Origin of the sequence: Arcticibacter eurypsychrophilus, assembly GCF_001730525.1 — a bacterium.
Taxonomy (GTDB): domain Bacteria; phylum Bacteroidota; class Bacteroidia; order Sphingobacteriales; family Sphingobacteriaceae; genus Arcticibacter; species Arcticibacter eurypsychrophilus.
This window is the reverse complement of sequence record NZ_MDFN01000032.1, coordinates 1-57,671: the sequence shown is the minus strand read 5'-3', so window position 1 is coordinate 57,671 and position 57,671 is coordinate 1. Positions and strand designations below refer to the sequence as shown.

General features: G+C 39.3%; 27 protein-coding genes and 1 tRNA gene (1 of these 28 running past the window's edge). 7 read left to right on the top strand and 21 right to left on the bottom strand.

Features of this window, described 5'->3' with window-relative positions; all coding sequences use genetic code 11:
* The 10 genes from BFL47_RS16035 to BFL47_RS15990 form a co-directional block, all read right to left on the bottom strand.
* Positions 1 to 9,641: part of a fibrobacter succinogenes major paralogous domain-containing protein coding region (locus tag BFL47_RS16035; protein WP_139125846.1), annotated on the bottom strand (this coding region is incomplete at its 3' end). 3,015 nt of the annotated region lie to the left of the window's left edge; the window shows 9,641 of its 12,656 annotated nt.
* 54 nt (positions 9,642 to 9,695) lie between these two features.
* Positions 9,696 to 12,761 carry a tail fiber domain-containing protein gene (locus BFL47_RS16030; RefSeq protein WP_170827338.1) on the bottom strand — a complete coding sequence of 1,022 codons (3,066 nt, stop codon included), beginning with the start codon at positions 12,759 to 12,761 and terminating at the stop codon, positions 9,696 to 9,698.
* A gap of 57 nt (positions 12,762 to 12,818) precedes the next feature.
* Positions 12,819 to 18,377 carry a beta strand repeat-containing protein gene (locus tag BFL47_RS16025; protein ID WP_069660810.1) on the bottom strand — a complete coding sequence of 1,853 codons (5,559 nt, stop codon included), beginning with the start codon at positions 18,375 to 18,377 and terminating at the stop codon, positions 12,819 to 12,821.
* 41 nt (positions 18,378 to 18,418) lie between these two features.
* Complete coding sequence (locus BFL47_RS16020; RefSeq protein ID WP_083257230.1) at positions 18,419 to 19,441, bottom strand: PorP/SprF family type IX secretion system membrane protein; 1,023 nt, start codon at positions 19,439 to 19,441, stop codon at positions 18,419 to 18,421.
* Positions 19,442 to 19,444: 3 nt separating this feature from the next.
* On the bottom strand, positions 19,445 to 27,754 hold the full coding sequence (locus BFL47_RS16015; RefSeq protein ID WP_069660808.1) for a PKD domain-containing protein: 8,310 nt from the start codon (positions 27,752 to 27,754) through the stop codon (positions 19,445 to 19,447).
* Positions 27,755 to 28,294: 540 nt separating this feature from the next.
* A complete protein-coding gene (locus BFL47_RS16010; RefSeq protein WP_069660807.1) occupies positions 28,295 to 31,117 on the bottom strand; it encodes a carboxypeptidase-like regulatory domain-containing protein in 2,823 nt (940 codons plus the stop codon).
* 14 nt (positions 31,118 to 31,131) lie between these two features.
* Positions 31,132 to 32,610 carry a hypothetical protein gene (locus BFL47_RS16005; protein ID WP_069660806.1) on the bottom strand — a complete coding sequence of 493 codons (1,479 nt, stop codon included), beginning with the start codon at positions 32,608 to 32,610 and terminating at the stop codon, positions 31,132 to 31,134.
* Between the two features lies 1 nt (position 32,611).
* Entirely contained in the window at positions 32,612 to 33,424 is an 813-nt protein-coding gene (locus BFL47_RS16000) for a fimbrial biogenesis chaperone (protein ID WP_069660805.1), read from the bottom strand.
* A 124-nt stretch (positions 33,425 to 33,548) separates the two neighbouring features.
* Complete coding sequence (locus BFL47_RS15995; protein WP_069660804.1) at positions 33,549 to 34,079, bottom strand: hypothetical protein; 531 nt, start codon at positions 34,077 to 34,079, stop codon at positions 33,549 to 33,551.
* 222 nt (positions 34,080 to 34,301) lie between these two features.
* Positions 34,302 to 34,838 (bottom strand): hypothetical protein, encoded by a 537-nt coding sequence (locus BFL47_RS15990; protein ID WP_069660803.1) that lies wholly within the window; start codon positions 34,836 to 34,838, stop codon positions 34,302 to 34,304.
* Between the two features lie 201 nt (positions 34,839 to 35,039).
* On the opposite strand from BFL47_RS15990, the gene BFL47_RS15985 reads away from it, so the two are divergent.
* Positions 35,040 to 36,896: a sensor histidine kinase gene (locus BFL47_RS15985; protein WP_069660802.1), complete on the top strand. Its 1,857-nt coding sequence runs from the start codon at positions 35,040 to 35,042 to the stop codon at positions 36,894 to 36,896.
* A gap of 78 nt (positions 36,897 to 36,974) precedes the next feature.
* On the opposite strand, the gene BFL47_RS15980 is transcribed toward BFL47_RS15985, so the two are convergent.
* The 3 genes from BFL47_RS15980 to BFL47_RS15970 form a co-directional block, all read right to left on the bottom strand.
* Positions 36,975 to 37,048 (bottom strand) — tRNA-Asp (locus BFL47_RS15980).
* A 116-nt stretch (positions 37,049 to 37,164) separates the two neighbouring features.
* Positions 37,165 to 38,241 carry a peptide chain release factor 1 gene (gene prfA, locus BFL47_RS15975; protein ID WP_069660801.1) on the bottom strand — a complete coding sequence of 359 codons (1,077 nt, stop codon included), beginning with the start codon at positions 38,239 to 38,241 and terminating at the stop codon, positions 37,165 to 37,167.
* Positions 38,242 to 38,390: 149 nt separating this feature from the next.
* The gene (locus BFL47_RS15970) at positions 38,391 to 39,140 is read right to left on the bottom strand and encodes a UDP-2,3-diacylglucosamine diphosphatase (protein WP_069660800.1); all 750 of its coding nucleotides are present in this window, start codon (positions 39,138 to 39,140) and stop codon (positions 38,391 to 38,393) included.
* Positions 39,141 to 39,266: 126 nt separating this feature from the next.
* On the opposite strand from BFL47_RS15970, the gene BFL47_RS15965 reads away from it, so the two are divergent.
* From BFL47_RS15965 to BFL47_RS15950, 4 genes are all read left to right on the top strand, one after another.
* Positions 39,267 to 41,387: a prolyl oligopeptidase family serine peptidase gene (locus BFL47_RS15965; RefSeq protein ID WP_069660799.1), complete on the top strand. Its 2,121-nt coding sequence runs from the start codon at positions 39,267 to 39,269 to the stop codon at positions 41,385 to 41,387.
* Positions 41,388 to 41,392: 5 nt separating this feature from the next.
* Complete coding sequence (locus BFL47_RS15960; protein WP_069660798.1) at positions 41,393 to 42,631, top strand: sensor histidine kinase; 1,239 nt, start codon at positions 41,393 to 41,395, stop codon at positions 42,629 to 42,631.
* 154 nt (positions 42,632 to 42,785) lie between these two features.
* Positions 42,786 to 43,781: a pyruvate dehydrogenase (acetyl-transferring) E1 component subunit alpha gene (gene pdhA / locus BFL47_RS15955; RefSeq protein ID WP_069660797.1), complete on the top strand. Its 996-nt coding sequence runs from the start codon at positions 42,786 to 42,788 to the stop codon at positions 43,779 to 43,781.
* 33 nt (positions 43,782 to 43,814) lie between these two features.
* Positions 43,815 to 45,500: a pyruvate dehydrogenase complex dihydrolipoamide acetyltransferase gene (locus BFL47_RS15950; RefSeq protein WP_069660796.1), complete on the top strand. Its 1,686-nt coding sequence runs from the start codon at positions 43,815 to 43,817 to the stop codon at positions 45,498 to 45,500.
* 99 nt (positions 45,501 to 45,599) lie between these two features.
* Here BFL47_RS15950 and BFL47_RS15945 read toward each other — a convergent pair whose 3' ends face one another.
* Genes BFL47_RS15945 through BFL47_RS15935 form a run of 3 tightly spaced genes read right to left on the bottom strand, consistent with a single transcriptional unit; the run spans position 45,600 to position 47,511 of the window.
* Entirely contained in the window at positions 45,600 to 46,049 is a 450-nt protein-coding gene (locus BFL47_RS15945; RefSeq protein WP_069660795.1) for a pyridoxamine 5'-phosphate oxidase family protein, read from the bottom strand.
* Positions 46,046 to 46,273 (bottom strand): ferredoxin, encoded by a 228-nt coding sequence (locus BFL47_RS15940; protein WP_069660794.1) that lies wholly within the window; start codon positions 46,271 to 46,273, stop codon positions 46,046 to 46,048. The genes BFL47_RS15945 and BFL47_RS15940 overlap by 4 nt, the downstream gene beginning before the upstream one ends.
* Positions 46,273 to 47,511, bottom strand: a complete 1,239-nt coding sequence (locus BFL47_RS15935) for a peptidase U32 family protein (protein WP_069660813.1) — start codon at positions 47,509 to 47,511, stop codon at positions 46,273 to 46,275. The genes BFL47_RS15940 and BFL47_RS15935 overlap by 1 nt, the downstream gene beginning before the upstream one ends.
* Positions 47,512 to 47,620: 109 nt before the next feature.
* Here BFL47_RS15935 and BFL47_RS15930 point away from each other — a divergent pair, with 109 nt between their 5' ends.
* The gene (locus BFL47_RS15930; protein ID WP_069660793.1) at positions 47,621 to 48,397 is read left to right on the top strand and encodes a threonine/serine exporter family protein; all 777 of its coding nucleotides are present in this window, start codon (positions 47,621 to 47,623) and stop codon (positions 48,395 to 48,397) included.
* A 4-nt stretch (positions 48,398 to 48,401) separates the two neighbouring features.
* Positions 48,402 to 48,896 carry a threonine/serine exporter family protein gene (locus tag BFL47_RS15925; protein ID WP_069660792.1) on the top strand — a complete coding sequence of 165 codons (495 nt, stop codon included), beginning with the start codon at positions 48,402 to 48,404 and terminating at the stop codon, positions 48,894 to 48,896.
* A gap of 2 nt (positions 48,897 to 48,898) precedes the next feature.
* Here BFL47_RS15925 and glgP read toward each other — a convergent pair whose 3' ends face one another.
* The 5 genes from glgP to BFL47_RS15900 form a co-directional block, all read right to left on the bottom strand.
* A complete protein-coding gene (gene glgP / locus BFL47_RS15920) occupies positions 48,899 to 50,554 on the bottom strand; it encodes an alpha-glucan family phosphorylase (RefSeq protein WP_069660791.1) in 1,656 nt (551 codons plus the stop codon).
* 89 nt (positions 50,555 to 50,643) lie between these two features.
* Positions 50,644 to 51,942 (bottom strand): class II aldolase/adducin family protein, encoded by a 1,299-nt coding sequence (locus BFL47_RS15915; RefSeq protein WP_069660790.1) that lies wholly within the window; start codon positions 51,940 to 51,942, stop codon positions 50,644 to 50,646.
* Positions 51,943 to 52,286: 344 nt separating this feature from the next.
* On the bottom strand, positions 52,287 to 55,349 hold the full coding sequence (locus BFL47_RS15910; protein WP_069660789.1) for an efflux RND transporter permease subunit: 3,063 nt from the start codon (positions 55,347 to 55,349) through the stop codon (positions 52,287 to 52,289).
* The gene (locus tag BFL47_RS15905; protein WP_069660788.1) at positions 55,346 to 56,296 is read right to left on the bottom strand and encodes an efflux RND transporter periplasmic adaptor subunit; all 951 of its coding nucleotides are present in this window, start codon (positions 56,294 to 56,296) and stop codon (positions 55,346 to 55,348) included. Before BFL47_RS15905 ends, BFL47_RS15910 begins: the two co-directional genes overlap by 4 nt.
* Positions 56,297 to 56,299: 3 nt before the next feature.
* On the bottom strand, positions 56,300 to 57,535 hold the full coding sequence (locus BFL47_RS15900; protein WP_069660787.1) for a TolC family protein: 1,236 nt from the start codon (positions 57,533 to 57,535) through the stop codon (positions 56,300 to 56,302).
* Between the last annotated feature and the right edge of the window lie 136 nt (positions 57,536 to 57,671).

Sequence of the window (57,671 nt, the reverse complement as noted above, 5' to 3'; positions counted from 1 at the left end):
ATACAGCGCAACGAGAAGGCATTTGCCTTATCCGGAACGGCCGTATTACTACTGCTTATGCCCGCGGAAAAGGAATAGGCTAATCCTGCATTATAGTAATTATTAGTCCAGTAGTTGGCTATTGTACCACGAGTAGTTAACACTCCAGTTGCGGCTGCAAGATAGCCTGCCATGTGAACTTTGAGCACTGAGGCGTACGCATCACTGGCTGTAGTCCAGTTTTGTGGTGGAATATCTGCATTATTCCATTCTGTATAAGTTGGGATACGCCAGCCACCTGAAAGGAGTAAGTTACATGGATCACTCGCTACTGCCCAACCTGTGTTTTCACTGATACTGGTGATCCAAGCTGTCCAAACATTTGATGGGGTACGCGTGGTACCATCATGTTTATAACCCTGAGCCTTATTGAATTGCCAATACCAACCCATAGCTGCATCATTTGCATCATCCACTGCTATTGCTTCTTGATCGGCCCCTAAATTTTGGGTAAGCCAGCAGGCAGCAGATCCTGAAATATTAGTGCTCACTGAATGGTAGGTCACTGTTTTGGTCTCTGGTGCACCGTTCAGACCAGCTGTATGAATAATAGTAAATTCGGGAGGGCAGATCTTAAAGCTAGTGACAAGCGGACTGTATACCGTGCCCACACTATTTGTAGCATAAGCCCTTACATAATAAGTAACTCCTTCTTTTAATCCAGTAAGGGGAGATGTAAACACTCCTATTCCTGACCCTCCTGATATTGGATTATCTTCAATTGTTGGAGTACCAGTAGTATTCCAGCATAATCCTTTAGCCGTTACCATAGATCCACCATCTGGAGTTACTGTTGCGGTGCCTTCAGCTGTACTAGCGGTCATAGTTGAAGTTGGGACTGTTACATTACTTACAGCGGGTTTTGTTGCGACAACAACATCTCTGATACAGCGAAGTGACATTGCTGCTGCCTTATTAGGATAATTCACACTGCTAGCAGTTCCCAAGTTCAATGCATAACCATTTCCTGCATTATACTGAATACTACTCCAATAATAACCACTAGTACCCCGGTTAGTCAACAGACCAGCATCGTAAGTCATATAGCCTGCAGGGTGCAATTTCAGGACAGAAGCATAAGTATCTACTGCTGTTGCCCAATTTTGAGGTGCGCCATCAGCGTTACTCCATTCTGTAGATGTTGGTATGCGCCAGCCTGCTGAAAGTAATAAAGCACATGGGTCACCAGCAGTCCAGTTAATATTTTCACTGATACCGGTTATCCAGGCGGTCCAGGCATTTGAAGGAGTATAGGTTGAACCTTCATAGCTGTAACCTTGAGATCTATTGAACTGCCAATACCAACCAGCTGAGGCTTCAGACGGATCATCAGCTGATACAGCTTCATGATCAGCACCTAGATTTTGGGTAATCCAGCAAGCTATTGTACCAGAAATATTTGTTCCAACTGATCCATAAGTAACCGTTTTTGTAACTGGAGCACCATTCAGACCTGCTATATGCGTTACCGTAAACGATGGACATATTTTAAAAGTTGTTACCAATGGGCTGTAGCCTGTCCCTCCGCTATTTGTAGCGTAAGCCCTTGCATAATAAGTATAACCTTCGAGTAAATCAGTAAGTTCGCCTACAAAATCTCCTATTCCAGCCCCTCCTTCGAAGAGATGATCGGTGGTAACAGGATTACCAGTTGTATTCCAGCAAATTCCTCTTGAAGTTACTTCAGCTCCACCATCACTGGTTACGGTAGCTGATCCGGATGCAGTTGTATTTGTCAGTGTGGCTACCATAAGGTTGGTCACGATAGGAGGTACTGGTAACGTAGTGAATACTTCAAGATTACCATAAGATGTTCCTTGAGCGCTGGTGGCATAAGCGCGGACATAATAAGTAGTAACCGGAGATAAGCCTGTAAGCGCACTAGTAAAACTGCCGATGCCTGTACCATTAGTCGTTTTTGAGGTACCTGGCTGATCAACAATTGGTGGTATTGTAATGCTCCAACATACTCCACGAGCCGTTACCGACACGCCACCATCATTAGTAATATTACCGCCACTTGTGGCTGTAGCACTTGCAACTAATGTAGCAGGAGTTGTGGTAACGGTTGCTGTAGTAAGTGTAGAAATACTGTCCAGATTTCCGTAATCGACACCCATATTACTAACCGCATAAGCCCGTATGTAATATTTTGTACCCTCCATTAGACTGGAAAGATCAGTAGTAAAACTGCCAACTATACCTGGGCCACTTGACACACGAATATGAGATATAGTAGGAGGAGCTGAAGTACTCCAGCAAACTCCCCTATCAGTTATGGTAGCACCACCTGTACTAATGATATTACCACCTGTCCTTGCTGTAGTGCGCGTAATCAATGTAGGTTTGGTTGTTGTAAGGGAGGCTAAAGAAAGTGAGCTAAACACTGTTGGCTTAATACTATACCCTGTACCTGCACTACTGGCAGCATATGCCCATACATAATATTTTGTACTTTGAGTTAGAGCTGCAAGTATTCCACTTACAGTTGTGCCTGTATATCCGTTAGAAATGGACTTGTCTACAGAAGTTAAAAGAATTCCAGTCGTATTCCAATACAAACCACGATCAGTTAAGGCAGCACCACCATTATCAGTTACGGTAGCAGAAGCTTCAGCACTAGACATCGTAACATTTGTTACCGCAACCATGCTAACTGAAGGCACAGCTGGCATGGTTGTAAAAGTTTGTAAATTACCATAAGCAGTACCAAGGCTATTGATTGCAAAGGCACGTACATAATATGTAGTAGCAGGAGTTAAACCAGTAATTGCATTGGTGAAATTCCCGATGCCCCCAACACTATTATAAGTAGTGGTAGATAAGGCAGTGGTCGGAAGGACGCTACTATTAGTAATCCAGCAGATCCCTCTTCCAGTTACTGGCATACCACCGTCATCCGTAATCAAGCCACCGCAATTCACAGCACTACTAGTTATGGAAGTAACTGTATTGGTAGTAAGAGCTGGAAATAAAACAGCTACCGTAGTAAACGAGACTTCACTACCATAAGCAGTTCCTACAGCGTTGGTAGCGTATGCCCTTATATAGTAAAGTGTATTTGGTTTTAACCCGGTAATGCTCCCGTTTATAATACCAATACCGCTACTTGTAACATCAACAGTTTTTAAATCTGAGATGGTAGGGTTACTAGTCATGCTCCAGCAAAGACCGCGAGTAGTTATAACAGACCTGCCATCATCAGTAATTATACCTCCGCTTAATGCATGAGTAGCCGCAATTTCGGTAGCCGCAGTTGTTGCGGTAAGCGTTGGAAGCGTTGCTGTTAAAAATGATATCTCCAAACCATAGGCTGTTCCAATTTTATTTGTAGCATAGGCTCGTACGTAATACTGAGTATTTTTGAGTAAACTCATCATATTACCTGTAAAGCTTCCAATACTTGCACTCGTGTTATCAACAGTTTTGGTATCAAGCGAAATAGTTGGATTGTGATTAATATCCCAAACTATTCCTCGGCTTATTATAGGAGCTCCTCCATCTCTGCTGATATCACCTCCACTTTTAGCTGTGGTACCTAAAATAGCGGTTATATCTTTAGTAGTTAAAATAGGAGAAGTTGGAAATATAACCAAATCTACCTGATTACCGTAAGCTGTACCAACGCTGGTAGTTGCATAGGCTCTGACATAATACCTCACACTATTCGTTAGCCCTGTAATCGAACTGGTAAAACTACCTATATCAGTCCCATCAATGGTTTTAGATGTAGTTTCTGTGTCCGGATTAAAATTCGGATCTATATTCCATTTGACTCCTCTTGCTGTTACCGGAGATCCGCCGTCATTAGTTATTTCACCACCACTTTCAGCGGTACTTTCTGAGGTAATAGAAACAATACTGGTAGTAAGCGTGGCTAAAGCTGCAGGTGTGGTAAAAGTCAATTCATTACCATAGGCTGTTCCTAATCCATTTACTGCATAGGCCCGAATGTAATAAAGGGTGCTTGGTGTTAAACCAACAAGCTTACTGGTAAATCCTGTACCAGTGCTGGCATCAGAACTAGTATGGGTATAAAGTCCGCTGGTCGGATTCGTACTAGTACTCCAACATACTCCCTGATTGGTGATCCAGGCACCACCGTCGCTAATAATAATTCCGCCACTGCTTGCTGTAGTACCTGATGAAGAAGTAATAGGTAAAATTGTAGTAAGTGACGGAATAGCCAATGAGGTAAAACTTAATTCATTTCCATATGATGTACCTGTACTATTGATCGCATAAGCCCGGATATAATAGGTAACACCTTCAGATAGTCCAGTCAAAGTGGAAGTAAAGCTTCCGTTACCTGTACCCGTTTGAGCAGTCTTGTTAACAGCTGTTTCAGGATCGAAATTCTTCATTGTACCCCAAACTACCCCTCTTGTACCTACTGGAGCTCCACCACTAGCCGAAATATATCCTCCGCTCACAGCCGTAGTACCTGTTATACTACTTGCTGCTGAAGTAACCAAAGTTGCTAAACCGGAAGGATCTGTAATAAAACTCAGCTGGTTACCAAACTGAGTTCCAACCACATTGGTTGCATATGCTCTTACATAGTAATTGGTATTCCCCTGTAAACCTGAAATACTGCTATTAAAAGTACCATTGCCGTAACCGTTAGAAATGACATGACCCGAAATCATATCAGGAACGAAATTTGCAAAAGTACTCCATACAATTCCTCTTACCGTAACAACAGATCCACCATTGCTAGTTATATTACCTCCAGTTATTGCAGTATTACTGCTAATAGAGGAAACAATCGTGGTAGAAATAACCGGTAGGGACGGCATAACAAAGCTTACTTCATTTCCATATGAAATTCCAGCATTATTTATAACATAAGCACGTACATAATAAATAGTTCCTGGGGTTAAACCAGTCATTGTCGCTTCAAAATTCCCCTTATAATAACCAGTTTGTGCGGTTTTACTTGTTGTAGCATCTTCCGTATTAAAATTTGCAGTGCTACTCCAATAAACTCCTCTGGTACTCACCATACCACCGCCATCATCTGTTATATTGCCACCGCTCACAGCTGTAGATGATGACATGCTTACAGGCGCCTTGGTTGTTAAAGTAGCAGGAGCAGGAGGAAGTGTAGTGATTATTACTACATCTCCGTATGCTGTACCCGCACTATTAGTAGCATAGGCCCTGACATTGTAAGTGGTACTTCCCAGTAATCCGGTGATTGTTTGAAGGAAACTACCTATGCCTTTAGTTCCTGTAGACGTGTATTCATCATTCAGTGTAGGGTTAGTAGTTGTACTACTCCAGCATATTCCACTACTTGTTATCTGTGTACCTCCATTATTTAGTATTGATCCGCCACAAATAGCTGAGTTCCTGGTTATGGAGGAAACCTCTGGAACAGAGGTAGTAATTGAAGGAGTAGTAAATGTGGTAAAATTCACCTCATTAGCACCATACCCGGTACCTGCACTATTAGTTGCATAAGCACGTACGTAATAGGTAGTTCCAGGAATTAAGCCGGTAAGGGTACTGCTAAAACTAACCGCTGCGCTTTGGATAGTTTTGCCTACGGACTCTGTGCTGGGATTAAATCCGGCATTAATACCCCAACAAACGCCTGTTACGTTTATAACTGCTCCTCCATTACTAGAAACAGTACCTCCACTTAAACCTGTGGTTCCATTTATTCCACTTCGTACTGAAGCAGTAGTCAATACCGGAATTTCCGCTGCCAGAGTAGTGAAAGACAATTCATTTCCATATGCTGTTCCTGCATTATTAGTTGCATAGGCCCGGACATAATATTTGGTATTCCCAAGTAATCCGCTCAGAAAGTGAATAAAACTTCCTGTACCTGTACCGCTAGTCGTCTTACTGCTGGTTATTACGGGCGAACCAGTAGTATTCCAGCAAATTCCACTGCTAGTTACTTTTGTTCCTCCATCACTGGTAATTGAACCACCACTAGTAGCTGAAATATTTTTAATAGCCGAAATAGCAGCTGTGGTGATTGTAGGAGTCGTAAATGTGCTGAATGTTATTTCATTTCCATAAACGATCCCAACGCTGTTAATGGCATAGGCTCTTATAAAATATTTGGTACCAGGTATTAATCCAGTTAGATTGACTGAGAATTCCCCTTTTCCATCACCGCTATCAATATGGGTTCCCGTATTTATCGGTCCAGTACTGGTACTCCAGCAAATACCCCTTTTAGTTACAAGAGCACCACCATCAGATGGTATTGTACCCCCGCTTATAGCTGTAGTTCCACCGATGTCGCTTGCGGGACTAGTTATAAGTACTGGAAGACCTGCAGGAGCAGTATTAAAACTTATTTCATTGCCATATACCGTGCCTGCGCTATTAATGGCAAAGGCCCTAATATAATATTTAGTACTTCCGGTAAGCCCTGATATGTCACTGATAAAATTGCCAGATCCTGTTCCATCTGAAGTATGCGAATCTGTAATTAATGGAACAGGCGTGGTACTCCAGCATATCCCGCGATTTGTTATAAAGGCCCCTCCATCAAAAGTAATATTTCCGCCACTAGTTACTGATCCACCAGTTAAAGAGGAGATTGTTGTAGTAGTCAGGGTTGGATATCCAGGAGTGACCAGGCTGATTACATTACCATAAGCCGTACCATGTGCGTTAATTGCATAAGCAACTACATAATATAAGGTAGCGGGTGATAAATTGATGATAGTACTTACATACGTCCCAACACCATCACCATCAACAAGCTCTATGGTTTTAGACGTTAATAAAGTTGTCAGATTTTCTTGAGTAGTGCTCCAAATTACACCTCTAGAAGAGATCAGGGCATCACCGTTATCACTGATATGGCCTCCAGATATTGCGGCTATTCCAGTGATATTTGTTGCAGAACTGGTTATAAGTGTTGCAAGCGAAGTATATGATGTTGTGGCAAAAATCACTTGCTCACTATAAGTAGTCCCAACGCTGTTTACTGCGTAAGTCTGGGCATAATATGTTGTTCCAGGAGTTAAGCTTTTAATGTTACATATAAAGGTACCAATATCTATACCCGTTGTATTTGGAGACACAGCATGCTCAAACGTTAATCCATCCACACTCCACCTGATGCCACATTCTGTCACCAAAGCACCTCCATTATTGAGTATGGAGACGGTGCTCAAAGCAGTATTATTATTAATACCATAAATAACTGGTAGAGTTGAACTCAGAACAGGCGCTGTAGCCTGAAGTGTTGTAAATTGTTTTACACTTCCATATCCTGTACCATATGAATTTACGGCAAATGCTTGAATATAATAAACGGTATTTCCCAGCAAGCCCGTTAAATTAGAGGTAAACGAACCATCTCCTGAACCTTTATTGACAATTCGCGCATTTAAATCTGCAGCAGGATCTGGGAGGGTACTTAAACGAATTCCACGACTGGTAATTGATGCTCCACCATTGCCAGTTATATTTCCACCTGCGATTGCAGATATATTTGTAATTGCAGTTATATCAGATGTAATAACTGTAGGGAGTTCTGTCGCTATGCTAAATGTCAGATCAGCACCATAAGCTGTTCCTGTACTATTTGTGGCATAAGCTCTGATGTGATAAACCGTATTTGACTCTAGCCCCGTTATATTACTCGTAAAAGGTCCGCTTCCTGTTCCGTTATTGGTGTGACTATCCCCAATAAGAGGATTTTCTTCCTTACTCCAGCAGACGCCACGATAGGTAATCGAAGAGCCTCCGTCGTTAAAGATATTTCCACCACCAATGGCTGTATTATCCATAAGGGAGGAAGGGACAGTGGTAGTCAGACCAGGGAGATCAAGTGTAGTAAAAACATATTCATCACCATAAGCCGTACCGTGCGAGTTGATGGCATAAGCCCTTACGTAATATTTTACTCCGGGTGTTAATCCGGTAATATTACTTGAAAAACTACCGGTGCCAGCACCTGTAACAGCCTGTGTTGTTTTGGTTGAGAGAGTAGTGGTTGGCTCCGTCTCAGTACTCCAGCATATACCCCTGGAAGTGATCTGTGCTTGGCCTGTATTGGAAATCATACCTCCACTAATGGCGCTGGTACCCGTAATACTGGAGGGATTAGTTGTAATAAGCGTTACATAGGAAGCGGTAATAAAACTTGTTTCCGTGCTATAAGCTGTGCCTGCCTTATTTGTTGCATAAGCACGTACAAAGTAGGTAGTGCCAGATGACAGTCCTGTGAGTTGTGCAGTAAATTTCCCAATATCTACCTGCGAAGCAGAGATGGCATATTGAATATTAATATGATCCGTACTCCAGCTAATACCTCTTTCAGTTATAACGGATCCACCATTATTCAGTATTAACCCTTCACCAAGTGCTGATATATCGGTGATATTACTTATATAAATATCAGAGGAGCTCAAAAGGGGTGCAACTGCGGGAGGAGAAGTAAACTGGACAATATTTCCATAGTAAGTACCGCGACTGTTTACTGCATAAGCTTGAATATAGTAAGTAGTGAGTTCCATTAATCCGGTCAGGGTACTTGTATAAGGACCAACTCCAGATCCGTCATGAGTTACAATAGCACTAGCATTATTTTTAGGGTCTGGGTCTGTTCCCCATCGAATTCCTCTAGCTGTGATATCTGCACCTCCACTGAAAGTAATACTACCTCCACTGATCGCAGTAGTACTTAAAATTTCTGTTGCTTCTGATGTAATAATTGTTGGAGGGTAGTAATCTGTTACAAATGATTTGTCCTCACCATAAGAAACACCCGCAGCTGTAATAGCATAAGCCCTAACATGATAAGTTGTATTCAGTGACAGTCCAGTCATTTCTGAACTAAAACTACCCAGACCATCTCCTGATGGAAGCTGTATTGTTTTAGTGCTTAAGGAAACAACCGGATTAGCCGAAAGGCTCCAGCATATTCCCAAAGCAGTAATCGTAGATCCACCAGTGCTGCTTACATTACCACCACTAGTGGCTGTAGTAATTTTTATGTCAGTAAGATTGAGTGTGGTCAGAGTGGCACCACAACTTATGTCCTGCCAGCTTGCACCATTATAAAAGCGAAGTGATTTTGTCAGCGTATTTATGAAAAAAGCCCCAGCAGTCAATCCATCAGTAGCAGGATCAGGATCAACACTTAACACAGGCAGCTTGCATGTTTTAAGTCCGAAACCTGTTGAAAAACCAGGACTTTCATTTAAACTTCCACTTCCAATTTCAGCTAATTTGGCCCAGATACTCCCGCTGTAAATCATCATCGAACTGTTGACTGTAGAGTAATAAATAGAACCTGCATCAGGTGTTCCCGCCGGATAATTATTATTAACAGGAATATAGGGGATACCCTCTTTAACGACAAAATAATCTTCAACAGTAGAACTACTGATGTTAGCTGTACAAAAACTTTCCCATGCTGTACCTGTATAAATTAAAGGTGTTTTAGCAACCGAACTAAAAACGATCATGCCGGTTTCAGGAGAAGTTACTGAAGCCGGATCTATAATTGGAAGATGTGGAATGCCGGATATTATTCTAAAGTATGCCTGTCCGGAAACATTTCCAGTTCCGGCAAGCAATAAAAGAAATACGATTTTTAATATATGTATTAGTCTTTTCAATATCTTACTTTGAATATTTCCAAATTCTTACCCTAGTCATTTAGTATAGGTTGACTATCGTAATTTTTTTAAAATAGTGTCTATTTGCAATTGCTGATTATTTATGCGTTCCCTCAGGACGTTTATCTCCTCTTGCTGTTGTTTAATCTGTTTTCTCTGTTCTTTAACAGCCTGAATAAGTACACCAGTCAGTTGTGTATAATCAACTTTCAGATAGCCATCACTTCCTTTCTTCACCATTTCAGGATAGACTCTTTGTAATTCCTGGGCGATAAGCCCGATCTTAGGACCGGCGGCATACTTCTTTTGATCCTTGTACTCAAACCGAACTCCTCGAATCAGGTCAATGTTCTGCAATACCCGACTTAGTGTTTCTACTTTAGTTTTTAAGCTTTGATCTGAAGGAGTATAAAAATTGCCGTTAATAGTTATATTTTGTTCAAACGTAGCATTTCCAGCAGCATCGAAACTTAAACCTTTTCCTACAGCACCATCATTACTTATATGATATGTGGCCATTTTTAAGTTTGCAGTGGCAGTATGATTTCCTAAATTATCTCCATGACCTGGCGCCGTAATTCGTGCATCAACATAAGCCTTTGTAGTGGCATCGGCATCAGACACCGGTGTTGCCAGATCCGTTAAATGTTTGCTACCCATCGATATATCCGCAGTAGCAGTTCCAAAACCACTGATTGGAATAGCATTTTTTAAGGTTGCTGTAGCCTTACCAGAAGCATCACCCACATAAAGCTGACCATAAGGAAGAGCGTTATCTACAGGAACCCATTGAGTGCCGTCATAGACATAATAAATCTTATCTGTTGTGTTATAAAAAGTATTTCCCGCTGACGGGCTAGATGGGGTTGTAGTACCGCTTGGAACTGATCCTGATTTGCTATCTACGTAGATCTTGGTTGCCGCGTCATTATCAGTAGTAGGAGTTGCAAGGTTGATTATTTTATAATTAGTAGTTCCATTGCCTAACGAAATTGATGCTGTAGCAACACCAAAATCACTAATTGGAATGTTAGTCTTCGCAACATCTTCTGCCAAATTAGAAGAGTTCCCTACAAAAATTGAACCTGCAGTTAGTGCGAGAGCTCCAGGAGATGCAATCTTAGAATCCACATAACTTTTTGTTGCAGCATCCTGTGGATACAAGGGCTCAGCAAGATAACTAATGTTGTACTGTGTTGCAGCATCACCCATATTAATAGTGGCTGTAGCTTTACCAAATGCGCTCACTGGAACAGCACTGGTTGTTGTAGCAACAGCTTTCCCAGAAGTGTTACCCATGAACAACTTTCCAGATGCAAGAGAAAGAGTACCTGCCGGAGTTAAAAACAAGTCATCGATATACTTTTTAGTAGCTGCGTCATTATCAGTAAGGGGAGTACCCAAATTGGTCAATTTGAAATTACCAAAGGAAATATCTGTTAAGGTTGTACCAAAGCCACTGAGAGCAATAGCACTTTTTAAAGTTGAAGTGGCTTTTGCTGAACTGTTACCAACAAAGAAATTGTCAGTTGCCAAAGGAATGTTGGAAGGGTCTAGCGTTTTGGTGTCCACATAACTTTTTGTAGCGGCATCTTGTGCAGCTGTAGGATTGGCAAGATTTACTATTTTAAAATTCGTTGTTCCGTCCCCTAATGAGATATCAGTCGATGGGGTTCCGAAACCACTCAAAGCAATACTACTTTTAGCAACAGCACCTGCTTTTCCTAAAGCAGTACCAACAAAGAGATTACCCGTTGCTAAAGTGATACTTGCAGGATCAATAATTCTTGTGTCAACATAGTATTTTGAAGCGGCATCTTGCGCAGCTGTAGGATTGGCAAGGTTTACAATTTTATAGTTCGTTGTTCCATCTCCTAATAGAATATTGGAAACAGCTGTCCCAAACCCACTAAGAGGAATACTACTCTTGGTACTGGCAATTGCTTTATTTGATATGTTTCCTAAAAAAAGATTACCATAAGGCAAGGTTAAAAGAGTTGTAGGATTAGCAAACAAAGCATCTACATAATTTTTAGTGGCAGCATCTTGTGCAGCTGTAGGATTGGCAACATTTACAACCCTGTTATTTGTTGTTCCATCTCCTAGAGAAACATTATCTGTTGGGTTTGCAAAACCATTTAAAGGAATATTTATCTTGTCTAATTTTTCATCAGTTACAGCTCCATTTTTGATTGTAAGTTTACCACTGTTGGCTATTGTTGCATCACCAGACATAGATACTGGAGTTGCGACATTAGTGGTATTACCTACATAAATTTGACCACTTGGCAAGATATTGTCTGCTGGCATCCATATAGTGCCATTGTATACATAAAGTTTATGATCAGAAGTATTGTAAAATAAACTTCCTTCATTGACAGTAACGGTTGCTGGATCAGGATTAAAAATACCGCTTGGAGTAGATCCATTGGTGGATATTTTTAGCCAAATGGTACCATTGTAGATGTAAGTATTATTGTCGTCCTTATTAAAAAACACTTCTCCCGTTTTCGCCGGATTTGGAAATTCAGAAGATAAACCACTTGGAATAACTCCACCACCCACCAGAATATATCCATTTTCTGTGTAGGCATATAACTTTTTCTCAGTTGTGTTGTAAAATAAATCACCCGCTTTAGGCGTAACTGGAAATTCTATACCCGATTGAAATCCCCTTACATCTTTATCAATATCGAGAATCGCTGAATTCAAGACAGCTATTTTTAGCGCATCATTAGTGTATTCAGGATCGTAAGTTGAAAGTGCATAACCATTAGAGGTTGGCCTAAACAAAGTACCCATTGCATAGGATGCAGGATAAGTAAAAAATCCATTTGCAGATCCGCGCAGATAAGTAACATCAACAGTTATTAAATCTCCATTTAAACTTACGATCTTGTCTATTCTAAAAGTTAATCCGACATTATCAGCAATTACATCTCCAATTAGAATATCGCTAGAACTAAAAACATAAGAAGGATCTGTAAACGTTCCTTCAATAGAATAATTTGAAGAAGGAGTAGAAGGCACTTCGGAAGCCCCCGAAATATAAAATCTTCCATTTATAGTTGATTGTGCACTACTAACAAGATCCAATAATAGCAGAGCAACTATCGGCATATAGTATTTATATAATTTAAATTTCATATCCCTGTTTTGAGTTAACTTTCACAACTATTAAAATGTAAGGATTACTGTAACTGTCTTATATGTAGCCGTTATAAATTTTAGACTTAAAATATTAGCCGATACAGACTCAACTGAAAACTGTGTTGGCGTACCTACAACGCTGGCGGTTCTATACGAGCTTGGAAAACTACCTGTACTTCTATCTATAATCATGATGGATGTAGGTGGCCAATAATCATCAAGGCTATTATTTATATCAGTATTACCATCTTTAATATCAAAATAAATACCTGGAGAAGCACTTGTTGCCGCAACACCCATTGAAGCGTTATCTGTATTTAATCTAATTGACATTAAACTTACCCCACTCGGAATAGTAACAGTGAATTTATTATTTACTCCTGCGGTAGGTCCTTGACTTTGTACGACTGTGACACCAAGCGATGTTGCTCGAACTAAAATATAAGATAACTCTGTGCCACTAGAATTTTTAGGATGGTAAATCATAAGCTCACTCCCTCCTCCACTACCCCCTGCCGCTGGCGTAACCCAAGTTGCCGTAGTCCCTGATCCTGTTACAGTTAAAACTTTATTCACATCAGCTGTTGTATAGGCTGTAATACTATTCAATTTAGCCTTATCAGCAGGTAGCAGCAACCCTGCAACAGAAGTAGTGCCTGCCGGAATAATTGCATCTGCTCCAGTATTAGAGTTTACAACCCCCTGTGTAGCTGAAGATGTATAAGTAAGGTCTGTAACTGAGCCTCCACCACTTGATCCATTTGCAGCTGCAGTAACTCTACCTTGTGCGTCAACAGTAATGTTTGCAGCTGTATAACTTCCCGATGTAACAGTTGTATTTGCTAAAGCAACGGTTGGATTTCCAGAAACCCCATCACCAAAAGTTACATTAATACCTGTCCCTGGCGTAATAGTACGTGTTGTAGCAGTCCCGTCAGCCGTTCTGGCAATCAACCCTGTTCCGGTAAGAGCAGCCACAGCAGTAAGATCATCATCTAAAGAAGAGGACGAACTTCCCCATGTAAATCCACCACTGCCATTTGAGGAAAGAACCTGTCCAGCGGTTCCATTAGTAGATATATTACTTAACTTTTGAGCGGTTATTGTCTGACTAGCAATATCAGCAGCTAATATTGTTGCATCAAGAATATGAGAAGTAGTCACTTTACCTGTTCCTATTGAAGCTGCAAAAGAACTTGTACCTGTACCTGTAACATCACCAGTTAAAGTTATCGTCTGATCACCTGTGTTCATTGATGTACCGGAAATATTAGAGCCTTTAATGGCCCCTGATGCTACTATTGTTGTAGGCGTGATAGCTCCTAATGCAAGAGAGATAACGGGAGTAGTGGTTGATGTTGCAACTGTACCTGTTATACCATTGACTGGAGCAACAGATACTGCAGTAACAGTTCCTGTACCTGTACCTGTTGCACTAAGGGTTGTTCCGGATAAGGCTAACCCTGTACCTAAGGTAATTTCACTTACAGATGTTCCTGAAGCTCCCGAACCTAACAATTTATTAGCACTCATGGCCTGCATCTTTGCATAGGTAACTGTATTATTTCCAATAGTAGCGGCGAAAGTCCCTGTACCCGTTCCTGTTACATCACCTGTTAGCTTTATCGTCTGATCACCTGTATTTGTATTGGAACTAGTTCCTCCAAAGTTAGACGCAGCTATAGTTCCAGCTGTCACTATGGAGCTTGGAGTAATTGCACCTAACGAAAGAGTTATAGCAGGGGTTACTGTGGATGTTGCGACTGAACCACTAATCCCGTTAGCAGTAACTACTGACACACTTGTCACAGATCCACTACCGCCGCCTGTTGCTGCTGTCCAACTTGCAGCCGTCCCTCCGCTATTTACTGTCAAAACGTTATTGGCGTTTGAAGTTGAAAACGCTGGAACCTTATTATCAACATACGTTTTTACGGCATTTTCTGAAGGGTACTTCGTACTTGAATTACTTGCTAATGTTCCATCAACGCTTTTATTACTTTTATCCTCCTTTAGAAGCAACGATGCTGCATGAGCGACGATAGTGGAATTTGCATTTACTCTGGCATCTGTGTAATATAAATTAGAGGATTCAGTAACCTGTGCAGTGCTGTAGTCATTGTTAGCCGCTACAACTGTACCTGTTCTTCCAAATACACTTGAGATAGTATTTGAACTTGCAACCCTATCCCAGATAGTACCATTTGAGATAATCCAATCTCCAACACCTAAAGTTAAACTTTGCTGAGTTCCAGCGGTAGTGACTACATAATAATACCCCTTACTTACAGTTGCAACTGGAATAGCCGGAGAATTTGAAGAAGCATTATAGGTACCCTGATAGTTAACTGCACCAACTAGTGAAGCGGGCAGATACGTTTCCGCTATTTTACTTGATGAGTTCAAAGGTGCAACCCCTAATGCTGCACCAATTGCTGTAATATTTACTTTTTTATCAAGCTCAGTTTGGGTTAAAGTACTTATTGGTTTTGCTGCATCACTTGTATTACTAACATTGTTTAGCACTAATTCCGTCTTTAAAGTTGTTAGGCTAACTTCTCCAAGAGAGGCTGCAGTAAGTGCTTTGATGTAGTTCCCTGGTGTATAAGAAGTAATTCCTGTTCCTCCTTTTGAAACAGGCAAATTCGTAATGAGATCTTCTTTCAATAAAAGCCCCGGTACTTTTGGATTTGTTCCAGATCCTGATAAGTCTCCTACCATCTGTATTTTCCCGAGTGTACTTACATCTGCAGTCGGTACTCCGCCTGCAGCAAGGACAGCATTATTTATACCAAGATCTACATAAGTTTTAATTGCAAGAACAGAGGGATACTTGGTATCAGAAGTGGCATCATTTACCACATTAATACTTTTGTTAATTACGTCTTCTTTCAAATTTAAAGCCGTCTGAGTTAATGTACTTACTGGTTTTTCACTATCGGTTGTATTATTAACTTTATCTAACCCTAAATCCACTTTAACTTCCGAAGGTGTTCTTTGTTGCAAAGTGGATGAGTTTCCTGCATTAATATAATTCCCTGCTGTATAAGACCCAATGCCTGTTCCTCCTTTTGATACTGGAAGAATTCCACTTAGAGAACTTGCTGCAAGTAATGCCCAGCTTCCATCACCACTTAAATAAGTAGTTCCGTTAGGGGTACCTGTAATACTAAGTGCTGTTAAAGGAATAGAAGCACTTCCAAATTGTGCAGCTGGGATAGTTCCTGAAGTTAAATTACTAGCATTGGTCTGATCGACATTCTTCACATTTTCCAATGAAAGCATTGTCTTTATCTGGGTGGCGTTTAATGCAGCTGGTACGGCCACTGTGCCACTATTATTCCCTAAGATGGTATTATTCGTAATGGTTGCGAATCCTAATGTTGCATCACCAGCCAAACTTCCTCCTGTTAAACCATTACCTGCAATAACTCCTGTAATATCTCCCACTGTTCCGGTAGCATTCAGTACTCCATTTCCATCGATAGTAAGACTTGATCCAACTTTAATACCACCAAGAACTGATGAGGAAGCTTGTGGCAATGTATAATTTGTTAAGCCATCCAGTTTACTTTTATCTGTAGCTGAAAAAAGTCCTGCTGTTGTTGTCGTTGCAGTTGGCAATGAACTTACAGCTGATTTATTTATCCATTTTAACAGAGAAGCATCCCAAACCAAGGCATCACCATCCAATTTTGATGTTATAAATGCATCTGACAAATTATCTACTTTGACATCTGTAATTCCGTATTCAGCAAGTGTGGTAGGGTTAGTACCGGAAACTACTCTTCCATACGCATCTGTTGTTAAAGATCGGTATGTCCCTGTCGTTCCAACATTCACTAAACCTAAAGGAGTTATGTTGCCATCTCCTGTCAATGTGCCATTATGAGAAACGGCTGTCATTCCTCCTGATGCTGATGTTGTAATTTCTCCTTGTAACTCTTCCAATGCTGCCTGTACATTCGTAGAAGTCAAAGTTGTAGTTGGGGTAACTAAAACTTCCGTAGCAGTTTGATCATCAGTTCCTCCTGTTATAGGTCCCCATGTTCCATCTCCTCTCAGATAATTATCAGATTTCCCATTTCCAATTACTGCACTTACTGGGATAGATGAGCTTCCATATCTTGCGGTTAAGATCGTGCCTGATGTTAAATTAGAGGCATTCGTTTGGTCAACGTTCTGAACATTGCCTAAACCAACATCCGCTTTACTCAAAGACAACATATTCTTTAAACTACTCATAGAAATGGCAGTTGGTGACGATGAACTCGATAATGAATTACCTAAGATGGTTTCTGAAGGAATAAACGCCAATTTTTGTACAGCAAGAGCTGCATCGTTTATTCCGATATTTGTGGTATTATTATTTGTAGTTGAAGACAATCCGCCAAATGTGGTGACACCAGTTATTCCGGAACCACTTCCACCTCCTGATCCTGCATCTGTCCATAAAAACCCTCCGCCTCCATTAGAAGATAACACCTGTCCGCTTGTACCATTCGAAGTAATTCCATTCATTTTAAATGGGTTGATCCCCTGACTTGCTACACCTAAAACGCTAGTAGCTAAACCGTTTCCCGTTAAAGTTGCATCATGAACTACTAATCCCCCACTACCAGTTCCTCCGCCTGCAAGTCCAAGTATTCCTGATAGATCTACATGACTGTCTCTTGGTCCTGAGATAGAAAGCACAGTTCCTGCAAGACTCAGTGACTGATACAAATCAGCAAGGCTTACTGCATTTCCACCCTTAATTGATAAATTCTGAGCAGCATCCAGGCTCAATATAGGTATTGAAACACCGCTTTCTGAGGCAAATTTATCATCGACATATTTTTTATTAGCAGCATCTTTATTGTTGTTAGGAAGTGCTAGATTAGTCAGCTTATATCCTCCCATAGATATATCTGAACCAGGTATTTCAAAACCACTCAACGGTATATTAGCCTTATCAAGCGCATTATTTGTAATTGCTTTATTAGCCACTTTGATAGCAGTTACTGATTTATCGGCTAGATCCAATACCATAGGTGCTAAGGCCGCTTTTTCACCATTAGAAATTAATATTGTTCCTGTTGAAGTTACTGGTTGAGGTATAGTACCAGTCCCTACTATAGAAATGCCATTGGTTGACCACACACCGTTTGTTTTAGGGCCAAATAAAGTATAAGCTGAGGTATTAATATAAAAATCTCCATTACTTCCGATATTTGAAGCTGGATTAGATGTTCCATTTAATAAGCTATTGCCATTCGTACCATTCCCACCTCCTGTTGCTATCTCAGTACTATTTGCCAATCTTTGCCATTGTCCATTGTTGTAAAAATAGAAACCAGGCGTATTATCAGTCTGATACACTAATAAACCTATAGCAGGACTTGCAATACTAGTACGCTGCAATACCGTCATCCGAGATATTAGCACCCCTTTTGAGTTTGAAAAAACTTCTAGTTGTGCACTTGGATCAGGAGATGTAGTCCCTATTCCAACCTGAGCTTTTGCACTAAATGTGTATAACAAGCCCACAATTAGGGCAAGATGCCTAACTGCTTTATTAATATGGCAATTTCTAATTTTTGTCATAATTGTATTTATATATCTTAAGCATTGCTTTCTTTCTCTATCTAATAAAAATCATAACACCTGTTCCCACTACTCCTGTGCCCCCTATCTGCCTGCTCTCTTGAAGGAAAAGTGGTTTCATAACTCAATGCACCCTCTGTAGTACCTGACGTATTTCCATACTTCAGCTTGGATAATGTGCCATCATGACTTACCCCTAACCGTACTTTATCATACATATCTTTCCGTAGAAACACGTCGAAGATCAGCGATACCACTACTGCATCACTTTGACCACCCGAATCACTCCTGTACCATAAACCCACATTAGCAGACTTGTATTTGTACTGGAAACCAGCACTGAACGAGCTTACTTTTGCCTGATTATAGTACAGCACAGATGGTATCAATACCGGTCCATTTTCTTCATCATAAGGATCTAAAGGAAGTCTATAACTGACATGTCCGTTAACCCGCAAAGGCAAAGTGGATTTTGATCCTGTAAATGATTCATTTGGCCTATTGATATGTTGCGCTGAAGCACCTGTCATCAACTTTCCAACTACCAGATTGATACCTGTACCGGCATCAAAAAAGTATTTATTGTTTAATTCAGGATAAGTTGCACCTGATACTGCACCTGGAATAATACCAGTAATTGGATCAATCTGATCACCAAACACAATCTTACCGAAGTCTATTTTACGTTGCGTTAATCCACCCTGAAGACCAAAGGACAATACCGCATTATCAAAGTCAACACTATATGAATAGATCCCCGAAACATTCAGTTTTCTTAAATAGGCTGACCCTTCATTTGAACTGGTAATCATGAGCCCTATTCCACCATTTAATAGTGGCACATTGTAATCTGCCGAAAGAGTAAAATAAGTTAAAGCTCCAGGTAACGAAGTCCATTGACTTCGATAGATCATATTTATTCGGAGATCACCCTCAAACTGTCCGTTTAATGCCGGATTAAGGTAATTAGGCGAATTATAAAACTGAGAATATATATGATCCTGTCCGCTTACCTGTAATATAGACAGCAACATGAAAACTACATATGTAAATATTTTCTTCATCTTCTATCGTATTAAGTTTACAGAGCCTACAGTTCGTGAAGTGCCGGTATCATATTTCATTCCTGTCCATTTATTCCCATTAATAAATGTGGCTGAAATCTCCCAGACATATACCCCTTGTGGAGCTATTTGCCCTGCCATGTGGCCATCCCATCCTTCTGCTGGTGTACCATTTTCATCCAGCTTGTCACTTTGCCAAATCATTTCACCCCATTTGTTGTAGATCTTTATACTATATTTTGCAATACCCGAACCTTTAGGAATAAAGGTCTTCAACTCATTTTTAAAACTTTCAGGTTCAAATCCACTCGGTACATACAGATATCCTGGTACACCATCGATCCGCACTGTTCTAGTCAGCGTGTCCATACAGCCTTCGACGTTAGTAACCATAAGCTCAACAACATGAGCACCGGTATCGATGTAAGTATGGGATGGGCTTTCTTCTATTGAAAACTTACCATCACCAAATGACCAGTGTTGCTTGACAGGATTACCTATACTCATATTATGAAATGTAAAGGTGTAGTCCGGAATCTTAATAACAGAATCAGGTAATGCATCGAAATCAGCAATGGGAGGTGCAGTGATCTGAATATACTTCGCTAATACAGTGGTATCTGCACAGCCAAATTCACCGAAAGCGATCAACTTTACTGAAAAAGGAGACTTTATATAGGTGAATATATGATTAGGATTTTTACTTGTTGAAAATGTACCGTCGCCGAAATCCCATAAATAGGAACTGGCATTAACCGAGATATTTTGGAATATAATGTTCATTTGCGTACATCCCTTTGTTATATCTGAAGTAAAGGCGGCTTCTGGTGCTGCAGCTATACGAATTGTACGGATTAGTGTATCAGTACAAAAATCACTCATAGCAACTAACCGCAGATAATAAACACCTGGCTGTCCATAAATATGAGATGGCTCTGATTCTGTTGAAACTGCAGTATTATCACCAAAATCCCATTTGTATTTGGTAGCACGGATACTTGTATTACTGATTTTTAAATCCAGCTTTCCATTGCAACTTACGCTATCAACTAAGGTAAATAATGCTTCAGGCCTTGGGTAAGTATGAATAGTCTTTTCTATACTATCTGGTTCGCAAGCGTATACATTAGTTGTTACCAGTTTTAAGGTATAGGTTTGATCAGGTTCAGTTAAGAGGATAGTTGAAGGAGCGGCATCATTGGATACTAATACCCCATTGAGATACCAGGAATAATGATCTGCGTATTGTGATTTATTTGTTATTTCTAACTTAAAAGGTGCACAGGCAATACTTTCTATTGACTCAAAATCAGCCCTAGGTAAAGGATTGAATTGAACAGTATGTATTGCGGTATCAGGACAACCTTGAGCACTCAGGGCAATCATCTTTATTTCGTATTTAAAAGGCATTACCGCACCTGAAGGGATATTAAAGGTATAGGCAAAGTCTTTTAATAAGGAAACCTGAATATTGTTGATAAACCACTTATAAACCACAGCATCTGTACCACTATAAGTGGACTGATTTACAAAACTTATTGTTGCATCTTTTCCGCATATCAATGTGCTTGAAGCTGTAAATTCTGCTTGAGGTCTTTCAGTAATTTTTATTGTCTTTAAAAGTGTGTCTATACATCCAGCAGCATTATAAGCTATCTCCTTTACTTTGTACAACCCAGGTTTAGTAAAGACATGTTCCGCAGTATAACCAATAGCAATATTGTCCCCGCTACCAAGATCCCCAAAGTTCCATTCCACATTAGCAGCATCTGCAGGGGTACTACTAACGATCATTTTGAATGGTGCACAATTCAATGAAAACGAATTGCTTATAAATTGAGCAACAGGTAAGGGTAAAATTTCTATCTGCTTTAAAGTAGTGCTTGGACAGGCAATACCATCAGGATGAGATTGCAACACGGTTAAAAGGATATTGTATTTACCAGCATGAGTAAAAACATGCTTAGGGTTTGCTTCATTACTGAATGTTCCGTCACTAAAATCCCAATTATACACAGCTGATGGACTATTCTTACTAAAAAATTCCACTGGATCTTTAATGCAATACTGACCTCTTGTCAAGGTGAAGCTTGCATCGGGTAATGCATATACCGTTACAATTTCTGTTGTCGTGCCTGAAGAACATCCATTGGATGCCAGCAAACTCACTTCATAAACTCCAGGAGTTGTAAAAGTATGACTTACTGATTCTGGAGCTGTATAGGTTGTTTGCGTTGCTCCATCTTTAAAATTCCAATAAAAATTATTTGCTCCTACCGAATTGTTATCAAACTTTACAGTAAAGGGTGCACATCCAAATTTTCTGTCCCCATTAACCACAAGTTCAGGTGTCACGGTATTAGGGTAGATAACAATATTATACTTGGATATATCCGTACCACATTCATTTACAGCGGTTAGAGTTACAGTGACTGTATCCGTTTTATCGGTGTAGTAAATATGATTAACATCTAAGTTGTTATTTGTAACAAGAAGAGGTTTCCCATCGCCGAAATCATAAGTATAGGTGTTTGGTATTCCAGTTGATTGGTTACTAAAATTGACTGTCAAAGGAGAACATCCTGTAGTTTTATCAGGAGAAAAAGTAGCTTTTGGTGTAGATCTTACTAGGACAGAGTCAATGAAGATCGTACTTTGACAGTTGGTTGATGCCTTTAATGTGATGATGTAGGTCGTATCGCTGTGCAATGGATGAGGTTGAAAAACTATTACACCTGGTTTTTCTAAATTCGATGTCTGGCCATTTCCAAAATCCCATAAATAATCTGCATCCGCTAATGGACTTGATGTATTAGTGAAATTAACAGGAAGTGGTCCGCATCCTTTGATTTGATCTTTTGTGAAAGCGGCTGTAACATTCTTTACTGTTTGGAATTCTAGTTCCATGCTATGATCATTACATCCAAATTTACTTTTGGTAAGTAATTTGATGATAACATGTTCTCCGTCACTAAGGAGTGTATACCCTGGAAAATCCTTACCCACACCAATACTTGTTCCGTTTGCAAACCATTCGTATGAGGCATTTCGATCATCATAAGGAACTAGTGCAATCACCTGTTTCAGATCAAAAGGTGTACAAGATTTTTGAGTGCTTGCTTTAAACTCTGCTAAAGCAAGTGGATTTATTGTTTTTTCAATTATATTACTAACGCTTTGTTGATTCCCGTTACAAAGTGCGGTACTAACTATCCTGCGATACCAGGTAGTTTCAGATAAAACGGGTGGTTGATAATTAAGGCTGGTACCTTCATTATTCCAATTTATTTGGTCAACACTATTCTGCCACTGATAGCTAAATTTACCATCGCCACCTATTGGTTCTCTTCCTGTTATTTCTGTAGTTGGATCCCCTAAACATATCTGTTGGTTGGCTGAAATTATATTGTTGTCTAAAGAAGGTTGAACAGTAATCAAAATTGCATTACTGGTAACAGAACAAGGTCCGGAAAAAACAGTCCTTCTAATATAGGTTGATGCTATAAATATGGCTGTGTAATCTTTTAGTTCTTGTCCGGGTGCAATAGTCCATACAGCATTGTCCGGACTAGTAGTCCACTGATAAGTATAGGAGCCGTTGCCTCCGGTTGGTATCAAGCCATTATCTAATACGGTCTGACCTGAACAAATTATAGCATCTCCTCCAAGTTGATTCACAAGGGCAGGGTAATTATAGATAGCTATGATATCAGCACTTGGATCACATATACCATTATTGATTGTCCATGCAAATTCATAAGTACCCGTTTGGTGAAGCGTAACTTCAGTTAAAGGATCTGCAGGATCTTTAATATCTGCAAGGAATCCGCTCGTTTGAGTCCAGACGCCTATTCCATTTACAGCAAGATTTCCAACTAGTTTAATTGTACTTTCATTACAGATGTAACGATCTGCACCAGCATCTGCAGCAGTTACATTGGGCAATACTTCGATAAATACAGAAGATGAATTAACTTCTTGACAAGAACCGTTTTTAACAACCGCCCTGAACCAGGTATCCTTACTTAAATTAGCAAATGTATAGGATGGGGTTAATTTTGAAGGGGTTATGCTCCAATTGTTATTATCTGTTGAGCTCTCCCATTTTAATATCGATCCATAATATCCACTCAATAAAATTTCGCCTGAGTTAGTACCAACACAAACCCTTTTGATAATACTAGTAGTTGTGCCTCCTTTTGTTGGTTCATCCACTGTTATTTTTACAGGGATCGTATATATTAAAACGCCACAACCATTAGCTTGAGTTACCCTGACTCTATAAATAGTTGTTATATCTATGATACCCGGAGCATAAACAGGAGTATTAGCATTCGGGATATCAATAAAATCATTATTATCAACTAAAGATTGCCATTGAACCACATCTCCAGTAGGAGAATAAGAAGAGCCATCTAATTTAAGTTCTCCTATGAGACTACTCTTGCATATAGAAATATCCCCGCCTGTAATAGTACCAGCTACAGGATAAGAGGTTACTTGAATCTCTAATTGTGCTGTCTTTTCACTACAGGCAGCATCAAAAATGAAAGCATCATTGGTTATTTTCCATTCCAGGATATAGGTTCCAGCAATTAATCCTCTGATCTCCGTATTGTATTTTGTTGCATCAATTATAGTTAAACCTAAAGGACCACTAATCTTTGTCCATACTCCTTTTTCACCATTTGTCAAATCAGGAAGATTTCCTGTTAAAGCGATATGGTTATTAGTATTACTCGAATTAATACATATTTGTTGATTTGCCCCAACAGTCGCCACTACTGGCTTTCTTATTTTAATGTTTACAACATCTGGTTGATCTGCACAAGGAAAAATCCCTCCTATAGTCCATACCAGGCTATAACTACCTACAGGCTCTAACCCATTTACTATTGCTTTATATGAATGAATATCATCAAAGGTTAGCTTGCTCCCTGGTGCTTCATCTTTCCATGTACCTGTAAAACCAGTTCCGGGATCATTACTATGCAACTGAAAGCTAGTTGTATTACATAATATTTGATCAAGTCCAGCAAGAGCTGTAGGCGTACTTGCGTTTATAGTAACCGTAATAACATTACTAATCACCTCACAAATCCCCCAGCTTTTGACGCTTCTTCTATAATATGTAGTTGTTGCAGGATAACTTGATAAAGTACTGTTATTTTCACTAGGTACAATCGACCAAGGCCCAGTCTCGTTAACTGAAGATTCCCATACATATGTATATTCAAAATTCCGTATCGTAGGAACATCTCCACCGCTAAGGATTTCAGTAGATAAAATAACAAGATCGTTTTTACAAGAAATTGGCTTATCTACTTTAATCGTATTGGTGATATCTGTTAATATATCAATTGTTGCGGTTGATCCATTTGGATTGCACATACCATTAGAGATCGTCCACGTGAATTCATATTGCTGGCCTTTTTGTAAGCCAGTTAATATTGCATTAGGTTTTGCAGGGTCGTCAAAAGAAATTCCAGAATTTGATGTGGTCCACATCCCGGTACCTACGCTAGGAATATTACCTTTTAATTGGTAAGGGTCGGAAAGGCAACTGATATCATTCTTTGCATTAGATATTGTTGGAGCCTCCAAAATTTCGATCTCAGTTATTGAGGAAAAGTCCTGTGAACATTCCCCGCTTTTAACTATTGCTCTAAACTTTGTAGTTTCAGTAAGATTAGTGTAGGTATAGACATCACTAGTTGAAATAATTGATAGCCAGGGACCATTATCAACTGATTTTTGCCATTCAATAACCTGACCTGTTTGCCCTGCAAGCTTTATTTCTCCAGTTGGTGCATTAACACAAAATATTGTTGCTCCTGAAGTTGTTCCACCGACAGATAAAGGGTCAGGTTCTACTGTAAACACGGTCGAATATACATATGATTCACATCCATGATCTAATCCAACACTAGCAATCTTTATCCTAAAATATGTTTTCTTATCCAGGTTAGTAAACTCATAATATGGATTTGTACTATTAGCTAAATGAGACCAATCATTCGTATTTGTAAGAGATGATTCCCATTGAATAATTTGTCCGGACACCCCGTTAGAAACTAGTGTTCCACCTTGGCCAATACATACACTTGATGGGCCTGAGATTATTCCCCCTTCTGGTTTAGCATAAACCGTTAGGATCATATCATCAGACTCAGTACAGGTGAGGTTATTAATTGACCATCGTAAAGTATATCTACCAGGTACAAGATTAGATATTTTGGTCTTTGGATCCTTTCTATCAGTAAAGGATAAACCTAAGGAATCACCTATAAACTTCCACTCCCCCTTTTGATAAGGCTCCGGAATATTAGCGTTAAGTATATAAGTTGTGTTAATATTATCTGATACTGAATTATCGCAGACATAAGCATCATCTCCAGCTTTAACAATGATAGGGCCATAAAAAGTAACATTCTGATTATCAGCTACAGGAATATCACACTCATTCCTATAAGTAACATTTACATTGTACTCTCCCGGTTCTTCAAAAATTATTGTAGGATACTTGCTGTTAGCATCAGATCCCTCTTTAAAAGAATACAATCCTCCTGTTACTTCCCATTTGTACTTTTTAATGGTACCAAATCCCGTGTAAGTGGGGATATGTGCAGTTTCAGTTGAAAAATCAATAGGAATTGGAAGCCCCCTGCAATATTTTACATTGGTATGCTCAAATCTTACCGCTAGAGGTCCGGCTACCATAAAAGGTTCATCTGAGATAAGCGTATCACAGGAACTCAAAACCGTTAACCTGAGCACATACGATCCAGGTTCGCTAATATCAATTTTGGGTGTTGCTACAGTATCACTAGTCAAGAATTGAATACCATTTATTGCTTTGACGCTGGTTAAAGAGTCAAGCACCTCCCATAAATAGGCAATTTTACACATTCCAACTTCTGAGGTTAGATTGGAAACCTCTATATGAGTTGGAGCACATACCGGGGATTGTATTATTTTAAATTTAGGAAGAAGATTATTTTCAATGCAGATATCCAGGATTTTTTTCGAAGATGGACAGCTTTTATTGCTAGCCACTAGTTTAATGTTATAAGTTCCTGTAATTGTAAACAGATGAATAAAGTGCTGATCTATGGATATTGGTTCGCCCCACTCACTATCTGTACTTTTTTTAGCAAACCATAAATAAGCTGTTTTATCAGTACATGCTGTTCCTGGTTCATCTTCAGATAACCCAAGCGTAGTAGTATTTCTAAATCTAATTGGTTTGTTAATACAGCCTCTTGCTCCTGGAATCTCAAAATCAGCAACTGGTGCTTTAAACACCTTTGGATAAGTAGTAATAGGTACACTTGCACTAGTACAAAAAGGTGCTTTAATGAAAATATTAGCCTGGTAAGATATATAAACAGGATTAGTTAACTGAATTGGTGGTTGACTGCAAGAAGGTAAGCTATATCGGTGTTCGACTATACCGTTGACAATTTTCAACTCACTTGGAGTCATAATATCAATTTGTTGGTCTCCCCAATCAAAATTATAAGTCAATCCAGGATAATTAGTTATAATACTCCCGCTATTACCAGAAGATGCCGCGCCTCTATTGACAGAGTAGTGAATTTTCTCATTCTCTCCTACAGTATTATCTGGATTTTCTACCGCCGGTATGCAAGCTGTTTGTGAACCGTTAGATTGCAAACTTAAATTATATGTGGAGTTTAAGACAACATAACTCTTTGTTGAAATGATCCCATCTAATACAGCATTGAATCTTACCGTGTAATAGGCAACGTTTAAATGAATGGTATATATAGAATTTAATGTAAATGGTGTATTGGGGGCACCTGAATCATAATCATTAATTAAAGTTCCAGTAACAGCTGATCCTAAGGTTGAATTATTTTTAATGAATAAGGTATTACCATCTTTTATTTGAGAGCAGAAACCCCAGATTTGGTCCTCCATTAAGGAATATGAATGATCCACGGGATCAACTTTAATTGTCGGACCTGTTTTACTGTCGATAGTAATTGTTGATAGATATGGTACCGTAAATTCTTCCATTGCTGAATTCACAACCCTAATTTTTAATTTATATCCTGCACCTGCTGGAGTGCCTGCAGGAATAATTCCATTCACAAAAGTTGTAAAATGACTATTAAAAACACCGATAGGATTTGGGCTAACAAAGATGCCAACATCATTTGAAAGATACAATTCAAACCTACAGCCTGTTTTAAAGTCGCCATCACCTAAAGTAACCGGTACTGTAATATCACTTCCTCCCCCGTATGGTCCTGTTGGAACCACTCCTATTGTAATCGTTTGAGCCAAGCTTAAACTGAGATTACAAAGAAAAACTAGGTAAAGTGATATTATAAATAATTTTTTATGCATGATAACTAAGCAACCAGATCCGGTACTATTCCTTAATGAATAAGATTTAGGAACAAGCCTATAATTGAATCTTTTACTATATTATCCAGCTAGAAAAACGAAATATATTATCAAACCCAAGGCTACCTGTGCACATAAAATACATGTCCAGATTAAAACTTTCTCCTTCTTTGTTAATGGGACACAATCCTCTTCTTCTAAAACATAGGAGGGCTTTTTACTTTTAAGTTTAGGGTAATCGTCGATAAGATCCATAATGTAACAATTTTAATAATTTACCTAATTATAAAATGTGACACAGATCACTTTGGGAAAAATATTTTCACAAATAAGTAAAATAATTCACATAAAGAGAACAAAATTCCCCAATTAGTGATACAACTATCGTTGCGCAACATCTAATGTTACCACATATAATATACAATCATTGCCTATTAACTAATAGTAAAGGCGATTAACTAAATTAAATGATAGGTTTTAATCTTTAATATTAGATTTTAAAAGTGACGGAGAAACAAACTTTTTTGTTTCTACCTTTCTACCTTTTACATTTAATTCAAAATTGACATTTCCAATAATTTCCTGAACTACCAAAACATCTTGATTATTATTGCTGCATGTAACCTCTTCTGGTAAATCATTAGATGCAATTGATATAGTGTAATTCCCCACTGGTAAGTAAAAAACAAATTGCCCAGTATCGTCTGTTTTAGTTTTGGTAACTCTACCCCTTTCATCGCTGGCTTGTATGGTTACTCCTAACTGCGCCTTTTTTATCTCATAGCTAAAATCATTGAAAAGATAAGTTATTTTACCTTTTAGAGTTGCCGTTTTACTTAAAGGAATCTCTAGCCTAATATGCTTTTGATTTAATAGGATCTGTTGGTCGGGAGAATACCATTGCCCCGATGTGGGTATAGCTATTGAATAATTACTTTCTTTCAAATTCTTATACGTGATCACACCTTCCCTATTCGTAATAAACGCAGTTCCACTTATGTAAATCAATTGCCACATAGCATTTGAATCTCCCCCATCATATTGACCATTTTGATTTTCATCCTTATATACAAAAACTTCCAACGTGTTAAGATTTTTACCCAATCTTGCGTTAGCTATCTTTTGCGTAATTCCAAGCTGTAAATTATTACTTGTATATTTATTTTGGTCATAAGTATATTGACTTCCTGCTAATGAAGCAAAACATTGTGTCCCTGATGACAATTGATATTCCGTTCGGCCAGTAAGCAACCAGCTCTTTCCAATAGTACTACTCTTATTATATGATATCCCGGCATCTACTATCATTTTATTCTTGAATAGTTTTTTTTGTATTCCCGGGACAATACTAAAACTACTGAAATTACCTATTTGCCGTGTGTAACTGTTAAATGCTTCCCCAAGATAGAAATTTCCATATTGCAGGTTGGTATTTATATTAAATGGCCCATGTCTATAGTTCCCACTAACTTTTAATTGAAACTGATCTTTATCGTTGAAGGAATTGTGTGCCACTCCGCTTTCTAAATTAATGAAAAGCGATTGCTTAGTAACTCGATTTGAATAGTTCATTTGAGTTACTAAACGTAACGCTTCTATTTTTTCCTGGCTGTAACTATTTAGAACAAGAGAATACTGTCCCATTTCTGTTTGATATACCGGCGATAATAAAAAAGAAAGATTACCAAATATTTTCGAAATACCTATTTCAGATTTTGAAGAGCCATATTTATTTGAATATATACTGCTTGCTAACGCACTTGGATGATAATTGAAGTAGTTGAAACCAGCCCACAGATTGATACTCTTTGAATAATAGGACAGTCGCTCTGTAAATATAGAAGACCCTTTTCTATTGCCAGGATAATAGCCAGTACTCACTAAATTTGAGCTGTTCAAAAGCAGGCCCCTTATTTTCCAATCTGCATTAAGTCCTGCAAGAAAGCCCAATTTTTCCTTAGTAGAATCATTAAATTCATCTGTACTTCCAGCATTGAATGTGGCAGAAAAACGATTCTTCTTACTTGTTATCCAGGAAAAATCATTTCCAATTAAAACATTGTCAACCAACATATAGGGATCTTTATTATATATGGCTGTAGTTTGGAAAACTAAAGACTTCCCTGTGTGTTCAAATTTTCCCCATGCGGAACGACCGGAATCATAAACGAGATTACCTGAATTTGTAATCAAATTCGATGAATTATCTATATATCCAACCTCATAATTATTCTTCCTTGCTGTGTCTGCTAAAAAGGCTGTTGCCCCTCGACCATTTAAGTTAAGATCAAAATTACGGGCAATGTTTCCAACAGTTAGACCGGTATTGTGACTTTCAAGACTAATGAAGGTGTTTCTGAGATTAGGATTATTAGGATTATTTTGAAACACAGTTGCATCTATATTATACCCTAGTCTTGTCCCTGGAAAATCAAGCACTCCTCCACCTGCAAGTTCATAAGCAGCATATTCATTCAAAAAATTTTGCGCTGTTAAGGAAATATTATTATTGTAATTCCCTCTGTATTGAGTGGTTTCCGGATCGAAATTTCGCTTACGGATACTTTTTAAAACCTGTACATCAACATTACTTTGTCCGAAAAGATCCCCATTAAAGTAAATTCCTAAAATATTAATTAAATAGGATTCAGACTGTAGTATCTCTCTGGTTATGGGTTTATGGATATAAATTAGGGTATCCTTAAATGCGGGTATTGTTAGTTGTATAGTACTATGGAAGCCGCTACCTTGTGAGGTTGAAGGAAAAGTTGGAACAATTGATATTTTTTGTACCGTATTGCCTTCATTTGCTATTCGAACAGGAATATTAATTGAATCATTTTGACCGCTTAAAACAATGTTAGATATCAGGGCGGTCATCGTCACATTCTTTTTTATCCCTATCCGTATTATACATGTTTCCTGCTTTAAGAGCCCTTTTTCATCTTCTAAATAACAATTGACTCTGTAATCCAACCCAGCAGTAAGTTTATCCGGCATTAAAAATTTAACTGGAATAAAGAGACTATCTCCTGGCTGCAAAGTAACTGATCGGTTCTCTTTTGAAAGCAATTGCATAGATTTATCCCCAACAATCCTTACTCGAGCATTTAAAGAAAGGTTTCCCCTGTTTATTACTTTTAAAATAATATTTGTTAAATCATTGCCTGTAACTTCAATTTCCTTCTGTGAGAGAATGAAATCTATCTTTTTATCTGATTGCTGTGCCTCAACACGAAAGGATATAAACACAACAAAAACGACAATACAAGCCTTATATACTTGATAAAAAGAAATCATGTAGCCAGAAAATATCACCTAGGAAGGACTACATATATAACTTGCGTGGTGTAAGTGCCACTTGGCGCTGTAGTTATGGCGTTGTTCGCCTCCATTATATATTTTAAATTATACTCAACAGTTTGATACGTGTAATCATTATAATTATTGACAATGATAACCTGATCATTCGCCGATAGACTTATGTTTGTAGAAGTAATTCCAGATTTACTGGTAGAAGATGAATTCTGAAGTTTAATCATTGAAACTGGGAGCGTATTTGACCCGTTTATAAGGTTGGGCCCCACTGTTTTAACAATTACCTGATAAGCAGAATAGGCTACTATTTTTAGCCCATTTGTTTTAGTTACCAATATTCCATTCAGATAATTAGCAATGCTGCTATATCCAAATGACACATTTGGATATAGCAATGTAACCGTATAATCGTTAGTATTTCCATAAGTAATCTGAAAGCTAACTGACACGTTTTTGGTTGATATTAACTGTCCATTCTGGTTATTAAGAGTAAATATAAGAGGGCAAGTATACGTACCTTGAGTTGTCGCCGATGATAAAGCACTACCGCCCGCTATAATTATGTCGAAGGTATGGGCCGCACTAAAATCAAATGGTGCATTGGACTGATTGATAAGAGTAACATCCGACATACTTAAAGGTATAGGATTGCCTGAGGCACCTATTTGAGCATTAGTTGCCGAACCAGCAGAAACCCGATTAAATTTCAATGATACGTTTTGCGCAGGTACTGAACTACTTCCATTTACAAAATTCCCATTTGCTCTTACCTTTAAACTCCAACCCCGGCAATTTGCTCCATTGGATGCATAAGGAATAGTAATACCTTCAGTTACCGTTGCTCCTAACTGAAGCTTACTGTAAGTGTCAAAATTATAGGATGTCGAATTAATGTTTTCAATTGTTGTACCCGAGCAGGTATTACTATAATTGATAGTAAAGGAAATGGGCACTGAATTTAATGAGGTAACCACAGTACCAGCACTATTACAAAATGAAACAGTCAAGGTTGTACTAAAAACACCAGTAGTTGGAACCATGAGATGCGCTCCTCCCTGAATAATCATATCGAAATTAAAAGGCACGTAATATGCTGGAGGGGAAGCTAAAGCCGCTGTTGTAGTAATCAGATTGGCATAGGCATTTGTAAGCGAAACCTGTGAACCTGAAACTCCTTGAACTCCATTCACACTTCTGAATTTTAACGAGACATATTGTGAAGGTATAGTGCTACTTCCGTTTGTAAAGTCTCCATTAGCACGGACTTTTAGTGTCCAACCTGCTGAAAAACTTGCATTCTGGTTAAAATTCGCAACAATAGTAAGATGATCGTTTAAAGTAATCCCAGCCATTACTGCGTCATAAGTAGAAAGCGGTGCACTATAAGATTCACTAGCAGAAATAGTAAATTGACCACTTACCTTTGTTATACTTATAAGAACAACAACTATAAAAATTAAGGAATTTTTCATCATATTAAGTTTCAAACTCTAATTCCACAACCTTTAATTCATCTTTATTGCCATAGTTAACTATTGCTGTTGCTGAATAATGCCCTTTCTTTAAACTAGCAGGCAAGTCCATTACCAACGTTGTCTTATCTCCCGGCAAGGATAAAAAAGGAACATTCTCCATTTTAATCTTATCTCCGTTTTGGATGTTCAATAATTCCCATATCACCTTACCGTCAAGCCAAATTTTTCCAGTATTTTCAATCTTTAATTCCAGCAAGCCCTTAGAGTCTGCCTTTACCTTTTTCTTATCCGTAAAATTGACTACCTCAATATTTCGCTCATCCGCCTGCGTAAAACTATGGTAGATCTTTATTCCCATCCTTACACTTACTTTTATAGCAGCTCCATTTTCACTCTTGCTGTCAACCGGATTTAGTTGTGTAAAGTATAACATTGCTGTATGAACAGGGATATTTTTATCCGCTGTAATGGGTACGGTAAGTTCAATTGTTAACTCCTTCCGCTCTTCAGGTAATAGGGTAAAATAGGATCCAGGCAGTACTTTTACCCAGTTTGCACATGAGGTTTTTAGTATTCCTGGGTCATGCAGATTATTAGTCCCCAAACTATCATAATCCCAATCACCTAAAGAAACTCCAACCTCCAGGTTTTTACCTATAGGGTTTATAACATAAACTTTCTGAGTACTTGTACTACCGGCAGGTAGACGGTAGTACATTTTGGAAGGACTTGCTGTAATGCCTGCTTGAGCAAAGCCCTGTAGACCTACAAAAATTAAGGGGATGATAGATTTAGAGAAGCATGAAAACTTCATGATTTAGAGAATTTTGAATAAATGCAATGACCTTAAGAACCGCAAAAACTCTTGCCAGATTAAAGCCAAGAGTTTTTGTAATTTTCTAATTCTAATAAAACCTAATATTGATAAGATTAGCCTATTAATTAGGTGCAATAGTATAAGTTACTGTCGTTTTATAAGCTCCTGCTGGTCTGTTCAGTAAATTGACACTACCAACACCTGGCAATATTCCATAATTTACAGAGAACTTCGCATTGGAAGTACCAACTAATGATTTTATAAAAGCTTTAGGAACTGTCGGCGCTAAGGTTGTAATAACATTTAAAGTAGGAACTATTGTACTAGATGAACTAGCTAAAGAAGGAGTGAGAGTAAGAGCAGATAACGGTATATCATCTATTGCTGTTCCAGTTGATAACGGGCCACTTGCCATCACCGAAACAGTAAATATACCGGTACTTACAATCTCTATTTGGTCTGCTATTACTCCGGAACTTTTTCCGTTTGCATAATCAGATTCCGATGCAAAATCTATGCGTACAGCAGCGGTATTAAGCTTAATACTTTGAAGTGCTGCTAAGTTTACAGTCAATGTGGCATCCTGCGCATTAGCTTTATTAGAAGATACTCCTGCAAGTAATATGGCGACAAATAACAAGGTTTTTTTCATGAATCTTTTGTATGATATAGTTTATTACTGATCATGTAATCAAACTACGTTCCACTTACAAAATCGTGACAAATAAGGCATTTAAGGGGAATTACTTTTACACACATGAGTAAACAATTCCCCATATGCGCAATAATGGGCTATTTATTCCCATTATTGCGCATATGTTTTTCTCATTATTTCCCATGTCCTTTTAAACACATTAACCAAAGACAATATTTATCAATCCGGCGAAATAGTATAAGTTATAGTTGTTGTGTAATCTCCTACTGGTCTGTTTAGCAAATTAACACTCCCTGTACCTGCAGTTACACCATAGTTAACTGAAAACTTCGCATTGAAAGTACCACTTGATGTCTTTATAAAAGCTTTAGGAACACCTTTATCTAAGGCACCTGCAATAGTAGTATAAACCTGTTTGTTCATTGTACTGGATGAACTAGCTAACGTAGGTGTCAGATTAAGAGCCGTTAAAGGAATATCCATTGTTGGATCCCCAGCTGATAATGGACCACTTGCCATTACCGAAACAGTAAATAAACCTGTACTTACAACCTCTATCTGATCTACTATCACTCCCGAACTTTTTCCATTTGCATAGTCAGACTCTGTTAAAAAGTTAATATTTATAGCAGCAGTATTAAGCTTAATACTTTGAAGCGCTGCTAAACTTACAGTCAAGGTTGCATCCTGTGCCTTAGCTTTGCTGAAAAATGTTCCGTCAAACAACAAAGCTACTATGAGGATGATCTTTTTCATAAAATTACATTATGAGGCCTGTGTAGAAATTATTTTCATATACTTGGGAAATTCATTCCCCAACTGCAAAATAGGAATTTATTGTAAAATAACGCAGCATTTTTCTCGTAATTTTTAATCTAATTCATGCCCTTATTTAGTCCCCATTCTTAATAGGTGAATGATAATTTTTATTATCTTTAAATCTTACTTGTTCATCTGTTGAAAACGTTATACTCCTCAACCTTAAATAACAATCGTAGAAATATTTTCGCTGGAATTATTCTTTCCTCAGTATTTTACTTCAGCCTGCAACAAAGCTATTTACTTTTCCATACCATAGTTGAACTCTTATCTATTGTAATCGCATTTGCCGTCTTCATCATAACATGGAACTCCCGCAAAATGCTGGATAATAATTATTTATTTTTTGTAGGCATATCTTACCTTTTTATTGGCGCATTAGATCTTCTCCACACACTTACATTCACAGGGATGAACATTATTGTTAGTCCCGTCTATTACGCAAATCAGTTTTGGGTAGCTACCCGATTATTGGAGGCATTGACTTTTGTAGCAGGTTTCTGGTTCTTAAATAGCAGAAAAAAATTGAATGCCGATCTTATTTTTTTAAGCTATCTAGTAATCAGCATCTTAATACTCCTATCCATATTATACTGGCATATTTTCCCTTTGTGTTTTATTGAAGGGTCCGGACAAACCAAGTTTAAAATTTATGCTGAATACATCATCATAGCAATTCTTTTTTTAGCTGGCTATCTTTTATACAATAAGCGAAGTCAGTTTAGCGAATCCGTTGTCAAACTACTCACCATCTCATTAATCTTCACTATTTTGAGTGAGTTTTGCTTCACCCTATATATTTCCAATTATAGCCTGATCAATGAATTAGGACATTATGCCAAACTTGTAGCATTCTTTATGATCTATAAAGCTAATATCGAAACAGGATTTATAAGACCAACTAGCTTGATTTTTAAAAACCTAAAAGACAATGAGGAAAAATACAGAACATTAGCTGAAAATTTACCAGGTTTAATTTTAAGGTTTGATCAACATTTCAACTGCATCTATGCCAATTTAGCTGTAACTAAGTTTTCACAGAATACACCTACTGAAATTAACAATGCCGATTCACGCCACCTGGAACTACCTAAAACACTTAAAGATACACTTAACCTAACTCTGCTACAGGCGAACTCAACAGGCCGCATCCAGGAGACAAACATTAGCCTGAAGAAAGAGGGCCTAAATTATATCTACTCGGTACAAGCAATACCCGAATACCATACCCATACGGAGAACAAAACGTATCTCGTGATATGTCATGACATCACCAAACAAAAGAACACAGAGCAACAGCTCCAGGATTTAAATGCGACCAAAGACAAATTTTTCTCCATTATAGCACATGATCTTAAGAACCCATTTACATCGTTATTATCTTTTAGTCAACTTATTTATAAAAATGCAGAGAAATTAAGCGTTGAAAAAATCCAACATATGGCCTTCCGCATGAATGAGACAGCAAAGAATGCTTACTCTCTTCTGGAAAACCTGTTAAACTGGTCACGCGTACAAACAGGACTGCTAAAGCCTCACCCGGAGTTTATTGATATAGCAGACCTATTAGATCAGGCAAAAAGCACAGGAGGATCTATGGCTATACCGAAAGGAATCGACATTAGGATTTCACAATTGACATCCAGTACTGTTTTTGCTGACCGCCAGATGGTAGGAACCATATTCAGAAATATCATCTCAAACTCTGTAAAATTCAGCTACCCTAATAGCTACATTATCATAAAAGCAGAGAATATTTCCTCTTATATCCAATTTTCCATTCAGGATGCAGGAATAGGTATTGAAGATGTAAATCAGGACCTAATACTTAAAATGGACAGCAACTTCTCCACTCTAGGAACAGCAGATGAAAAGGGTACAGGTCTAGGACTCGTTCTTTGCAAAGAATTTGTAGAACTCAATGGGGGTAAGCTATGGCTCGAAAGCAAATTCGGCTTTGGCACTACCTTTTACTTCACATTACCATTAAATTAATGATGGAAAAAATTTAAAAAAAGGGCATAAAAAAAGGAGGTTTTTATACCTCCTTTAATCTGATTTAACTCTTTCGAGCGGTCCGGACGGGACTCGAACCCGCGACCCCATGCGTGACAGGCATGTATTCTAACCAGCTGAACTACCGAACCGTTATTCCCTTTTGGGTTTGCAAATATAGCTTCATTATTCGTATTACCAACATATATTTAGAAATACTTGAAAGACTATTGAAACACAGGCATATAAATTTCAAATTACCTCCAATTTAAGAAGCAACTGACCCCTCTTTCATCTTCTCCGCATTCTCAGCAAACTGCAACGCATCAATAATTTCCTGAATATCCCCATCCATAATAGCCGGAAGATTGTACATGGTCAACCCGATTCGATGTTCAGTAACCCTACCCTGAGGATAATTATACGTTCTGATCTTAGCGGAACGATCCCCAGTAGACACCATCGTCTTACGCTTTGCAGCAATATCTCCAGTCTGCTTTTGTACTTCCAGGTCATATAAACGACTTCTTAGCATTTCCATCGCCCGCTCCCTGTTACCAAACTGTGAACGCTCAATCTGACACACCACCACCATTCCTGATGGCCTATGTGTTAGCTGAACCTTTGTTTCTACCTTATTCACATTCTGCCCACCTGCACCACCTGAACGTGACGTCTGCATATCTACATCCGCAGGATTCAAATAGAAATCCACCTCTTCCACTTCCGCAAGCACTGCTACAGATGCTGCTGAAGTATGCACACGTCCTTGAGTCTCCGTATCGGGAACACGCTGTACACGATGCACGCCCGATTCATACTTAAGCTGACCGTACACCTCTTCCCCTGTAACCTTTAAAATTACTTCCTTATATCCACCTGCGGTACCTTCAGTAACGTCCATGGTTTCCACTTTCCAGTTTTTCTTTTCAAAAAACCGGGTATACATTCTATATAAGTCACCAGCAAACAATGCTGCCTCATCCCCTCCTGTTCCTCCTCGTATTTCAATTACTGCATTCTTGGCATCCTCCGGATCTTTTGGTATCAACATCAAACGAATCTGGCTTTCCATCTCATCTTTCTTTTGCAAAAGCTCATCCATCTCCATCTTTGCCATTTCTCGCATCTCATCATCCTTTTCAGTAGACAAGATCTCCTTGTTCGCATCAATATTAGATACGACATTTTTATAGATTTTATACTCGTCAACAATCTTCCCAAGATCCTTATATTCCTTGTTCAACTGAGCGTATCGCTTCATGTCGTTCATGGTAGCAGGGTCACTCAATTCTCTTTCTACTTCTTCCCAACGAAGTTTTATGGCTTCTAATTTGTCTAACATGTTCTGATTAAAAAAACTTGCGCTTGATAATTCACAGCATCAAACACGGTAATATTTGATAAACATCAGGTAAATAAATATTATCCCTAGTTTAAGAATCCAAAAATAATGCTTTTTAACTAAATAAATAACCCGCCTGATGAATACCTTTACTTTTCAAAGTATCTAAGGGCCAAGCCCTCCTCATCAAACACCGCATAACTATTATAATTCATCCATTCCCCAAGGTTAATATACCTGCTGGATGCACTCAACTCAATATCCAATGGAAGATGACGATGTCCAAAAATAAAATAATCAAAGTGCTCTTCCTTTAGTTTTTCCTTACTGTAGATAACAAGCCATTCATGCTGTTCCGTTTGAAACGTTTCTAGTTTTGCACCGGCAATACGACTATGTCCGGACCAGGCACCCGCAATTCCAATCCCCAAATTGGGATGAATCCAACCAAATAACCACTGACACAAACCACTCCTGAAAAACTTTTTAAGAAACTTATATTTACTGTCACCCGGACCGAGCCCATCTCCATGGTGAATATAAAACTTCTTTCCGTCGCGCTCAATAACCAGCTCATCCGATACGATCTTCACATTCATTTCCTGAGTCAGATAGCCAAACATCCACATATCATGATTCCCTTTGAACATCGTAATTTGCACGCCAAGATCTGAAAGCTCCGCCAGCTTACCTAAAAACCGGATATAGCCTTTTGGCACCACATATTTATACTCAAACCAAAAATCAAACACATCTCCTACCAGGTAAAGTTCCTTAGCGACGTTTTTTATAGAGTCAAGCCATCTTACAATCCGATCCTCTCTTTTTCGGCTTTCTCCATAATTTGCAGTACCAAGATGAAAATCTGATGCGAAGTATATTTTTGTACGTAAAGACATGCGATAAAGATCGATAAAAATCACTTATATGCCATTTCTGTATAAGGCTTATAAATCATTTTATCTAAGTTTGACGTTATAGACTTATCATATAAGAGTTAATTAAAGCATAACTAAATAGATTTCATGAATAAGCTTTTTATTTTAATCCTTGCTTCTGGAATTTCATACTCCGGATACGCACAAACGAACAGTAAAAAAATGCTCAGTTATCCAAATACCGAAAAAGACAATACGACCGACGCCTATTTCAACACACTTGTAAGTGATCCTTATCGCTGGCTTGAAAATGATAGATCAGAAGCAACTAAAGAATGGGTTAAAGAAGAAAATAAAGTCACACAGGACTATCTTTCTAAAATTAGCTTCCGCGATCTGATTAAAACACGTCTTGAAAAGCTTTGGAATTATGAACGAATAAGCGCTCCGACAAAAGAAGGGGATTATATTTACTACTCTAAAAACGACGGACTTCAAAGCCAATCTGTTGTTTACCGCCAAAAAGAAGGACAAGAACCTGAGATTTTTCTCGACCCCAATAAATTCTCTGCAGATGGAACAACCTCATTGGCTGGAATGGATTTCACTAAAGATGGCAGTCTGGCCGCTTATCAAATCTCCGAAGGAGGATCAGACTGGCGCAAAGTCATTGTTTTAAAAACCACTGATAAAAGTATTGTGGGTGATACCCTGATCGACATCAAATTCTCAGGAATTGCATGGAAAGGAAATGAAGGATTTTACTACAGCAGCTACGAAAAAGCAAAGGGCACAAGTGAACTTTCCGCAATGACCCAATACCATAAATTATACTACCATACGTTGGGTACCCCACAAATTGAGGATAAACTTATTTTTGGTGGCTCAGCAACCCCAAGACGTTATATCGGTGCAGGCCTTACTGAAGATCAACGATTCCTGATCATTACAGCCGCAAATTCTACTTCTGGAAATGAATTATACGTGCAGGATCTTAAGGATCCGGCAGGAAAAATCATCAACGTTGTAGCCAACATGACCAATGAACATCAGGTTCTCGACAACGAAGGCAACACCCTTTACGTCGAAACCAACCTGAATGCGCCAAATAATCGTGTTGTGAAAGTTGATTTCAGCAATCCTGCTCCTGAAAACTGGAAGGATATAATTCCAGAAACACAACAAGTATTAAGTGTAGGTACAGGCGGGGGTAAATTATTTGCACACTACCTCAAAGATGCAACCTCCCTGGTCATGCAATATGATATGAACGGGAAATTAGAGCGGAACATTGACCTTCCCGGAGTGGGTACAGCCTCTGGTTTTGGAAGCAAAAAGAATGAAAAGGACTTATATTTCACTTTTACTTCCTATGTATACCCTCCCACTATATTTAAATATACGATCAACTCCGGAAAGTCAGAGTTATACAAGAAACCCGGCGTTCAGTTTGATCCTTCTCTTTACGAATCCAAACAGGTATTCTATACTTCAAAGGATGGCACAAAGGTACCGATGATCATCACCTACAAAAAAGGAATTAAACTAGATGGAACCAATCCAACTATGTTGTATGGCTATGGTGGCTTCAACATCAGTTTAACCCCAGCCTTTAGTACCTCAAATATTATTCTATTGGAACAAGGTGGAATTTATGCAGTAGCCAATCTGCGTGGAGGAGGAGAATATGGCGAAAAATGGCATATTGCAGGAACGAAACTGCAGAAACAAAACGTTTTTGACGATTTTATTGCTGCTGCTCAATACCTGATCGACAACAAATATACCTCTACAGCAAAACTTGCTATCTCAGGCGGATCAAATGGCGGATTGCTGGTAGGTGCAGCCATGACACAAAGACCCGAATTATTCAAGGTTGCTTTCCCTGCCGTTGGCGTACTGGATATGCTACGTTATAACAAGTTCACAGCAGGAGCTGGATGGGGATATGATTACGGAACAGCAGAAGACTCTAAAGAGATGTTCGATTATCTAATCCATTATTCTCCATACCATGCCTTAAAACAAGGCACAGCCTATCCTGCTACCCTCATTACCACTGCCGACCATGACGACCGTGTAGTACCTGCTCATTCCTTTAAATTTGCAGCCCGGTTACAGGAATTCCACAATGGATCTAACCCTGTACTTATTCGTATTGAAACAAAAGCCGGACATGGTGCCGGAAAGTCAACCGCTCAGATAATAGCAGAACAAGCCGATAAATGGGCTTTTATGTTCTATAATATGGGTATTGCAGTAAAATAATATTCATGAATCCGTACGAACAGAAAAGACGCTGGAAATTCCTACTGCTTGCATTTGCATTTGTCATCGCATCAGCCTCCCTTTGGTATACCAACTACCTGGTGAAAAATATTGCTGTATCTGAACGTACCCGTGCGGAAGTATGGGCCATGAGTTTCAAAAAGATTATCGAGATCGAGGATATTAACGATGAATACCTGACTGTTATCTTTTCTATTCGCGATAGTCTATCCATGCCCACTATTGTAACAGATGAACGCGACAGCATTATTTACTGGAGAAGTCTGGATAGCACAAAGACGAACTTCCAGGTGGAGGAAAGTGGTAATGAATCGGCCATTTTTACTCGTAAAATACATGATCCACGCTATTTCAAAACGCAGCTTGCAGAGATGAAATCACAGCATATCCCTATTGTGATTATCAAAGAAGATGGTCAAAAGTGGTTTGTGTACTACAAAGATTCGCAGTTACTTTCGCAGCTAAGGGTCTTCCCCTATATCCAGCTGATGGTTATTGCTATCTTTCTGATGGTCGCTTATACGGTATTCAGTTCTTCTCGCCGATCAGAACAGAACCTGGTATGGGTTGGTCTTGCAAAAGAGACAGCACATCAGCTCGGTACCCCTATTTCTTCACTGATGGCATGGATTGAACTGCTCAAATCCAAATTTAATGCAGATGATGATCCATTGATCCTGGAAATGGAGAATGACGTCCAGCGTTTAGAAATGGTTGCCGACCGGTTTTCTAAAATTGGTTCCACTCCAAATCTCCATAGCCACCCAGTATTTACTGTCATCAGCACCTATGTGGATTATTTCAAAGTGCGCACCAGCAAAAAAATCAAGTTTAAGGTGAGCGGCGATCAGGAAGTAGAAGCCTTAATGAATATCCCCCTATTTGAATGGGTTATAGAAAACCTGATGAAGAATTCAGTAAACGCAATTGAAGGCGACGGAACAATAGATATCGAGGTTATTGAAAATCTGGTCAAAGAACAGGTCTTCATTGATATCACTGACAGTGGTAAAGGAATTCCCAGACTGAAGTTTGAAACAATATTCCAACCTGGTTACACCACACGAAAAAGAGGATGGGGATTAGGCCTTTCTCTGACTAAAAGAATAGTGGAAAATTATCACAGAGGTCAGATTTATGTAAAAGACTCTGAGCCAGGCATCGCGACAACAATTCGCATTGTCCTGAAAAGCAGTACCGAATACGAGCCTGCCGACGCTTAGAATTGTCTTTTAAAAATCATTAAATAGGGCGCTTTCCTCTATCACGGAATTATTACCCTAATATTTAAGGTCAAACACGTATTTTGACCTTACATTTTCTTTTTTCAGGAAACTATAATTAGATTTGCTTTCCAAAAAAAACACATTATAACAAATGAGTTCAGTAGAAATTACTAAAGACACCTACCTGTATTGGTACGAATCGATGTTGCTGATGCGCAAGTTTGAAGAGAAAACCGGACAACTGTACGGACAGCAAAAAATCAGAGGTTTTTGTCATTTATATATCGGACAGGAAGCTGTAGTAGCCGGCACCATGTCGGTTTTAAAACCTGAAGATTCCATGATTACAGCTTACCGTGATCATGCACATGCTATCGCAAAAGGAGTATCTCCAAACGCAGTAATGGCAGAGATGTATGGAAAGGCTACCGGAACCTCCAGAGGAAAGGGTGGATCAATGCATATTTTCAGTAAAGAGCATAAATTCTTTGGCGGACATGGAATTGTTGGTGGCCAAATCCCGCTTGGAGCAGGAATCGCTTTCGCAGAAATGTACAATGGCACGGACAACGTTTGTGTTTGCTATATGGGCGACGGTGCCGTCAGACAAGGTTCCTTAAATGAAACCTTCAACATGGCTATGATCTGGAACCTCCCTGTAATCTTTGTTTGCGAAAACAACGGCTATGCAATGGGTACTTCAGTAGCACGTACTACCAACATGGAAGATATCTATAAAATAGGTCTTGGCTTCGATATGCCTTGTGCTCCTGTTGACGGTATGGACCCTGTAGCTATGCACAATGCCATGGACGAAGCAGTTCAACGTGCACGTAACGGTGAAGGTCCAACTTTCCTTGAAGCACGTACTTACCGTTTCAAAGGTCACTCGATGTCTGACCCCGCAAAGTACAGAACGAAAGAAGAGCTTGAGCGTTATAAATCTAAAGACCCTATTGGTGTTGTTAAATTAGCTATCGTCGAAAACAGTTATGCTGATGATGCCTGGTTTGAAGAAATCGATAAAAAGATTAAAGCAATTGTAGAGGAATCAGTGAAATTCGCTGAAGACTCTCCATGGCCTGATCCTTCTGAAGCCTATACTGATGTATATATTCAGGAGAATTATCCATTTATAAAAGACTAGTTAATTGTCAGACAATAAAACCGTATACTAAAAATGGCTGAAGTAGTTAAAATGCCCAAAATGAGCGACACCATGACTGATGGAGTGATCGCTAAATGGCATAAAAAAGTTGGTGATAAAGTAAGCACAGGTGATCTGATTGCTGAAGTAGAAACTGACAAAGCAACAATGGATTTTGAATCTTATCAGGAAGGCACCTTATTATATATTGGCGCTGAAGAAGGTTCTACCGTTCCAATTGATGCTGTTATCGCAGTATTAGGTGAAGAAGGTGAAGATTATAAAGCTGCTCTAGCAGCCGCAGGTTCTGGCGAAAGCAAACCTGAAGCTGCTAAAGAAGATGTAAAACAAGCTGATTCAACTGCTGAAACTAATGATAAACCAGAAACAGCGACTCCAGACAATGATGCAGATCAGACTGAAGGCGAAGCTGTTGATCCTGAATCCGTAGGTGCTACCATTATTCGTATGCCTTTATTGAGCGATACTATGACAGAAGGAGTAATCGCAGAATGGAACAAAAAAGTTGGTGATGTTGTTAAAAGTGACGACAATTTAGCTGATGTCGAAACAGACAAAGCGACAATGGAAGTCACCGCTTATGCCGAAGGTATCTTGTTATACATTGGCGTTGAAAAAGGCCAGGCTGCTAAGGTAAATGATATCATTGCTATCGTTGGTAAAGAAGGTACAGATGTACAAGCTTTATTAAGAGGTGGTAAACCTAAGGCTGCTCCTGCTTCAGGAACTGCCGAAGCTGAGAAATCTGAAGCTCCTAAAGAAGAGACTGCTCCTGCAGGTTCATCTGATGCTGATGCCAGAGTAAAGGCTTCTCCTCTAGCAAAGAAAATCGCTAAGGATAAAGGAATTGACCTGAGTCAGATAAAAGGAAGTGCTGAAGGTGGTCGTATCGTAAAGAAAGACATCGAAAGTTATACTCCTGCAGCTAAAGCTCCAGAAGCTCCAGCTGTTGCCGCTCCTGCTAAAGAAGGCAAACCTGCTGCTCCTGCTCCAGTAATCCCTGTATTTGTTGGCGAAGAAAAATACACAGAGAAACCGGTTACTCAGATGAGAAAAACGATTGGCAAGAGATTGTCTGATAGTCTCTTCACTGCTCCGCATTTTTATGTGACCATGTCTATCGATATGGACAGCGCAATTACTGCCCGCGGTAAAATGAACGAATTCTCTCCTGTAAAGATTTCTTTCAATGATATCGTTCTTAAAGCTGTTGCTGTAGCCTTGAAACAACATCCTAATTTGAATTCTTCATGGAGAGGCGACAAGATTCGTTACAATGAACATATTAACATCGGTGTTGCTGTTGCAGTTGACGAAGGTCTGTTAGTTCCTGTCATTCGTTTTGCTGATGGAAAATCACTGTCTCACATCTCTGCTGAAGTAAAGGATTTTGCTCAGAAAGCGAAGAACAAAAAGCTTCAGCCATCTGATTGGGAAGGTTCTACCTTCACTATCTCTAACTTAGGCATGTTTGGTGTAGATGAGTTTACTGCCATAATTAATACACCTGATGCTTGCATCCTGGCAATAGGTGGTATCCAACAAATCCCAGTCGTTAAAAACGGTGCTGTTGTTCCAGGAAACGTAATGAAAGTAACCTTAAGCTGTGACCATCGTGTTGTTGATGGTGCTCAGGGTGCTGCGTTCTTACAGACGCTGAAATTGTTAATTGAAGAGCCTGTTCGGTTATTAGTTTAATATAGCAATAGCGAAACAACGAGTTCCGCTAACCACAAATAAAAAAAAAGCGATCAGATCAATCTGGTCGCTTTTTTTACCTAAGCTTTTTCCTTTAATTTAAGCCTTTTTCCACTCGATCTTCTTTCCGAAACCAAGCGTGTTGTCGGTGTACTTGATCCATGTCAGATCAATGCTCCACACTTCCCCACCCATAGCTAATGCAAATGGATATTTTTTATAATACGTTTTCTTTAAATCACTTAAAGCTGAGGCCGATCCCAGTACACCCTTAAATTGCAGTCCTTTTACCTTTCCTGTATGTAACTTGTCCGGCAAAACAGAACCAGCTACCCTGCTATTTATTAATCCTTGTTTAATATGCTCCGTATCTTCCGATGATTTGAAAATCAATGTGGTATGTTCTTCATTATAAGCGAAAAAACAGGTTGCACAATAAGGATCATCATCTATACTTGTTGCAATGGTTACAACAGTTTGATTCGTAATAAAATCAACAATCAGCTTATCCGGCTTTGTCAATACTAAAGGAGGTTCGGTGGTTATCATACTTGTTCTATTTTTATACAGTTAACAGGACAATGCATTGCTGCATCGACATTCGCATCATATTCGTCATCAGTTACCAGGATATTAAACATCCCTCTTTTTTCAACAGCCTGAATTAAGGTGCACTTTCCATCTTTTCGGGACATACGCCAACGGTAAGGGGCAGCCTCTACACACGCATTACAGCCAATACACTTCACTCGTTGCTGAGAGATCCGTACCATCAGCTATCTTCCATCTTATACAACTTATCCGATGGACGTATTTTATCTGCAAGCAGGATAGAGAATGCATCCCCCTTTCTGACCGTATCCTGCATTTTATCGTCTACCCGCATCTCAGTTACCGTTGTCCGGATAATTCCCGTTGTAGGCCCTGTAATCATGATCTCCGTTCCTTTGGTAAGCGAATGAGAATCCATCACGAACTCCGCTGCTCCTACTTTATCAAAGTATTTTATTCCCCTGCCGATATATATCTTTTTGCGTGTTGCTTTTGATCCATACTCATTGCTCCACTCGCCCATCTTACGGCCCAGATAATATCCGTCCCAAAAACCCCTATTAAAGACTGTTGACAATCGGGTTTTCCAATCTTCAAATAGCTCAGGTCCATAGGTGCCGTTTGCATACGAATTTATCGCCTCACGGTAACAGGAAACGACCGTATGCACATAATCAGCACTCCGTCCCCTTCCTTCAATCTTTAGAATGGTGACTTCTGCATCCAGGATCTTGTCCATAAACTCAATTGTACACAAATCCTTAGCCGACATAATATATTCATTATCCACCTCAAACTCCGTCCCATTCTCCTTCTCCGTTACAATATAACTTTTCCGGCAATTCTGAATACACGCTCCCCGGTTAGCGGAAGCATAATCAGAATGAAGACTCAGGTAACATTTACCGGATACAGCCATACACAAAGCACCATGAGCAAAAAGCTCTATCCGAACCAAATTACCTGATGGGCCCTTAATTTCCTGGCGCTTGATATCCCGGGTAATATCTGCCACCTGCATCAAACTCAGTTCACGTGCTAAAACCACTACATCCGCATAGGCGGAGTAAAACTCAATAGTGTCTATATTGGAAACATTCGCTTGAGTAGAAATATGAACAGGAAACCCAATCTTCTTTGCATAATTCAATACCGCATGATCCGCAGCGATAACAGCAGAAATCCCATTATCTTTAGCTGCATCAACAATCCTTTTCATCAGGTTGATGTCGTGATCATAAAGAATGGTATTCAGCGTTAAATAACTCTTTATATGATTCTCATTGCAAACAGAGGCTATTTTGGCGAGGTCTTCCAGCGTGAAGTTATTACTTGACCTTGCACGCATATTGAGTTGCTCAATTCCAAAATAAACAGAATCTGCTCCAGCCTGAATAGCAGCCATCAGGGACTCATATGAGCCCGCAGGTGCCATCAGTTCTATCTTATTTTGTCGCATAATACTTAAAATACAAAACTTTATATTTTTTTCGCATAAAAATATGACCTGCATCAACAATCAATCAAAAAAGAGTCCTAATTTTGCAAATCAGTCATAAAACTGTCAAATGATAGCACCCTCTCCCAAAAACAAGGAAGTTAAAGACCTTGGAAATGTCCTTCTAAACGTTGGAGCCATGTTATTAAGTTCCGGAGCTAGTACTGGTCGAACCAGAAATACCATAAGCCGCATATCGGATTCTTTTGGTTACAGCTCTGATTTGCTAATCAGTCACCGTACCATCATGCTGACCATTAGTGATAAAAGAAACGACTATTTCTTTAACAATTTAAAGCGCTCGCCCCCACATGGAGTGAATTTCAAGCTCCTCTCTGGTATCAGCAGATTGAGCTGGCAGGTAGTTGAAGAAGGTTTAACAGTGAATCAAATCAACGATCAGCTAAGCCGTTTGGCGGCATTAAAACATTACCCCCGATGGTTCACTTTACTATTTGTTGGTCTTGCCGGCATTTCTTTTTGCCGCTTGTCTGATGGTGATGCCGTAGATATGGTCACCGTATTTATAGCCACTGTATGCGGTTTATTTATACGCCAGGAGGTTCTTAAGTTGAAATTTAACCCTTATATCTGTATTTATTGTGGTGCATTTACGGCATCGCTTATTGCTGGCGGAGGGCTTAAATATGGTATGGGCTTCATTCATGAACAAGCTTTTGCCACTTCTGTATTATTCCTGATCCCAGGAGTGCCCCTTATAAATTCTTTTTCTGATATGATTGATGGAAATTTAAATAATGCTATTGTTAGGGGGCTAAATGGCTTTATAATCTCATTTGCGATAGGAATGGGCCTCTTAACGTCCATGTTAATTTATAGATTTTAACAATATGGAGATTTTTTTACTTACAGAAAAGTGTATTTGGTTCGGACTTGGAGCTGCAGGCTTTGCTGTGTTGTTTAATGTGCCGTCCAAAACCCTAATCTACATCGCATTCATGGGAGCACTAGGTGGATTCCTTAAAGTAACTTTAATGCATTTTTATGAAACCAATGTAATCATTTCAACACTTTGCGGCGCTACATTAATTGGCTTTTTAAGCGTCTATTTTGCACATAAAACACATTCTCCTCCTCCAGTATTGGCTATCCCGGCTTGCATCCCAATGATCCCCGGAAAGTTTGCCTATAAAATGGTACTTGGCTTAGTTAACCTTTCTGGAGATATTGACCACTCCACTTACACACAAGTCATGTCCGAAACTGTCAACAACGGCCTGAAAGTGGTATTTATTCTAATGAGCATTGCTGGCGGAGTAGGCATTCCCCTACTGATATCCAGGAAGGAATCATCTAAGGGAATGCGCTTTAGGAAGCGAAAATAATACTATAATCTGTTGTACATGATATCATAATATTCAGCCACCATTCTTCCTGACTCAAAAGCCGGACTCACATCACGCGCTCCATTCCTGATAATTTTAACCCAATTAATCGGATCCTTATAGTACATCGAAATAATATGCTGCTCTAAATATTCGAGTAAGCGGTTCGCTTCTATTCTATCTTTTTCTTCAGTAGACAACTGATCAGCCGCAGGCTCTACGATAAAGCTATTCACTTTATCTACTGCAAATTCAGGAATCCAGCCATCTGGAATAGATAAATTGATACTTCCGTTCATCGCAGCAGTCATGCCACTAGTACCTGAAGCTTCCCTGTACATCCTTGGATTATTTAGCCAGATATCAGAGCCTTTTTTGAGTAAAGCAGAAAGTTGAAGTTCGTACCCGGTTAATACCGTACAATTAGGGAGGGCTTTTACACGGTCAATGATACTATTAAAAAGAGAAATAGCTCCATAATCTTCAGGATAAGGCTTTCCTGCCCAGATGACCTGTACCGGAGTCTCTTTATTGCTCACTAACCGAATAAACCGATCCCAGTCGTACATCAGCATATCAGCACGCTTATATCCTGCAAAACGACGCGCCCAAACGATAGTCAGTATATTTTCATCAAACAATTTACCCGACCGGTCAGCAACCAATTTAAAAAGTTTCTTTTTCAGTTCTTTTTTACGATTGATGATCAGGTCATCATCATGTGCAGCAAACGATTTTTCCAAAATATCATCTTTCCAATACTTCTTATTTTGAGCATTCGTAATTGATGTAATATGGCATATTCCCTCGTAACTTTTCCACATATCACGGGATACTTCACCATGCAATTTCGATACCGCATTCGCCTTACCGGCAAACTTTAAAGCCGCTAACGTATAATTCAACTGATCACCCTCTAAACCCAGCAAAGAACAAACCTCATGGATCTGAAGACCACAAAAGAAAGACATATCATGGAGTATGGCATAATTATGTGACTCATTTCCTGCTGTTTCCGGAGTATGTGTCGTAAATACAACCCGTTTCTTCACTTCATCCAGATTCTTAAGCTTGGAATATAAATGAAAATTCAATGAAAGAGAATGACCTTCATTCATGTGATACATCGTATTCTCACGACCTAAAATTTCAAGTAACAATGCACCTCCGGTACCCAATAAGATAGATTGAGCAATCCGCGTAGCCTCATTTGCATCATATAAACGATTCGTAATACTCTTTGACATATCGTCATTTTCAGGAAGATCGGTACTCAGCAGGAAAAGTGGAGCCGAGCCAAAAGTCTCCGGTTCCAGCAGCCAAGCCTTTACATGTACCGGCGAATTGTGCACCATTACAGTAAATACAATACCGGTATCCTTTAAAAAAGAATATGACTTTTCTATAAAAGAAGGCTTCATCCGGGCGTTACCATCACGTTCCTGATCGTAATACCCATATTTCCAAAGTATCCCTATTCCAATTAGATTCTGCTTCAGTTCATAAGCACTTCTCAAGTGTGAACCAGCAAGAAATCCAAGACCGCCGCTATAAATTTTTAACGCCTGATCAACAGCAAATTCCATGGAGAAGTAAGAAACCGGCTTACTGTATTGAGGATCAAACTCGTAGGAGAAAATAGTGTTAGGATTAATCATAAGACCAAAATATGAATTAAAAAAAAGAAATCCCGCCTTTTTATTAAAAAGCGGGATCTACTATTTGAAAATAAAAACAACGTATTATCTTATCCGATGAATTTTTTACGGAGTTCCTCAACCTGATCATTATTAATTGGAACCATTGCGCCAAGAGTAGCACACATCACTAAAGATTTAGCACTAAACTCAGCCACTTCCAAATAATCGAAAGTTTGCAACAATTGATTTCCAGTAATGATCACACAATCATTCTTAATCATCACCGCAGGATTACTCTTACATATGATATCTGCAATCTCTGTTCTACCATTGAACTGCATACCATAATCAAGCGTATGAACGTCTTGAAGGAAGATCCAGCTCTCAGGAATGGTTCTTACATTAAACGATGCACCAGTAACAGCAAATGCCATCAGGTAGGGAGACTGAGTAAGAATAATAGAATTAATTTCCGGATGTTGTTTGTAGATCGCCTGATGAAGGTAAGTCGAGCGGCTTGGAGTTTTTCCAGCTTCGCGTTCACCATTCTTAATCTGAACAACATCTTCCGGTTTAAGGTCCCAACGTGGAACATTAGTTGGCGTAATTAAAAAATTATCACCATCATAACGGGCAGATATAGTTCCATAAGAACTGATCATTAAGCCTTGTGTACATGCACGATGAACGATATCACAAATCTCAGCACGTTTTTCACGTTCTTCAGAAGAGTGAACAGTTACTTTCATTTCTGGCAATTGCGCAGGAATCTGAGTTTCAAATGCATCAATTTCGGCATCACTTAAGTAATCAGGAGTACCTATTGCATTTCCATAAAGGATGGTCCGTGCAGAGAATTCAAATGTTTCAAATCGGTTAAAAGTATCAACCAGGTCAGATCCACCTACTACAGTGCCATGGTTTTCCATGATTACTGCATTATATCCCAATGTAAACTCACTTGCAATTTTTGCACCTAATGCTTCACTTCCCGGCAACTCATATTCGGCATAACCAACTGGTCCGCAAACATGTTTAGCTTGTGAAATAACATTCGCATTGGGTATAGTACGTGCGATACTAAAAGCAACAAGTGCTGGTGGATGCGCATGAATGATGGCCTTAAGATCAGGTCTGTTTTTATAAATAGCCCTGTGAAAAGGATACTCAGACGATGGTTTATGACACCCTTCTATGGTTCCATCCTTACGGATACAAATAATATCTGTCGGCTTTAACGAGCCTTTATCTACCGCTGAAGGTGAAATCCAGATATCTCCATTATCATCGATAATAGAAATATTTCCTCCGGAGGTAGTTGTCAAACCACGTTTGTAAATGCGTGTCATAACCATCGCTATCTGGTCACGCGGGTGCATCAAACGGGTATCTAAGACTTCATTCATGATATTTTATTATTTTTAATTATATAAGATCCTTTTTACGATTGCTTTATATCCTTCTGGTAATTTCTGAGTAGTAGAATACTCATTAAAAAGAATAATACAAAGAATAGGAATATTCCTCTATTATCAAATGACCATGGTCATATTTAAAAAAAAGAAGTTAACTGCTAAAATATTTGTAACAGAAATTCCAACTTTCCTACCGGCAGCTTTGCTCAACAAAAAACCGATTTACAAATTATTAAAAATACGCCATCGGTAGCACCAGCGGCTGGGACTATGTCACAGCATATGCCCTTGGATCAACAAAGAGCCGTTTGCTTAAGTTTGAATTTTTGATGTCGTTATAGCTTTATCTTTGACTGCTCGAATGAATGATTACGATAGAATACCCGCATCATACTCGGTAATACAATTAACAATAACGGCAAGGCCACTATAAAGCCACCTATTACCGCAACGGCTAAGGGTTGATGTAGTTGAGCTCCTGCTCCGATACCTAAAGCCAGTGGCATTAATGCAATAATTGCTCCTAATGCCGTCATTAACTTAGGACGTAAACGAGTAGATATAGAGTAGATGATGGCTTCATCAACACTACTTTCACGAGCGCTTTCTCTGAACTGCCAGAAGGTAAAAATAGCATTTTCGCCAATTATCCCGACGATCATGATCAAACCGGTATAACTCCCCACGTTTAATGGCGTATTGGTTAAGAACAGAGCAAGGAAACTTCCCGAAATACCCAATACCGCTATCACTAATATCAGCAAGGCGATGCGGAACTGGCGGAACAGGAATAAGATCACACAAAACACCAATAAACTGGCTGTAATGAGTATGGTGAGAAGTTCTTTGAAAGATTGCTGTTGCTCGGCGTAGGCACCTCCATATTCAATGTGATAACCAGGCGGCAAATGTATTTTATCCTGGATACCCTGCTGTATCTCTTTAACAGCGGTACCAAGGTCAACATTATCTAAACGAGCGCTTACAACACCTATTGATTGTAAATTTTCACGCTGCACTTCGGCATCACCCGCGCGCAGTTCTACTTTAGCTAATTGATGGATCGGCATCAATCGACCATCCGGTAAAAAGATATTCAGGCGATCAAGTCCGGTTACATTTTGGTTTCGGTTACCCGGATAAACCAAACGAATGGGCGAAAGCTGTTCCCGTTCAAAAACATTACCAACTACGTTACCATCCAAAGCAGATTGTACCTGTGTCTGCAGCATGGTTGGCGTGATATTGTATTGTGCCAGCTTAGCCTGGTCGGGTACCATAGTTACCAATGGTCCGGCTATTACTATGCCGTCGAAAGCGTCGGCAATGCCTTTTACACTGGATACTACTTCGGTTACTTGTTTTGATAATTGCTGCAATATAGCCTGATCATCACCGAATATCTTTATCTCAATAGGCTGGGCAGAGGTCATTAAATCCCCCAGCATATCGCCGATAACCTGGCCGAAATCTATCCGAAGCGCAGGTTGACTTTCTTCTATTTCGGTACGCAAGTCGCTGATTACTTCCTCGCTAGTTTTTTCATGACCTTTTTTAAGCTGGATCAGGTAATCACCAGTGTTAGGCTCAGTTATAAAAAAGCCCATTTGGGTACCCGTACGGCGCGAATAGGTGGCAACATCAGGATGTTTAATGATCAACTTTTCTATCTCACGCAACATGCGATCAGTCTCGTCAAGCGAGGTCCCCGGCGGCGAAGTATAATCCAACACAATACTGCCCTCGTCCATATCGGGCAGGAAACCTGTTTCCATTTTGCCTGGTATGATTAAAAGAACTGCGATAAATCCAATAATCAATACAATACTTATTATCGGCTTATGTATAAAGAACGATACCCAGCGTTGTTTTTTTACGTGATGCTCCTCCTCTTTTGCTTGGTTTGCATTTTTTGGCTTATCGCTCGACAGCAGCAAATAAACTACTGGCAAACCGATCCATGTGACAAGGAACGAGCATGTCAATGTCACAATCATGGTACTGGTCATCACCTGGAAGTACGCTCCAGCAATGCCACTCATCAACACAAAAGGAACAAATATTACAATGGTGCTTATAGACGACCCGATCATTGCCGGAAACAAGTAGCTGATAGCTTTTTGCACTAAGACGGACGTAGGCTCATCCGGGTGCTCCTCGTGTGTACGGTGAATTTGTTCAACTACCACAATGGCATCATCAATAATTAAACCGATAGCTGCAGCAATGGCACCCAGGGTCATGATATTGAAAGTATAACCCATAACATATAAAACGAAAAGCGTAAAGCCCAACGTAATAGGGATAGTGATCAATATAGCCGCGCTGGCTTTGAACGAGCGCAGGAAAATAATGGCCACCACAATAGCCAGAGCCAAACCTATCCACAAGCTATCGCTTACGCTTTTTACGGAATCGTTCACAAAATCGGCCTGTATGTAATAAGGCTTAATGCTTACACTTTGTGGTAATATTTTTTGCAGTGCGGCCACTTTTGTTGCCATATCGGCCGATAAAGTAACTAAATTGGCATTGGGTTGTTTGATTACCGCTATCAACACGCCATCATGCCCATTGGCGTTTATTTTGGTGTATTCGATCCCGGGATTGATCTTTACATCGGCAATGTCCTTTATCTGAACTACCCGCTTGCGGTTATTCGAAATCGCCAAATCCGAGAGCTGATCTTTGGTACTAATACTGGCATCCAAAACGGTCAGGTACAGCATCTTATAATCAGACAGGTAACCGTTTGATTTGACAAAATTGGTTTGTGACAGGGTATTGCTCAGCATATCAGGCGTGATACCCAGCGAACTCATTTTCTGAGTATTTAATATCAGCCAGTACTCTTTATCTTTACCACCGAGTACCCTTATGTCAGACACCCCGGTAACCTGCGAAAGAAAAGGCTTCACCATGTAAGTGGCTATTTGCTTCAATTCGATAGGGGATTTGTTATGGCTCTCCAGCGTGTACCCACTTACCGGCAAAATAGAGGGGTTCATTTTTTGTACTGTGATATTAGTTTCTGGCGGCAGGCTGCTTTTTATTTCGTTGATACTTGACTCTATGCGTTGCTGACTAAGGTCTATATCAGCATTCCAGTTCATATAAGCCGAGATCTCACAACTACCGCGACTAGTGGTGCTGCGTACGTATTGCAGATCAGGCACAGCTTTAACGGCCGCCTCCAGGGGTTTAGTAACCGTCACCATCATTTTATTAACTGGCTGCAAACCGGCATCGGCAATAATCTTTATTTTCGGAAAGGTAATTTCCGGGAACAAAGAGGTTTGCAGGCGCGAATAAGCAAAGCCACCGCCCAACAATATGATGAGTAAAATTAGGGTTATCGGTTTTTTATAGCTGACAAAGAAATTGTTAGACTTACTCATGGCTTAACAATTTTAACTTTTGCCGTATCGGCTAATCCATAATTTCCCGTTACCAATATGCGGTCGGATTGTGTAAAGGCTGGCGATAGGATCTCTACCTTATCACCCATCTCTATTCCTTTTTTCACAAGAGTTTTTACAGCCATGGTATCATTAATTAGTTTCATTACCCAAAATGTGGTCTGCGCTTCATCCGCAAGTACCGCCAATTTAGGCAAGGTTGTGGCGTTACTTTTGGCCGATTTGATTAGTCGCGCTTTGGCAACCAAATTTTCCGGCAAAGGCTGTAAGCTATTTACCTGAATAACCACACCTTGCGTTTGCGATAAGGAATCAACGGTAGGCATAGTGGCACTTACCCGTCCATTAAATTGGCGCCCATCGGGCAGGGTTAGTTGAATAGATTTATTAGTACCTAACAAACTAATATATTCGTAAGGTAATTGCAACAGAAATGCAAAACTGCCCTTATCGCTGATAGCGGCTAGTTGCTCGCCATCCTGTACGTAATCTCCTAATTGGTGATTTAGTTGCGTAATGTAACCGCTGTTTGATGCACGGATGTGATTAACGCCCGAGAACTTAAACGTAGTATCAAGGATGTTAATACTATTGCCAATGCTTTGCGATTCCTTAGTTTTAATGATAAAAAGTAACTGCCCTTTACTTACAAACTGCCCAGGTTTAACTTTTACTTGTGTGATATACCCAATAGCATTTGCCTTTATATAGCTTTTTTGTTGAAATACGGAAATAGCATTAAGCACAATAGAGTCGGATAAAGCACCGGTACTAATAGCAGTAACGGTCACCGGAGTTTGCGATTCAACAGCGGCTTCATCTTGCGGAGCAGCAGGAATACCGCCGCAGGCTGATAACACAGCCACAGTTATCAACAGGTTGCCGCAGCTAAACCAAGTCTTATATTTTTTTAATGCTGTATTCATTTGCTATTTGTTCCAATAGTTTAGTTGATTGATGAGTTGCAGTTGGTTGATGCCGTTCTGGGTCAACTGGTTTTTAATGGTCAGGTACCCGTTAATCGCCAACACCAAATCGGCAATACGCAGGTCGCCAGTTTGCATGAGTTGGGTATCTACCTTTATTAAAGATTCGGAATATTTAAATTGGTCTTTTATTTCGATAAGTAGTGAATCAAAACCATTAATCTGCTGTCTTAACTGGTTAATTTGCTGTGCATATTGCCGGTCGAAAAAGTTAAGGTAATTACGGCGGGTGTCTTCTTCTAACTGGAGTTTCTTATGAGCGAGTTTCTTTTGTCTGCCGTCGTATATCGGGATGGTTAAACCAAAACCGGCACTGGCGCCTAAATGCTTATAGTATTCTTTACTCAGGTCCGAATTATAACCACCATCAGCAAACAAAGTAAACTTAGGTTTATAACCATAATCCACTAAAGCGTGACTGTTTTGCAGGCGCATGCTATCTATCTTAAACTGCCTGAAGAAAATGCTGTTTTGTTTATCAAACACTATAACCCTTGGCAAATCTGGTTTGCCAAGAGTTATAGTGGCAGTATCTGCTATTCCGGCAAGGTAATTTAAGGTGGCCAGGTCTGTTTTATATTGCAGTTTTAGTTGTGATAACTGCAACTGCGCCTGTTTCAGCGTCACTAAAAAGGTAAGATAATCGCTTTGTTTATAAACGTTATTGCGGGTCAGTTTCTTTAGTACATCTTCTTCCTTGGCAAGAATGTCGACTAATTCCTGGTTGAAGTTTTGCTGCTCGAGACTACCATAGGCAGTGATATATTGAGCAGTGATAGTTTTACGCAGATCCTGCTCAGATAACTTAACAGCGTTGCGTAGCGAGTCACGCTGGAAAAACAGGCTGTATAATTGGGCGTTCAAATAGCTTTTACTTATAAAAGTTTTGTTTACGCTTACCTGCGCATTAAGCGATTGACCGTTACTAATTGCGGTGGAATAACCAATGCCATGAATTACCGGTGCATATAACCCACCAGCTATACCGCTTACTTGCGGTTTAAACCCTGCCTGTAAGCGTACGCTGTCGATTTGAGCTGATAGCACCTGGTTATTCAAATCCTTGGTTAAGGGGCTGTTACTAATGGCTACTTGCAAGTATTCGTCTAAATTGTGTTGCTGAGCATTTGCATCCGGAAAAATTAAAATTAGAATAAGAAAGCAAAACAAATATCGCATATGGCTAAATTACAGGCTAATTCTGTACAAAAATTGGATTAGTTAATGTGAATACTGCTTAACATACAAATTGTTTCCAGTATTGGCGCTAATCTTTATTTAGATTCACTGCTGTCCGATAAAAATTAAACTCATT

What these genes read in the sequence shown, in the direction of transcription:
- BFL47_RS16030 (WP_170827338.1), bottom strand. Translation starts at nt 12,761, where the DNA reads ATGCCGATAGTTGCTCTGCTATTATTGGATCTTGTTAGTAGTGCACAA.
- BFL47_RS16025 (WP_069660810.1), bottom strand. Translation starts at nt 18,377, where the DNA reads ATGACAAAAATTAGAAATTGCCATATTAATAAAGCAGTTAGGCATCTT.
- BFL47_RS16020 (WP_083257230.1), bottom strand. Translation starts at nt 19,441, where the DNA reads ATGAAGAAAATATTTACATATGTAGTTTTCATGTTGCTGTCTATATTA.
- BFL47_RS16010 (WP_069660807.1), bottom strand. Translation starts at nt 31,117, where the DNA reads ATGATTTCTTTTTATCAAGTATATAAGGCTTGTATTGTCGTTTTTGTT.
- BFL47_RS16005 (WP_069660806.1), bottom strand. Translation starts at nt 32,610, where the DNA reads ATGATGAAAAATTCCTTAATTTTTATAGTTGTTGTTCTTATAAGTATA.
- BFL47_RS16000 (WP_069660805.1), bottom strand. Translation starts at nt 33,424, where the DNA reads ATGAAGTTTTCATGCTTCTCTAAATCTATCATCCCCTTAATTTTTGTA.
- BFL47_RS15995 (WP_069660804.1), bottom strand. Translation starts at nt 34,079, where the DNA reads ATGAAAAAAACCTTGTTATTTGTCGCCATATTACTTGCAGGAGTATCT.
- BFL47_RS15990 (WP_069660803.1), bottom strand. Translation starts at nt 34,838, where the DNA reads ATGAAAAAGATCATCCTCATAGTAGCTTTGTTGTTTGACGGAACATTT.
- prfA (WP_069660801.1), bottom strand. Translation starts at nt 38,241, where the DNA reads ATGTTAGACAAATTAGAAGCCATAAAACTTCGTTGGGAAGAAGTAGAA.
- BFL47_RS15970 (WP_069660800.1), bottom strand. Translation starts at nt 39,140, where the DNA reads ATGTCTTTACGTACAAAAATATACTTCGCATCAGATTTTCATCTTGGT.
- BFL47_RS15965 (WP_069660799.1), top strand. Translation starts at nt 39,267, where the DNA reads ATGAATAAGCTTTTTATTTTAATCCTTGCTTCTGGAATTTCATACTCC.
- BFL47_RS15960 (WP_069660798.1), top strand. Translation starts at nt 41,393, where the DNA reads ATGAATCCGTACGAACAGAAAAGACGCTGGAAATTCCTACTGCTTGCA.
- pdhA (WP_069660797.1), top strand. Translation starts at nt 42,786, where the DNA reads ATGAGTTCAGTAGAAATTACTAAAGACACCTACCTGTATTGGTACGAA.
- BFL47_RS15950 (WP_069660796.1), top strand. Translation starts at nt 43,815, where the DNA reads ATGGCTGAAGTAGTTAAAATGCCCAAAATGAGCGACACCATGACTGAT.
- BFL47_RS15945 (WP_069660795.1), bottom strand. Translation starts at nt 46,049, where the DNA reads ATGATAACCACCGAACCTCCTTTAGTATTGACAAAGCCGGATAAGCTG.
- BFL47_RS15940 (WP_069660794.1), bottom strand. Translation starts at nt 46,273, where the DNA reads ATGGTACGGATCTCTCAGCAACGAGTGAAGTGTATTGGCTGTAATGCG.
- BFL47_RS15935 (WP_069660813.1), bottom strand. Translation starts at nt 47,511, where the DNA reads ATGCGACAAAATAAGATAGAACTGATGGCACCTGCGGGCTCATATGAG.
- BFL47_RS15930 (WP_069660793.1), top strand. Translation starts at nt 47,621, where the DNA reads ATGATAGCACCCTCTCCCAAAAACAAGGAAGTTAAAGACCTTGGAAAT.
- BFL47_RS15925 (WP_069660792.1), top strand. Translation starts at nt 48,402, where the DNA reads ATGGAGATTTTTTTACTTACAGAAAAGTGTATTTGGTTCGGACTTGGA.
- glgP (WP_069660791.1), bottom strand. Translation starts at nt 50,554, where the DNA reads ATGATTAATCCTAACACTATTTTCTCCTACGAGTTTGATCCTCAATAC.
- BFL47_RS15915 (WP_069660790.1), bottom strand. Translation starts at nt 51,942, where the DNA reads ATGAATGAAGTCTTAGATACCCGTTTGATGCACCCGCGTGACCAGATA.
- BFL47_RS15910 (WP_069660789.1), bottom strand. Translation starts at nt 55,349, where the DNA reads ATGAGTAAGTCTAACAATTTCTTTGTCAGCTATAAAAAACCGATAACC.
- BFL47_RS15905 (WP_069660788.1), bottom strand. Translation starts at nt 56,296, where the DNA reads ATGAATACAGCATTAAAAAAATATAAGACTTGGTTTAGCTGCGGCAAC.
- BFL47_RS15900 (WP_069660787.1), bottom strand. Translation starts at nt 57,535, where the DNA reads ATGCGATATTTGTTTTGCTTTCTTATTCTAATTTTAATTTTTCCGGAT.